We start from the raw sequence: 57,671 nt of genomic DNA, 5'->3' as shown, positions 1-57,671 counted from the left end.
CAATACTTCCTTCCAGATTGGCCAGCGTTTCTTTCAGCATCGGTTGTCCCAGAGCGCCCGTTTTCCAGATATTCCAGCCAAAGCGCTCTTCCATGCTGACGCCCGTCATTCCGGCGAAATGACGAGCAATCAATTCCTGTTCATGATTCAGGATATTGACACACAGGCGGCCATTTTCCTGAAATACCGGATTCATGGCGCTATTGCGATTGATGCATACCATCAGAGTCGGAGGCGTATCTGTCACAGAGCACACCGCCGTTGCAGTTATACCGCATCGCCCCGCAGGACCATCCGTGGTGATGATATTTACCGCAGCGGAAAGGCTTGCCATCGCATTCCGAAAACGCAGGCGATGTTCATTTTCTACAGACATAATAGACCTCCTGCTACTGATTTATTTCAGCAGCTTATCTAACAGGTTAATATCACGGTTATTGTGTAAATGGGGTTTTGTCCAGCCATCCAAGTCATAATCTGAGAGACAGCGATCCACCAATTCCGTCATTTTCTTCATATTACCGGAGCCATAGGCATGACGCAGGCACTGTAGGCGAATCTCATCCTGACTGCCGGCATAATTGATTTCATACAATTCATGGCGCCCGCCGAATTCGCTGCCAATGGCATCCCACATTAATTTCAAAATTTTAATTCGCTCTACATGGTCAATACCGTTAGAGCCGCGTACATATTTCTCAAGATACTTATTGATTTCAGGATTATTCATATCGCGCACACTGGATGGCAGATAAATCAAGCCGCTGGTGACATTGTTTTCAATGATGTTCTTGATTTTGGTATAAGCCATCGGTGCCATGACACGATAAGTCTGAATCGCCTGAGTATCCGGCAGATAAGCGCCGCCTTCCCACGGTTTGGCTTCTGCCCACATCGCATCCGTCAGTGACCAGAACAGATTGCGCCATGCCACGACTTCCCCCAGATCGGCCTGAACACCCCGGAAATCCACCACACCAGTACATTCAAGGCTCTTTTGCAGCAATCCCGTGATGAAGTCCAGTTTGACAGCCAGGCGTACACAGGCCTGCATGGGGAACAGACGGGCAAAACCGCCTTGGACAGCCCAATTGCGGGCGCGATCAAAATCGCGATAAATTAACACGTTTTCCCACGGAATTAACACCTTATCCATGACCAGAATGGCGTCATTTTCATCAAACCGACTGGAAAGGGGGTAATCGAAAGGTGAACCCATGGCACCGGCAACCAATTCGTAAGAAGCGCGCGAGATCAATTTCACGCCGTCGGCATCCATGGGTGCGACGAACATCAAGGCGAAATCGGGGTTATCGCCGATAACTTGTGCAGAACCAAAACCAATGAAGTTATAGTGAGTGAGCGCCGAATTGGTTGCGACAACTTTGGCACCACTGACGATAATCCCGGCATCGGTTTCTTTTTCTATCTGGATAAAAACATCTTTAACCTGATCGGCTGGCTTATGTCGATCAATCGGTGGGTTCACAATGGCATGGTTGAAATAGATACCGCTTTCCTGAATGCGTTTATACCATGTGCGGGCGTTATCCGCGAACTGCCCGTAAAATTCAGGATAAGCACCTAATGCGCAGCAGAATGCTGCTTTATAGTCAGGAGTGCGTCCCATCCAGCCGTAGCTTTGGCGTGACCATTCTGCAATGGCATCCCGCTGTTGGCGCATTTCATCCGGGCTGGTTGCAAAGCGGAAGAACTTGTGGGTATAGCCGCCACTGCCGGTATCGGTATCCCAGCAGAGTATATCGTGGGTTTCCGGCTCATGCAGGGCATCATACAGTTGACCTATCGAGGCTGCGGCATTACGGAAAGCGGGATGTGTCGTGACGTCTTTGACGCGTTCGCCGTAAATATAAATTTCCCGGCCATCCTGAAGCGATTTCAGGTACTCTTTGCTGGTAAACGGGCGTTTATGGTCGGCACGCAAATCTTCTAATCTCATGGCTACCTCACAAGTCAAAAATTCCCCGTTTTGATTTGTTATCTATATGGGGATGTGGTGTTAATTTTATGTTTACTTCCATTGCTTGATTGAAGCGACTAAGTGGCCGCACTTGAAGAGACTTTCGGAAGGTTAGCTGGTACTTTTCGGTGAGAGTGGATGATTTATTACAAAAGTGTGATCACCTTTGTGTTTTAAAGGCATGAATTTTCTAAGGGAAATAAATAGTTAGTTTACCCATAGCAATAATATTAACTTTGGCGTTGACATATTCGATGACTTTTTTGGATAGAAATATCGTTCGAGTCAATAGCATAATTTTATTTATTTTTATTTTTTTTGGAATGTATTTTTTATTAGAAATAATTTAAATTATAAATTATAGGATGTGTTTAAATTAAAGAATTGAATGGTGATTTTATATATTTATATATTATGGTGAAAATGTTTATTAATTTATTTTGTTATTATAACTCCTTGGAGTCATGACTGGATATTAGACGAACCTTTAAGACGCTTGCAGGAAAGATGGGGATCAGTTCTGAGATGAGAGATAGGTTACAGAACCATAAAAAACCCGGTGTCTCAACCAAACACTACGATCGCTACGACTATCTGAAAGAAAAACGGGAAATTATAGCGCAATGGGAAAGTAAATTACTATCACTATAGGGCAGAAAGCTGCCCTTTGAAATCCGGGCAGTTGTCTAACAAAGTTGAGTTATTTGGGTTGACTTAATCCTCATGTTGCTAAATATGCCAAATATTAATTTGTCTGTTTCCATTTAGGATTTAGTTCATCGCAATATTTACTTTCATTTGAATTAATAGCTTGCGTTTATATATTCAATGCAAATATATCATTTGTTATTATGATTTTTTTCATTAAATAAAAAAGACAGAAAATAAAAACCTCATTGCTAAAAATAGTCTTTTTTGTGATAAAGATCATAAAATAAGAATGATCATGATTTTGTCAAAACTATTACCTATTTTTTATTTTTACTTCATGATGTTACGAAAAAAACACCTTTTATGATTAAATATTAAACGGTTCGATTCACTAATTATATACATTATCTAAAAATATTATTTTTCAACAACAATAATTTTAATTTTTTACGCTGCTATTGTCGGATGCCGTTTTTTATTTCACTTGATTTAATTTGGTCTTTACTCCTTCGTTATTTATTATTGCCCCCATTTTATTTATCACGGATCAGCCGATATATTCGGACACAGAGTCCCATCAAATTATCGAAAGACAACGTATTGCGTCCTGAATTAACCAATTTGTCGGAGACAAGGTGAGTTAGATTTAAATCCGGTGCCCAAATGTTATGGCCTGCGTTGCTATCAGGCGGGATGCCTATTACATAACGTTCCATCATCTCAGGGAGACACATCATGTCAATAAAGAAGAACATCGATAAATTGAAGAAAGGACACTCCCTTGTTCAACAGGGGCAAGAGGCTGTTCAGAAAGCGAAACAGGTTGCAGGCAAATTGGGCGGCGGCATGTCAGGCACGGCAGGCTTAATTCCGGGTGGCGGTTTTACCGGCGGAATAGGCGGACATTCAGGGAGCGGCATGTCAGGCGCGGAGGGCTTAATTCCGGGCGGCGGTTTTGCCGGCGGAATAGGCGGCCGTTCAGGCAGCGGCATGACAAGCACCGCGGGCTTAATCCCGGGTGGCGGTTTTACCGGTGGAAAGGGGCTGGCAGAACGCGCAGCCGGGGGGCAGAATGCGGCCACCAAAGCGCTGGAAAAAGCCGCCCAGATGCTGATGGGAGGGCGTGACCCAAGTGGCCTGCAATTTACCTTGACCGCAGGCGGCTTACCGCCGCAGACGTTTGTCGTGACCGATTTCACGCTGAACGAAAGTTTTTCTCAGCCGTTCAGCCTGAGTGTGGGACTGGCGAGCGCCGACCCGGCTATCGATTTTCCGGCAGTACTGGATCGCACCGCCACGCTGACCATTCTGCAAAACGGTATCGAACAACGCAGCATCACGGGGATCGTTTCCCGCTTTGAGCAGGGTAATACCGGGTTGCACCAGACTACCTACCAAATGACTATCCGCCCTGACCTGTGGCGTACGACCCTGAGACAGAACTCGCGCATTTTCCAGCAGCAGGATATCGCCACCATCCTCACCACTCTCCTGAAAGAACACAACATCCGCGATGTGATCTTCAGCCTGCGCCATCCTCACCCGGCGCGCGAATTCTGCGTGCAGTATCAGGAAAGTGACTTTGCCTTCCTGCAACGGTTAACGGCGGAAGAGGGCATTTTCTACTTCTTCGAATGCAGTAACGGGCGCAACACGCTGGTCTTTGCCGACGACTGCGGTTCAGTCCCGCCGGGCATAGTGATCCCTTATCAGCCCGGTGAAGTCAGCACCGGGGGTGAACCTGCCATCAGCAGCTTGACATGCAGCGCACAGGTGCGGCCGGCGCAGGTCCAGCTTAAGGATTACACCTTCAAGAATCCAGCGTGGCCGGCGGAATTTCACCAACAGATGCGGGACGAAAATCTGCAACAACTGTACTACGAGCACTACGACTACCCCGGTCGCTTCAAGGACGAAGCACATGGCAAGGATTTTACCCGCTACCGGCTGGAAGCGCTGCGTAGCGATGCAATGATGGGACAGGGCAGCGGCAATGCGATAACCCTGCAGCCGGGCAAGCTGTTTATCCTTGATAACCATCCCCGGGCAGACCTGAATCAGTCATGGCAGACCGTCTCCACCAGCCACAGCGGCAGCCAGCCGGGTGCCCTTGAAACGAAAACCGGCGACAGCGGCACCACGCTGCACAGCCACTTCTATTTCATCCGTCAGAATCAGAACTGGCGCCCGGCTCCGCTGCCCAAACCGGTGGTTGATGGCCCACAAATCGCTAAGGTGGTCGGCCCAGCCGGTGAAGAAATCTTCTGTGACCAGTACGGGCGCGTGCGCCTGCAATTCCCGTGGGATCGCTACGGCAAATCCAACGACCAGAGTTCCTGCTGGATACGGGTGACTCAACCGTGGGCAGGGCAAGGCTGGGGAATGCTGGCCATCCCACGTATCGGACAGGAAGTGGTGGTGGATTTCCTACACGGCGACCCCGACCAGCCGATAGTGACCGGGCGTACTTACCATGCCAGCAACATCCCGCCGGGTGCCTTGCCGGGCAGCAAAACCCAGATGGCGTTCCGCTCCAAAACTCACAAGGGACAGGGCTACAACGAACTGCTGTTTGAGGATGCCAAGGGCAGCGAACTGCTGTCACTGCACGCGCAGAAGGACATGTACACCAAGGTGCTCAACGACCGCGATACCCATGTGATCGCCAACCACAGCGAAACCGTGGAGAAAAACCAGACCATCAGGGTCAATGAGAACAAAGAGGAAACGGTCACACTCAACAGTACAGAAACGGTGAAAGAGGTGCGAAAACTGATCACTGGCCAGAACTACATTATTGAGGTCGGTGCACACAAGACAGAGACCATCACCCATACCCTTTCCATCACGGCCGGCGATGTAATTGAGCTGCGCTGCGGCCTGAGTGTGTTGCGCATGGACAGTGCCGGACGTATCACCCTTCAGGGCAGTGAGCTCAAATTTGAAGCCAGTGGCCCGGTGCAAATCACCGGTAAAGACATCGACCTGAACTAAGAAGGACAGACTGAGATGGAATTTCGTAACCTGACTCCCTTTGCCGTGATGAACTATCAGATGCTCGATATCGAAGATACCGAGCATCACGTCGCGGTCATGAAAATCGGCTACCAGCTACTGCCTACCGGACAGGGGGAATACAGTGCGGAATTACTGCCCGCGCCTCCCCTGTGTTTACAGGATGAATACCGTGGACAGATGAATGCCTCACAGGTGTTGCAGGAGAGTGACCTTGCCCCGTTTAAACCTCGCTGTGACGTGATTGTCAACGGCACGGCTTATGCGCCGGAAGGTAAACCCTGTACCGAATTTCCTGTGCAGTTGCAGGTACAAACCAAGCAGGGCCAGATCCTGCTCGACAAAACCCTGACTGTGACCGGCGAGCGGGAGTTTATTCGCGATGCGGATGGCAACTGGCAACTAACCGACCCGAAACCTTTTGCAACGCTGCCGTTGGATTATCGCTATGCCTTTGGTGGTGAATGCAAAATTCAGGCAGGTGATAAAGCGAACGAATACCTCAAGGAAAGTGATCGTCTGACACCGGAACAGCGCCAGCAGCATTCAGACGGGAAAAATGCGCCTGCCGCTCATGCCGTTTGTGAAACCAATCCGCTGGGAACGGGGTTTATCACTCCGTGGTACGCCAACGCGAAACAGCTCACCCGTTACCCTGCGCCGCGTATTATCCGGCCGGATGCTGAGTTCACTGCCCAACTTTTTGCAGCTCAACTAGGGGGAACACTGCCTGTCGATACCCCAGCCAGCCAACCGCAGGGCATGGGCTTTATCGGCCGTCCGTGGCTGCCCCGCCGCACATTGGCCGGCACTTACGATGATAACTGGCTGGCACACCGTCACCCTTACCTGCCAAAAGATTTTGACTTCGCCTACTGGAACGGTGCACCCACTGACCAGCAGATCGACTGGCCGGAAACCAACCTCTCGCTGCACCTGCAGGGCATGACCCCCGGTGGCAACCTACATGTCACCCTGCCGGGACACCGCCCGTTTATTCTGCTGCGGATGCACAACGGCATGTTGCTGCCCGTCCCGATGCGCCCTGACACGTTAATTCTCGACAGCGACGCTAAAACACTGTACCTGACCTGCCGACTGAATTTTAAAACCGACCTGCCTGTACGGGTTGCCGAAGCGCGGTTTGAAATCAACCCGGAGGCACCGTTGCTTAAACTGGCACCCCTGGAAGAGGAGAAAAAGGATGGCTGATAACTACATCGCCCGCACTGCGGGCAGCTGGATGATTGTCGGCATGCTGCCGGACGTGTGTAAAACCCCGATGGGCCCCTCAACGCCCCCGATACCCTATCCAGTGGTAGCAAAACTGGCGGACAGCTCGTCACCGGTGCCCTCCGTGCGTGCCAATGGCAAGCCAGTGGTGGTGTTTGCCCGCAGTTTTGTCCCCACCACCATCGGTGACCAGCCCGGTGTGGCGAATGGTGTCAAAAGCGGCACGGTCGGCGGTAAATGCCATCCGCAGGAGCATACCAAGACGGTACGGGCTGGCAACAAACTGGTGCTGCGTCACGGGGATAAATTTTGGATGAACGGGGCATAAGGAAGGAAACCATGGCAGAAAAATCTTCGACGCTGGTTGTGACACCCACTGTTTATGCAGGCAAGGAATTTTGTGAGGAATTTAATATTCGGACACAGGCTGAGGCGGAAACCGCACTGAGCAAGGTCGATACGCTCTATCCACAAAGCAGCAAATATTATGGTGCTTACGGGGACGATCCGGGATTAGATGAATACTACAATGACGAAGACGCAAAATTCGAAGAGCAGTATTTTAAAAAAACAGCACAGGATGCCGTTGACAAATTCAAAAGCGGTGAGTTTCCGCTGAAGGAGTGGGAAGAAAAGGAAAAAACAAAAGGGCCTGAATACCCTCAACCCAATTCCCCCTTACCGGCCAAAGCCCGCGATGACAGTCCGACCGGGACGGGGAACACCCCCGGAATAATTACCGCTCAGGCCGGCCCAGCGCAAGTACCCGCGACCGAAGCCAATCCCCTTCCTCAAGCAGAAACACCGGCAGAAAAAAGTTGGCGGGCAAAAGCGTGGGCGGCAATGGTGGAAGCCAAAGACGGCGTCGTTGATTGGGCGCATGAGAAGGCGATTAATCATGCTGAAGGGATAAAACATCCGCTTGAGCGGGCGAAAGGCCAGCTAAAAGGTGCCTATAATACCGTGGTTGGCACAGCAGAATCCTATATCCAGGGGGCTTATTTTGAAAGCGCCAAAGATTCGGAGGATACAGCCCGGTGGCTTGAAATCTATGGCGAAACCGAAAAAGCGAAGACGGTCCGTGAAGTCGCAGATATTCAGAAAAAGCAAAGTGGGGAATTTAATCTGAATGACTGGAAAGCCACGTCCAGCAACCGGGCACAAGAAGCGGGGATACTTGATATTCAGGTTCTCGAAACCATTGGTTTGCCTGCCCGGAAAATCGACGTTATCAAAAAGGGCGCGACTGAATTAGCTTCTGCCGCCAACAAAGTCAGTACTGCGGCGACCAAAGCTGAAAGAAAAGTGCTTACTGAGGAAGCCAAAGCCGTAGAAGGTGCCAAAATCGAAGGCCAATCGCCGAAAACTGCCACGTCCTCACACGATAAACCCCAAAACGCTAAAGAAGACCATGTTGATAACAAGTCTACCGACAAAGACGGAAGCTGTAACGGGACTTGTAAAACGGAAGGTGAACCTGTCGATATGGCTACCGGTGACTTCCTGCAAGTCTGGCCAGTTATTGCTATCCCCGGATTATTGCCGATTACCCTGACCCGTACTTATCGCTCCACCGCCAACTTAAACGGCTTGTTTGGCCCTAAATGGGCGGATGACTGGTCACGTCAGTTGAAACGGGTCAATGGTAAGGTAAATTTCACCGATGCCGACGGCGTGATCTACGATTTCAGCACACCCAAAAATCAGGTGCTCTCCCGTAACCAGCATATTCCTCATTACGTGCTGACCGGTGAGTTGAATGGCGAACTGCAACTGACCGATCGCCAGTCCCAGCTTACCTACCACTTCAATCATGCCGTCGGATCTATCCGTAAATTATCCGCGATCACCGATCGCCGTCAGAACGCGATCCGGTTTATCTACAATAAACAGTCGCAACTGATTGAAGTCACGCGCACCGATGGTTTCCGGCTGATTCTGGGTTATCAGAATCAATACCTCCAAACCGTAGACTATCTTGACCAGCAAAAGCAACAACGGCTGGTGACCTGTCACTATGATCCGCAAGGTTACCTGCATGAATGTGACGCGTTTCAGCATAACCACCTGTGGCATGAATACGACGCACAGGGGTGGATGATCCGCTGGCACGATACCGACCAGACCGATTTAAGCCTGACTTATGATGAACAAGGACGGGTACTCAGCACCACTTCTCCCCGCGGTTACTGGTGTGACCATTTCCACTATGATGATCAGGCGCGTATCACCACCTATCGGGACGGCGAAGGCGGTGAAACCCAATACCATTACGATCACAACGGGTTGGTTGTCCGTGAAGTCGATCCGCTGGGGCGCATTATCCGCCGCCAGTGGCGCCATAGCCAAATTGTCTGGGAAGCCGATCGGGCAGGTGGGATAACCACATTCGATTACAACCCTGACGGGGCGCTGACCGAAGTGAAGCTGCCGACGGGCGAAACTTTCGCCTATGGTTATGACGAACACGGGCAGCTCATCGACAGTGTCCGGCCGACGGGTGAGCGTTGGCAATTTCACTATGATGAGCTGGGTAATCTGACGGCACTGACTCATCCGTTGGGGCACAAAGAAGAATACCAATACGGCACCCACGGTGAATTACGTCAGCGCCTGCTGCCGGATGGTCGCCAGTGGCATTACGCCTATGACGAACAGCAGCGGCTGGCGGCGGTGGTGACGCCAGATGGCCAGACAACCAATTTGCAACTGGACGAGCTGGGTCATCTGCGCCAACTCACCGATGCCCTCAAACAGCAGACTCACTACCGTTATAGCGACGCCCACGCCAGCCTTAACGGCAGCCTGACCGAAGTGGAACTGCCGGATGGCACCACGCAGCAACTGGCCTATGACAGTGAACGGCGCGTGGTGGCGGTTACTGACGGCGAAGGCCGTACCACCCGCTACACTTACGGCGCGTTTGACCTGCTCAATCAGGTGACCCGACCCGATGGCACTATCTTGCGCTTTGGCTATGACCGTCTGACCCGCTTGAAGTCCGTGACCGCTTCCACTGGCGAAACCTACCGTTATGAACGGGATGTGGCGGGTCAGATTATCCGGGAAACTGATTTTACCGGGCGTACTATTGATTATCAGTACGATAAGCTAGGCCGCCGCATTCAGGCACAATATCCCGAGGGTCAACAACTTCGCTGGCACTACTCTGCTGCCGGTTCACTGATTAAACAGGAAAGCTGGCAGCCGGAAGAAAACCAACGGGTGCTTAAAGACACCACCACTTACGAATACAATCAACGGTATCAATTGGTGAAAGCCACTCATGCCGATGTTACCGTCGAGTATGAGTACGACAAAACTACTGGCCTGCCGACTTGTGAGCGTATCAACGGGCGGGAAATCACGCGCAAATGGGATAACCTGACCGGGCGGCCAGTCAGTGAAAGTGTGGATGGCAATACCCTGCACTTTGGTTATAACCTGTCGGGAAGTCTGAATCACTTTCAGCTTAACCAGCATGCGCCACTGACATTCCAGCATGATGCACTGGGACGGGAAATGGTGCGGGAAAGTGCCAACGGGTTTATCCTCGCCAGCCGCTACACCGCAATCGGTTTGCTGGCACATCAGTCGGCAGGGCAAGCCACCCAATTTTTCAGGGAAACGCTGGCACAAAATGACCCGCATTTCCCGCCACAAGCGACTGCCGTCAACCGGAGCTGGCAATATGACCGTGCCCATAATGTGCGGGTGATTGACGACAGCCGCTGGGGGCAAACCCGTTACCGTTACAATGCCAACGACCAAATACTGCATACCCTGTTCGAGGGGGCACGTCCGCATGAAGAACAATTCAGCTATGATACTAACGGTAACCTGAGCCAACATCTGCCGACCGATGCGCGGGGCGCGGTGGCACAAATTACGCAGCGTCAGAAAGCCGGGCGCGTGGTGCAGCAAGGGGATATCCGCTATCGCTATGATGACAATGGGCGTCTGGTGGAAAAAACCGAACAACGTGACGGCTTCCGCCCGCAAATCTGGCGCTACCGCTGGGACACCCAAAACCAGCTCACCCACTGTGAAACACCGGATGGATCGCGCTGGCATTATCGCTACGATGCTTTTGGCAGAAGAATTCGGAAGCTGAAAGTACACGATGGTAAGCTGACTGCCGCCAATTTGCAGCGCTGGCTGAATGGTAAACCGGATTTAACGCCGAGAGCCGATGCCATCATGGGACAGGATTACCTGTGGAGTGGTGACCAGCTTATCGAAGAAACACCGATTTACGCCGATGGTACGCCAGTAGAAGATCAACGCATCCGCTGGCTCTATGAACCCGGTTCATTAACGCCGTCAGCACGTGTTGAAAAAGGCAAGCTGCACTATATTGTCAGTGATCATCAGGGCACGCCCCGCGAAATGTTGTCCGAGGAAGGGGTACTGGTCTGGGCGCAGCGGCTGACCACGTGGGGGAAAGCGGAGAAATCGCAGGTCATCGCTTCCAATAATCCGGATTATCATGTTAGCTGTAACCTGCGGTTTATGGGGCAGTATGAGGATGAGGAGAGCGGGTTATACTATAACCGCTTTCGGTATTATTCGCCGGAAACCGCGCAATATATTTCGCCCGACCCGATAGGATTGATGGGGGGCGTGAATCCGTACTCTTACGTCCATAATCCGGTTAACTTCATTGATCCGCTGGGACTGGCGGGTGATGATTGTGGTAAGCAGCTTAAGCTGTCTTCAAAAAATCCTGTTCCTAAAAGTGTTTCCAATGAATATGAAAATATAATCACAGGAAAAGGTACCCCAAGGGTACATAAGGATACTGGAATTCAAAAAACCCTAGAAGATAGAAAAGGAAAAACGAATAAATTCTGGATAGGAGCTAAAGAATGGCAAGTTGTTCACTCAGGAAAAGGGATTGATCCACACCATCGCATAGTAGAACAAACTTTACCGAATGGTCAAAAAATATATGGATACGCATTAAATCATGATTACGAAAAAGTCTATAAATTTCCGAGTCCTTGGTACCCCGATGGAGGTAAATATCCAGGACACAAGCCAGTGAAATAATAAACATTAATTTATTCAACAGAATGGCAACACTATGATTCACAGTAAATATTTTTTATATATAAATGACGTAGAATGCGCTATAGCCGATAACATTGACTTTCTTCACTTGAGTAATCATGAGGGCGATAATTTCGAATTGGTTCTATTAAGATCAAGAGAAATAAAGATGCAGAATAGTGTCAAGGTAAAAAAAGAAGACACTGTTACTATATCCTATTATATCAATGACATATGTGTTTATGAATTTAATGGTTATATAATAGAAAAAGAAAATACTCTAACAAACTGTCAAGAGTTTTCATTAGTAATAAAAACTTCTGATGAGCCACCTCTTACCATTACTGCTATTTTAAAAGAGTGGGTTAAAGGAAATGATGTTCTCTACTGGAAAAACAACAAATGCATAGAAGCAAAAAATTTATGGTTAACCGCAAGTTTATACTGGCAGCAAATTTTTCCTCCAGAACAAAATAAAATACTCAATGCTTCACTAAACTTAGAGGGAGTCAATAATTATCTTGATTTCTTTTGCATGCTCGGAGAAGCATTTTGGGGTAAAAGAGGATATATAGGTAGAGATTTCCATGGATTTGATGATTTATTGAGTGATCTTAGCTATGAAAAATCAGAAATTAATATTTATATTGAAAATACGAATAAATTAAGACTTTTTTTAGAAAGAATTAGTCCTCCTGATTGCAATTACTATGATACTTTCATGAGAATTTTAGTAGATAGAAAATGTAATATTAACAAAAAGTAATTACATAATTAGCCGGAAAGATCCCCATGATCTTCCGGCTTTGTTCTTTTAAGAGCGGCTCGTTGGCAATGATCACAACGACTGATCCAAGAATTGACGATGTGTTCCAGTGCTGGCTGTTAAATGCGAGATGTGTCACTAGGCAAAAGCAGGAGTTTGTTTCACCCCCCATTCACACTCCTCTCCCGCCAAACACTTGGTGCACACCCCATTAACCGATTAAAAAAACGCGTAAAATAAGCCGGATCTTTAAACCCAAGCTGATACGCAATTTCAAACACCGGGCTGTCACTAAACAGCAGCAGCCGTTTTGCTTCCCGTAACAGTCGGTCAAAAATCAATTTTTTGGGTGGCCGATTGGCAAACCTTCGACACATATCTTTAAGGCGAGATTCCGTAATTCCCAGTTTTTCCGCATATTCCGGTACAGCAAGATGCTGATGATAATGCTGATCAATCAATTGGTTAAAACGCTGAAACAGTTTTAGTTCGCCTCTTACCCCACCAGAGCGATGATCATCAAGGGGAATGCTGCGCAGCAGAAAAGTGAACAGTGATTGCGCCAGAAATGCCAGTGATTGTTCACGTCCTGCGAATTGGTTGGCGGATTCACGCCCGATCAACGCCCAATAGTGATTGAATGTCGCCAATTCATCGGGCTTATCTGCCACAGAAAGGCAGATGGCTGGAATATCAACCAATTCCCGATGGATGGGGTAGAGCGAATTGAGCAGCGGTGTAATCAATGCTTGACGCACCGTCAGGACATAACCGTCGGTATCTTCCTGCGTAAAGAAGGCGTGGGGAACCGAAGGAGGTGTCAGGATAAACAGCGGTGCTTGTACTGAATAACGTAGCTCATCCAGTTGCAGCTCAATCCGTCCGGTCACCAGATAGTGAAGTTGAAAAAAACCGTCATGACGATGCGCCTGCATATCACGGCCAAAGAACGCAGCCATGCGACCAAAAGTTTGATAATGCACATCGTCAGATCCCTGCGTTTCATCATAGTCTTTACTGATATCAATATTGGTAATAATGGCTTTGCTTGTGTTGGAGGCTGGCATCAATAGTTATCTCCTGAGCGCTGCGTTTGCTTCATCGGGATAAATGAGACCATCAAAGCCCCGATAATCAGCAACCCGGCGACGAAATAGAGGCCTGAGTTGAAACTGCCCGTTTGATCTTTTAGCCAGCCGATCAACAGCGGGCTGACAGCAGAACCCACATTACCTGTGGCATTGATGACGGCGATCCCAATGGCACGGGCGCGCAGGCTGATGGATTGATCCGGCGTAGTCCAAAATACCGCCATGGCCGTAAATGACCCAGTAGAAGCCATGATAATCCCCAGCAGTTGCACCATGCTGTGGTTAGTCAGTGAGGTCAAAATCCAGCCTGCTGCTGCGAACAGATAGGGCAGGGCAGTGTGCATTTTCCGTTCTTGCAGACGGTCTGAACGGCGGCTCCAGTAAATCATGCCCAAGATAGTGCAGAATTGGGGAATAGCAGTCAGCAGGCCAATCATCACGTGACTGCTCCCCTGATTGAAACTCTGCATAATTTGCGGCGTCCAGATATTAATGGCGCTCAGAGTATTGGTCAGGCAGAAATAAGCGAAGGTATACATCAGTACAATCGAGGTTAAAACTTCACGCCACAGGCTGGTTTTGGGGCTGGCAGGGCCATTGGATTGTACCTGCGAAAGTTCATCGCGATCCATCATTTCCTGAAGACACTGTTTATCTTCACGCGTCAGCCATTTGGCTTTTTCCGGTGAGTCATCCAGATAGAACCAGACGACAAAACCGAGCAGAACAGAAGGGAAGCCTTCCAGCAAAAACAGCCATTGCCAGCCACGCAGATCCCAGATGCCATCCATTTCCAGAATATAACCAGAGGCCAGCGAGCCAAACGCCATTGTGACCGGCATCGCGATCATAAACAGGGCATTAGCGCGGGCGCGGTAATAGGCGGGAAACCAATAAGTCAGGTAGACCAGAATCCCCGGCAGGAAACCCGCTTCCGCAATGCCTACCAGCATACGCAGGATATACAGGCTTGTTGGGCCAGTGGCAAACATCGTGGCAGTAGAAGCGATCCCCCACAGCACCATAATGGTGGCGATCCAGCGACGGGCGCCGACAATACTGAGCATCACGTTACTGGGAATGCCGAAAATCACGTAAGTTGCGTAAAACAGCGTAGCAGCCAGCCCAAACATCGTAGACGACAGGCCGAGATCTTTTCCCATCGTCAGACCGGCAAAGCCGATATTGATGCGATCCAGAAAGGAAAACACAAATAGAACAAATAAAAACAGGATCAAGCGTCGGAACAATTTGTTGATGACATTTTGCTGCCGGTAGGTGAGTTTTTGAGGTGGGTAAGCCGGGTTCTCTGGTTCTTGTATGGCTTCAGGTGGGCTGCTCATTGTCGTTACCTTTTTTATTATACGATGCGTGTCGCGTTTTTATGGAAACTGGCATGAAAACTATCACTGTGCTGGCAGATGCGGCGATCGACATCTGCCATGTAGGAATACCGATTGTGGTGTTATTTATCAGTAATCAGAATGAGTTAATAAGTGCTCAATGAAGGCGGGGTTACATTCTCCTGTTTTTTGCCGAAGCGTACCGCCAGCGAGTGAGCCGCTGTTGTCAGCAATGTTGTATCGACCCCGACGGCAACAAACCGTGCGCCCAGATTAAGGTAGTGTTCCGCCGTTTCGACATGGGTCATTAAAATCCCTGCTGCTTTGTCTGATGCCGCTATCTGACAGATAGCCTGCTCAATGGCCGCTTTGACTTCAGGGTGCTGAGGGTTACCGGAATAGCCCATATCCGCACTGAGATCGGCAGGGCCAATAAATACGCCATCGACACCTTCAACGGTCAGAATTTCTGGCAGATTGCGCAGGGCTTCGCGAGTTTCCACTTGTACCAAAACACAGATTTCATCGTTGGCGCGAACCAGATAATCGGGAATACGATTCCAGCGGGAAGCCCTTGCCAGTGCACTGCCTACGCCCCGAATGCCAGCGGGCGGATAGCGGGTCGCACGCACGGCTTCGCGGGCTTGCTCTGCGTTCTGAATCATCGGCACCAGCAACGTCTGTGCGCCGATATCGAGAAGTTGCTTAATAAGCACCGGATCGTTCCACGGTGAGCGAACAACCGGCTGGCTTGGATAGGGCGCAATCGCCTGCAACTGGGTCAGGATTGAGGGGATATGATTGGGCGCGTGTTCGCCATCAATCAGCAGCCAGTCGAATCCTGTTCCTGCCAGAATTTCCGCGCTGTATGAACTGCACAGGCCAAGCCATAAACCGATTTGTGGATGCCCTGCTTGCAGGGCTTGTTTAAATCTATTGGTTAACAGATCCATTGACTCACCTTCAAACTTCGACTTTAACGTCTGGCCTTAAACAAAGTGGCAGCTGATTGAACCCATTGCACCGTAATCCACATGAAAAGTATCGCCTTTGCGGGCAGGCACCGGGCGGGTAAAGGAGCCGCCAAGAATAATCTGACCGGCTTCAAGCTGAACACCATGCGGAGCCAGTTTATTAGCCAACCAAGCGACACCATTGGCGGGATGGTTAAGCACTGCAGCTGCTACGCCGGATTCTTCAATCACCCCATTGCGATAGAGCAGGGCGCTGACCCAGCGCAGATCCAGCTCATCCGGCCTGATGGGACGTCCGCCCATGATGACACCGGCATTGGCCGCATTATCAGAAATCGTATCGAACACCTTACGCGGGCGCTGGGTTTCAGGATCGATATTGTGACAGCGGGCATCGATCAACTCCAGCGCCGGAATGATGTAATCTGTCGCGTTATAGACATCAAACAGCGTACAGTTTGGGCCACGAAGAGGTTTTGCCAGCACGAAGGCCAGCTCTACCTCAATGCGCGGCACAATAAAGCGTTCGCAGGGAATATCACTGCCGTCCTGAAAAAACATATCATCCAGTAATGCGCCATAGTCCGGTTCCTCAATTTGTGAACTGACTTGCATGGCTCGGGATGTCAGGCCGATTTTATGCCCCTTGAGTACTCGGCCTTCCGCGATTTTCAGATTGACCCACTCACGTTGAATGGCGTAGGCGTCTTCAATCGTTATCTCTGGGTAATCCAGTGAAATTTGCCGGATCTGCTCTCGTTTTTTTTCTGCCTGATGTAAACGGCGTGCAACCTGTGATACGACTTCTTGCTGTAGCTGCTGTTGCATAGCGTGTTAAGCTCCTTTAGCGCCCAATCCCCCAAAACAGAGGTATTTCACTTCTAAATAATCTTCGATACCGTGGCGCGAACCTTCACGCCCCAGACCAGATTGTTTTATGCCCCCGAATGGAGCCACTTCGTTGGAAATCAAACCTTCATTAATGCCGACCATGCCGCTTTCCAGTGCTTCTGCCACCCGGTAAATTCGGCCAATGTCGCGGGAATAGAAATAAGCCGCGAGGCCAAACTCTGTATCGTTGGCGAGGCGAATGGCTTCTTCTTCATCGCGGAATTTGAACAGCGGCGCCAGTGGGCCGAAGGTTTCTTCATGGCTGACCCGCATTGAACCATCCACATCGGCCAGCACGGTGGGTTCAAAGAATAATCCGCCCAATGTGTGGGACTTGCCGCCGGCCAGAATGCGTGCGCCGTTGGAAACGGCATCGCTGATATGCGCCTGTATTTTTTCCACGGCAGCCTGATTAATCAGCGGCCCTTGTTGTGACGCAGGTTGTGATGAATCGCTATGGGCTGGCCCAACGCGAAGTTGTTTGACGGCATGAACCAGACGTTCAGCAAATGCATCATAGACGCTTTCTTGTACCAGAATCCGGTTGGCACAGACACAAGTCTGCCCGCTGTTGCGGAATTTCGTCGCCATCGCGCCTTCCACAGCAGCATCAAGATCTGCATCATCAAAAATAATAAAAGGCGCATTGCCGCCGAGTTCAAGGGAAAGCTTCTTGACGGTATCGGCACTTTGCGCCATCAGTAACTTGCCAACGCGGGTAGAGCCGGTAAAAGAGAGTTTGCGCACGATCGGGCTTGAAGTCAGTGTTTCGCCAATCACTTTGGCATCCATACCAGTGACAATATTCAGGACACCCGCTGGAATGCCAGCCTGTTCAGCCAGAACTGCCAACGCCAGCGCAGACAGTGGAGTTTCTGCGGCAGGTTTCAGTACAACCGTACAACCAGCGGCCAGTGCCGGGCTAACCTTACGGGTGATCATGGCATTGGGGAAATTCCACGGCGTAATCGCGGCGACAACGCCAATCGGCTGTTTGATGGTCGCGAGACGGCGACCCGGCATCGGTGATGGGATAGTTTCGCCATAAATGCGTTTACCTTCTTCCGCAAACCACTCGATAAAACTGGCACCATAGGCAATTTCTCCCATCGCTTCCGCATGGGGTTTTCCCTGTTCGGCACTCAGCAGTTCCGCTAACGATTTTTGGTTATCCATGATTAGCTGGAACCATTGTTTGAGCTTTTGGCTGCGCTGCTTGGCAGTCAATGCTCGCCATGCGGGAAGGGCAGTCTGGGCGGCTTCAATGGCTTGCTGTGTCTCTGCGGAACCCATATCACTGACATTGGCAATAACTTCGCCATTGGCGGGATTGGTAACGGCAAAAGTCGTTTTATTATGCGCATCAACCCATTGACCATTGATATAAGCCTGTTGGCGCAGCAGTAATGTCTCTAGATGATTTGTCATGGTTTTCTCTTCATTAAGCAAAAAGGTGAACTTTATTGTGCTGAATTATGCCATTCGTTAAGTCTAATCTTTTGATTTAAACAGCTGATGCACGTTATTCGATTTATAATTCAGTATCGGATCAAGTTCTTCCATTGTGAAAGAGAGGCCAAGATAACGCTGTGCCATCAAATCGGCAAAGTGTGCTTTGATTAACGTAAACAGCATTTCGCCGACTTGCTGACGATCTTCGAGGCTGCGTCCTGCGCCGATTTTCAGCGTCATGTGGACAAAGGCGTAATCTTGTTCGCCATCTGCCATTTGCCATGTATCTAGCCAAATAGCACGGCTGCGGATGCCGCCCAGCGGGAAAATTCCCGTATCGGCCAGCGCCTGATTCACGTTGGCAAACAGCGCCGGTAATCTGGCGGCTTCACGGATATTTTCGGTACATTCAGCGTAAAAATGTGGCATGGTCTGCTCCTGTCAGGCTCTGATTTTTTCGGCGGTTTGTTCATTAACCGCATCATCGGATAGCGGGAAAACGGCATTTACTTGCCCTGTTCCTGAACTGGCGAACAATTCGGTGAGAAATTCCACCTTACCGTCGTATTTGTCCCAACCGAGCAGGCCGAGCAGCATCACTGTATCGTGCATATTGCCTTCACCACGGCAATATTGCGCATACTCCGGCAGCATTTTGCAGAATTCCTTGAACTGACCTTCCTTCCAAAGCTGTACCACGCGGCGATCCATCTGCTCATCAAACTCGCGGGTGTAACTGTTCATCCCTTCCTCCGCGCGCTGATCATCAATGAAACTGTGTGACATCGAGCCGCTGGCCAGCACTGCTACCGTGCCATCATATTTTTCAATCGCCCGCAACACGGCTTCTCCCAGCTTGCGGCTGTCTTCAAAGGCATGAACGGTACAAAAGGCAGAAATTGAAATCACTTTGAAATGGCGGTCACTGTTCATATAACGCATGGGAACCAATGTGCCGTATTCCAATTTCAGGCTGGAGATCTCATGTGATTGAGCGCGAACCCCCATCTGGCGAGCCTCTTCCGCAATCATCCGGCCGAGTTCAGGGTTGCCGTTATACTCATAAGTCATATCGCGAATAAAATGCGGTAACTCATTGCTGGTATAAATGCCGGAGAAATGCCCGGCACAGTTGATATGATAGGCACTGTTGACCAGCCAGTGGGTATCGAACACGATGATCGTATCGACGCCCATTTCATGGCAACGGCGGCTGATCTCTTTGTGCCCGTCAATCGCCCCCTGCCGGCAACCATGATGTTTGCCCGGCATTTCGGACAAATACATCGAGGGTACATGTGTAATTTTCGCGGCTAACGCTAACTTTCCCATAAATCCTCACTTGATATCAGGACGATGAACCGTGGTTAACGCTGGGATCAATTACACTCCCCAACGAGGAATGGGATGATCTCCCATTGAGATACAGACATTTTTCACTTCGGCAAACACTTCAAGACTGTATTCCCCGCCTTCGCGCCCGGTACCGGAGGCTTTCACACCGCCGAACGGCTGGCGTAGATCGCGAACATTCTGGGAATTGACGAACACCATGCCGGCTTCAATGTTACGCGCCAGCCGCAAGACTTTGCTGACATCCTGCGTCCAGATATAAGACGCCAGGCCGTACTCCACATCATTCGCCATGCGCAGGCCGTCCTCTTCACTTTTAAAAGGCAGCAGACAAGCAACGGGCCCGAAGATCTCTTCCTGTGCCACGCGCATCCGGTTATCCACATCTGCCAGCACGGTTGGCCGCAGGAAGTTGCCATTTTTCAGATGTTCAGGCAGATCGGCGGGCTTATCAGGGCCGCCAGCCAGCAGCGTTGCCCCTTCTTCAATACCGAGACGGATATAGCCGGAGACTTTTTCCCAGTGCGATTGACTGATTAAGCTGCCGACCTGAGTATTCGGATCTTGTGGATCGCCTACACGCAGGCGATTGGCGCGTTCAGCAAAGCGCTTAACGAATTCGGGGTAGATACTTTCCTGAATGAAAATACGGGAACCTGCGGTGCAGCGTTCGCCATTGAGGGAGAAAATCGTGAACAGCGCTGAATCCAGCGCCCGTTCAATATCCGCATCTTCAAAGATCAGAACGGGGGATTTGCCACCCAGCTCCATCGAATATTTTTTCAGACCCGCATTCTGCATAATCCGGCGGCCGGTTGCGGTTCCTCCCGTAAACGAGATCGCCCGCACATCATGATGTTTTACCAGCGCATCGCCTGCGGTATTGCCATATCCCTGCACCACATTCAGCACACCAGCCGGAATACCCGCTTCCAGCGCCAGTTCGCCCAGACGGTTGGCGGTCAATGGGGAAAGTTCAGACATCTTCAGCACGGCGGTATTGCCCAGCCCCAGACACGGTGCCACTTTCCACGTTGCAGTCATAAAAGGCACATTCCACGGCGAAATCAACGCACAAACCCCGACAGGCTGGATCAGCGTATAGTTGAGCATCTTGTCATCAACCGGATAAGTCCGCCCGTTCATCTGCTGGCAAATTTCAGCGAAGAAATCGAAATTATGGGAAGCGCGCGGGATCAGCACATTTTGCGTCTGGTGGATGGGCAGGCCAGTATCCTTGGTTTCCATCGCGGCAATATCGGGTACATTCTGGTCGATCAACTCCCCTAAACGGCGCATCAGGCGGGCGCGTTCTTTCATTGGCGTATCCGCCCATTTGGGAAACGCGTCTTTTGCGGCTGCAACAGCCTGATCAATTTCTGCCTGCCCACCGGATGCCACTTGCGCCAGCACTTCGCCAGTGGCGGGATTGGTAGTTTCAAAATAGGTGTTGCTGGCAACGTTCTTGCCGTTGATCCAATGATTAATGGTGGTCATGACAAGTTCTCCTCATATTCTTGCTGGCTGACAATGTGATTCACCAGACGCCCGACACCTTCGACTGACACAATCACTTCATCACCCGGCACAACATCTGACAGCCCTTTCGGCGTTCCTGTGGCAATCATGTCTCCCGGCTGTAGTGTCATAAAACTGCTCAGGTAGGCAATCAGAAAGGGAATATCAAAGATCAGATCTGCCGTCGTGCCGCGTTGACGTAATTCCCCATTGACCCAGGTGCTCAATATCAGGTTATGGGGATCGGCTATTTCATTTTTATCCACGATCCACGGGCCTATCGGGGTGAGCGTATCGCGGCTTTTCACGCGCAGATTGGGGCGGTAATAATTTTCCAGATAATCACGGATGGCGTAGTCATTACAGACGGTATAACCCGCGACATAATCCATAGCCTGTTCTCTGGAAACATTGCGGGTGGGTTTGCCAATCACAACAACCAACTCCGCTTCATAATGCATGTATTCCACATTGTCCGGCCGGACGGAAACCTGACGATGGCCGGTTAGACTATTGGCGGCCTTGATGAAGATCAGCGGCTCTTCCGGTGGCTTAAATTCCAGCTCTGTGGCGTGATCGGCATAATTCAGCCCCAATGCGAACAGGGTGCCATTGGCAGGAGGGAGCCACAAAACATCGTGTCCGCTGACGACGCATCCATCAGACAGCAGGACATTTTCCTGTTCATCGACGATGACATTCATTTCTTGATTCTGATAACGAATTCTGGCTTGTCTCATGGTTGACCTCCTGCCTGCGCCATTCCTTCCAAAACGATATCCTCCGAAACTACGGTATTTTCCAACGCAGGAAAACCTTCAGCTTTGACCGTGACGGTGTCGTTAGGGTGGAGAGTAACACGCTGATGGGGGGTGCCGAGCAGGATGACATCGCCTTCGTTTAACGTGGCAAAATCACTTAATGCCGCCAGGAGTTCCGGAGCAGAACGCATAAGATCGCGGGTTGACCAGCGATCAACTTCCTGACCGTTGATTTCAGTGATGATTTTGAGTGAATTCACTGATTTTGTTGTGATTATCTGGCCTATTGGACAAAATCCATCCCGGCATTTTGCTTTGATAGCGGGACGATAAAACGAAGTTTCTGGCAGGCTGACCTCATTGGCCAATGCATAACCCGCGATATATTGCTCTGCATCCTGAATAGAAACTTTACGGGCGGTTTTGCCAATCAGCAGTGCCAGCGTTGCACCGCTTTGTACCGTTTCCCCGATGGGATGAGGAATAATATCACCGGAGCCAATCACCGTATTGCGGGGTTTAATAAACCAAATTGGAGTTTTTGGTGGTGTTTTATAAGGTAGCTCGTCAAATGCCTCATGCCAGAAATCGAGTTGACTGCGGTGGTTGAGGGCGACGGCAAAAACAGTGCCTTTCATTAACAACTCCTTGAAACCTGAACGACGTATCGCAAGATTGTTTGTTAATATATTAATAAATCAACTGCCGTCAATGTTCAACATGTGAATATAATTGTTAATTTTAATTGTGATCTATGTAGCATCATTCTGGTATTGATTGTTTTTGCCACAGAAAGATCAAATTGTTATCTTAATTCATAAGGTCATTTGGCATTGAGTTTAACTTATTTTTAACTTTTTTTTGGCAAAATAATTTTATTTATTTGTTAATGTTGAATTCTTTTCCCTTTGTAGATAATTATGACCATGTTAGTCTTTTTGACGTTTATGTTGTCTATAATGAGTAGCGTACGCGTTCAGTTTATAGAGAATGACTAGTGGTTAACTTAAGAGTCACCTTTACTTATGCATGAATCCCTGACAATTGCATTGCTTCAGGCACGGGAAACCGCAATGGGTTTTTTCCGTCCTATTTTGAAAAGTTATAACTTGACTGAGCAACAATGGCGTATTATTCGCGTACTTGCGAGTAGCCGTTCGATTGATTTTCATGATTTAGCTTGTCTCACCTGCATCTTGCGCCCAAGCTTGACGGGCATTCTGACGCGTATGGAACGTGATGGTCTTATCTTCCGCCTAAAGCCAATGAACGATCAGCGTAAGCTGTATGTTTCCCTGACACCGGCTGGTCAGGAGCTTTACGAACAGGCCAGAGGGCAGGTTAATGAGGGTTATAAGGCGATTGAGGATGCTTTTTCTCCAGCAAAATTGGCCCAGCTTTTAGCGTTGCTGGATGAATTTACTTCCATCGGAAACCCCTCTCAGGAAGATATAGAGACAGAGAATGAGTAGTCGGTAGCCGTACTGCATTAATATATTAATTAAGTGATTTATTAATGGTGGCGTAAAGGCCGCCGGAATGAACTGTCTGTGTGTTTTGAGCAGTTTATTGCGGCGGTTTTTTTATTCTGGATGGGAAAATTGAGCCTGAAATAGCTCAAATAAGAAAAAGATTATTAGTAGAAAAATTGAAGTATTCAGATTTGCGTTAGTATTTTTTTAATAGGTCTGTCGGGCATATTGATACGCGTTTTTATCATTCATAATAAAAAAATCTAACATATCAGATTTATCCCCATAAAGATTAATAACTAATATTTGGTATACATATCCCTGAAATGAATAAGGGTGATTTCGCTTTGTTACTACTAACTATTGTGAATGAGAATCATTTGTGTTTTAATGCCGACGCTTTAGATAAAGAAAATATATGGCATTAAGTATTATTATAATTATTGAATTATTTTTTTGTTAAATTTGTTATTAAATTTGTTATTAAATGTTGACTGGATAATAAATAACTCATCAAAACATGTTGTTATTTAGATAAAGTGAGTAAATATCATCTAACTAACAGATTGTTAGATAAGAGATTTTTAATTTTCATGGAGATGGATGATGATATTTAACCGGGATGCTGTGACGCTGGCAGCTTTAATCTCTATTCCTTTCAATTCATTTGCAGAAACGAATGAAAAAGATCAGAAGATTGAATTAGACACTATTACCGTTACCGCGCAGAAAATCAAAACAGAACAACAGAAAACACCTGTCAGTATGAGTGTATTAACTGATTTTGATCTTGAGCGGCAGAATATTGAAAATATTTCTGAAGCAATAATGCGTATCCCCAATTTTTATATGGTAAAGGCAGGCAATCCATCTGATGCCGGTTTTTTCTCTATGCGGGGAATTACTCCCGGTATGGAAGGGGAGCAATCTGTTGGCTTTTTCATTGATGGTGTGAATACCAATACTTACGATTCAGAATTACTCGATATTGATAAAATCGAAGTATTGAGAGGCCCACAGGCCACTTTATACGGCCGTAATACCGAAGCGGGAGTGGTGAATGTCATCACTAAAGACCCGGATTTTTCACCTGAATATAATTTCGGCCTTTCTTATGGTAATTATAATCGCACGCAGGCAAATGCCATTCTGGGCGGGAGTATAAACCAAAGTGAAGATTGGGCTTATCGTGCCGCTCTGAAATACCTTTATAGCGATGGCTATTTTAAACGTGATTATGATGGTAAGAAGAACGTAGATAATAATCGTGACTTCAGCGGCCGGTTAAAACTGCGCTGGCAGCCATCCGATTATAACTGGGATGTGATTACGACTTTTGATATGCAGAACCGCCGTAACGGCAACATGTCTTTTGCCGCATTGGATGATATCAAAAAAGGGCGTAAATACGTTAATTCCAATTATATTGGTAAAGTCAATGTTGATTCTTATAAAGGTCAGGTGAAGGCCGTCTATTCTTGGGATAATCTTGATTTCACTTCAATCAGTGCTTATACCGATGAAAAGAAAATTGATAATCAGGATTTAGATTTTACCAAAAACTCCATCAGTGAGTTACTGATGAAGAGAAAAACGAATTACTTATCGCAAGAGTTTCGGTTAAATTCAAAAAATGAGGGCGCCTTTAACTGGTTGATTGGTGCTTATACATTCCATCAGAAAGACAAAAATATTATTGATTATCGTAATATCCCCAATAAGTTCTCGATGTTAAGGGACTCTGATATAAAAACAGATAACTACGCGCTGTTCGGTAATGCAAGCTATTATTTGCTGGATAATGTTGAGTTAGTCGCGGGTCTTCGCTATGACTACGAAAAGAAAAATATCGACTTTAAACTGAGTGGCATGGGCGAATCCCAAGACAATAACCGCCTGTCATTTGATACTTGGTTACCTAAAGTTGGCGTTAACTATTACATGACCGACAATGTCATGTCTTATGCCAGTGTTTCGCGTGGTTACAAGAGCGGTGGCTTTAATACCCTAGGGCCAAAATCCAGCCGTTCTTATGGGGCTGAATATACCACCAACTATGAAACCGGCTTTAAATCCGAATGGTTTGATAAACGTGTACGCTGGAATACCTCATTCTTCTGGATTGATTTAAAAGATCAGCAGGTTGAAGTGGCTTCTTACCCACTGTCTTATACCGTCAACAGTGGTAAATCTGTCAGCCGTGGGATTGAATCAGAATTGGCGTGGCGTATTACGCGTAGCTTAACGGCATCTGTTAATGCAGGTTATACCCATGCTAACTTCAAAGATTTCCCAACCGAAATCAAAACCACTGAAGGTAAGTTTGCCGCGGTGAATTACAAAAATAATCGCCCGGCTAACTCACCAGATTATACTTATGGTGTGGGTGTCGACTATAACTTCCTCAATGGCTACTTTGTCCGTGCCGATTACAATGTAAAAGGAAAGACTTATTTCGATAACAGTAACAGCAAAAAACAATCTGCTTATGGCTTATTAGATCTTGGTGCCGGTTATGAAACCAATGACTATGCAGTGAAATTGTGGGTTAAAAATGCGCTTAATCAGAAATATGCTACCCGTGCATTCCAGATGGACGATGGAAAGTGGTATGCGCGTGCCGGGGAAGGAATGAACTTCGGCGTGAATGTAAATATTAAATTCCAATAATAAATTAACTATGGCTGTCGAATTATAGTGGCAGCCATTTATTTTTTTGAAGCACACGAGCTATGTCCTGAATGGACTTTATGTGAATACATAAAGCCCTTATTCAATCACAAATTAATTATACCCAATAAACGTTAAGTCTCCGGTATATTTGTAATTGCAGGTAATAGCGATGAATAGTATAAAAAATTCAACCCGATGGGTAAGAAATACTTTATTTAAGCAGGCGGAACAGGCAAAAGAAGATATTGCCTTACGTTATTGCATTAAAAACACAAATGGGACTCAAGATAAAACCGAAATTTATACTTATCAGGATTTATTATCGCTTGGCTGCAAATTAGCCAGTCAGCTAACGCCAAGATCGGAAAAGCAGTCTCCGGCATTATTATTAATGCCCGGTGACTCATCATTTGTCATAAGCTTTATCGCCTGTATTATTCGTGGCATATCGGCTATTCCTGTACATTTAGCGAGTCATTTGCGGATTAATCGCAGCAGTGAAACGATTGACCATATTATTGAAGATAGTCAGCCTGAATTTATTCTGACTTTCAGCCATTTTGCCGATGAAATTGCGGAACGAGGCTGGAATAAAGATCGCCAATTAATTTTTGTCGATAAAGTCATAGCGGCTCTTGTTGATTCTGAGCAGGTATTTCCGACAGAGGAAGAATATCACGCACTTTATCATTACTCACTTTGTCATAATAGTGATGCTCCCGTTTATCTTCAGTATTCATCAGGCTCAACCGCAAAACCGAAAGCGGTCTGTAATTATGATGACAACATGCGGGTGCAGCATGAAATATTGCTGGAATTACATCAGCATTGTCAGCCGAAAATCATCACAGCTAACTGGTTGCCTTTCTATCACGATCTGGGCATGTTCTGCGGGTTGTTATTGCCTCTGTTATCAGGGGGATGCTGCAATTTTATGCCGCCTGTTCATCTGGTTTCGGAGCCTTTCCGCTGGTTAAAAATAATTCATGATTATCAGGCCAATTCGGTAGCTGCTCCTGATTTTGCCTGGGAACTCTGTGCTTCAATGGTGACGGATGAGTGGATTACACAATTAGATCTGTCTTCTGTGAAAATGGCGATGAATGCCGCCGAGCCAATCCGAGCCGAAACCATGAGCCGATTTGCTTGCCGGTTTTCGGCAACGGGATTTCATCCGCAAAGTTTTACACCGGCCTATGGCATGGCAGAATCGACTTTGGTCATTAGCTATAAACCGATTGGCACGGACTATGTTAGCAGGCGCTTTAATGCAGAAGAGCTGGCAAAAGGCAGAGCTATCCCCTCTCCTGACGGACGGGAATTAATCAGTTCAGGTCAGGTCGCTCATCAGTGGCAATTACAGATTGTTGATCCTGAAACCCATCGGCCATTGCCGGAAGGGCAGATCGGTGAAATATGGGTCAATGGGGCTTCAACGGCAGGGGGATACTGGCAAAATCAGGCGCTGACGGAAACGGTCTTTAAAAACACGCTGGCAGGCGATCATTCAGGCAATCACTATCTGAGAACCGGCGATTTAGCTTTCCTGTATCAAGGTGAGTTATTTATTTGTGGCCGTTTAAAAGATGTCATTATCGTGGGCGGTCAAAACTATATGCCCAATGACATTGAAACGGTTATTGAACATTTCTGCCCCGGAGTAAAAATCGGGGGAATTTGCGTTTGTCAGGATTTTGATAATGGCGAATTAATTATCATGGCGGAAGTTTACCGCCATCTTAATCACGATGAATTAGATTCGATTGCGAAATCCATTGTGGCGGAAGTCGCGAAGCACTTTCAATTGATGGTCGGCAACGTGGTTCTGCTGGCAAAAGGCAAATTAAGCAAAACCTCAAGCGGCAAAATCCGTCGTCGTCATATGTTATCGCAATATCTGGCGCATCAGCTTGAGGTGGTATCGACCTATTCTGCTGAAGAAGAACCCGTCGCAATAACGTCTTCACCCCTTTTTAACGGGTTACAGCAAACACTGTGTCATTTATTGGGCATTGATTCATTTGATCCCCATCGCGGTTTTAGTGATGCGGGGCTGAATAGCCTGCTGGCGGTAAAATTCTGCCAAAAAGTCAATCAGTACCTTGATGGCAAATATTCTGACTACAAATTGAGGGTGACGGATTTATTTGCTTATCCGACTTTAGCCCAATTAGCCCATTATATTGAGCAGCATCGCAGTCAAATCAACACCAATGAGACGTTGGCAGAGCCGAAAAAGGCGGATAAGGAAATCGCAATCATTGCCATTAGTTGCCGTTTACCCGGACAGACCGATGAACACTGGCAGCACTATGGCAAATGGCTGGCGGCAGGGCAATCTGTGGTACGTCATGAACAGAGTCGTTATCGTCGTTTTGTTCAGCCAATCGGGGCAATCAATGATATTGAAAAATTTGATGCCCATTTTTTCAATATTGCCGATAGAGAAGCGCTATTACTTGATCCCCAGCAGCGCATTCTATTAGAACTGAGCTGGCACTTGTTTGAACAGGCAGGATGGTTGCCGAAGGCAGTCAAACAGCGCGATATCGGGTTTTATATCGGGCAGAGTGGCAGTGAATACGGGCAACTGTTATTGCAGCAGAATAACCCTGATTATGCCAAAAGTTATCTGGCGACGGGGATCAATACCAGTGCGACGTCTGGCCGGCTGGCAAAATTCTATGGAACAACCGGCCCGGCATTGACCATTGATACGGCGTGTTCTTCTTCCCTTGTCGCCTTGAATAGTGCGATGAATGCCCTGCAACAAAAACAGTGCTCGGCGGCTGTTGTGGGCGGCGTTAATCTCTTACTGTCACCGCAAATTGAACAGGCCCTGATTAATGCGGGCATGTTGTCACCTCATGGGCGTTGTGCCACATTCAGCCGTGAAGCTGACGGTTATGTCAGAGGTGAAGGAGCGGTTTTATGTTTGTTGAAACCTTATCAACAGGCATTAGCTGATGGTGATCCCGTACTGGCTGTCATTGAAGGCAGTGTTGTCGCACAAGACGGCGAAAGCAGCAGCTTAACCGCCCCGAATCCCAAAGCTCAGGCGGCCATGATGGCACGGTTATTAACCGATGCGGCACTGACGCCGGAGGATATTTCGTTACTGGAAACGCATGGTACAGGGACGGCGTTAGGCGATCCCATCGAAATCAGCGCCATCAATGCCGTATATGGTCAGCGAAAAACGCCACTGCGTTTAGGGGCAAGCAAAAGCCAGACCGGTCACTTGGAAGCCGCTGCCGGCCTGTGTGCTGTTGTGCGGGCAGTGGCGCAGATCCAGCAGCAGAAAGCCTTTGGCCATCCTACCTTTACCCAATGCAATCCGTTAATTGCAGACTATTTTGACCATTATCATTTTGAGCGTGAAACGGTTTCTTGCGAGATCAATCGGGTCGCGGTGAATGCGTTCAGTTTTACCGGCACGATGGCCGGAGTCGTACTGAGAAAACCGGAAGTACGCTCAGAAAATCTGACTGATGGCGTACCGTCAGTGTTTTTACCTTCTTTGTATTCTTTTAACCGACAAAGTTACTGGCCAGAAGCGCTGTTAATCGGTGATGGCGATAAAGCAGAAAACCAGCCGCCATTGCCAGAGCACAGTCGCCTGAATTTTGATTTTGTTCGTTCATGGGTTGCAGACACGTTATCCCTCGATATCAGTACATTATCTGACGATGAAGACTTGCTCAATTTAGGGCTGGATTCTTTGCAGATGCTGGATCTGGTGGACGAATGCAAGAAACTGAATGTCTCTCTGACGCTCGCGAAATTGTTCGAAAAAACCACTTTGTCAGCATGGCGGCAGTATTGGCAGAGCATAAATGTGACTCATGAGCTACAAAAAGAGCCTGCGGTTTCTTCCGGCCAGTGGAATGGTGAGCCATTTGCATTAACCTCTGTTCAGCAGGCTTACTGGCAAGGACGGCAACAAGGGCAAGTGCTTGGCGACGTGGCCTGTCAGGTCTATCTCGAACTGGACTGTGTTTCACTGCCAGATTCAGCCATCAATCAGGCGGTCAACAAGCTGTTTCAGCGGCACGATCTGCTGCGGATGCGCATTAACCCGCAGGGATTGGCGGTGATCCGCGATGATCAGCCGGTTACTGTTAGCAGTCACCAATGGCTACATTTATCTGATGAAGCCTGTTCTGCCGAGCGTATGAACTTAAGACGTCAGTTATCGCATCGAATGGCGGATCTGACTCAAGAAAGCGGCTTCCAGTTAATTGCCAGCCACAGTGCTCAGGGAACTTGCTTACATATCAATGTTGATATGGTGATAGCGGATGCCATGAGCCTTCAGATCCTGTTGGATGAACTGAGCGAATTTATTCGCCAGCCGGAATTGTCACTCACTCCCCTGAATTACAATTTCCCACAGTATTTGCTGGATCTGGATTTAAAAAACGCCAATAACACTGAACATGCAGCCTATTGGCAGCAACGTGTTGCGGCAGGATTACCTTTGGCACCTCAACTTCCGCTGGCAGTGCAGCCCGCAGAATTGAATGAACAGAAATTCAGCCATCGTGACTGGCGGCTGGAGGCGGAAAGTTGGGGTCGGTTAAAAAATATCGCCCGCCGTTATGGTGTCACCCCCTCCATGTTATTGGCAGGGTGTTTTGCTGAAACCTTAAGAGGCTGGGTGAAAGAGCCTGATTTTTCACTCAATCTGACCATTTTTAATCGGCGGGGAGAACATCCGGAGCTATCGAAGCTGGTGGCTGATTTTACGTCACTGTTATTGCTGGCCTGCAAAACACAGGCGGACGATAGCATTCTGACCCATGCGCGTCGTTTAAATCAGCAATTCATGAGGGATCTTGATCATGCTGATTACAGTGCGGTGCAGGTCTTGCGTGACTGGTCACAGCAGCGGGGAGAGCAGGTGACTATGCCTGTGGTCTTCACCAGTAACCTTGGGCGGGATCTGTTGAGTGAAAAAACACTGGGCACACTCAGTTACCTGACTTCTCAAACGCCGCAGGTGTGGATTGACTGTCAGGTAATGGAGCATCAACAGGAATTACTGATCAGTTGGGATACGGTCGATACGCTATTTCCTGTAGACATGGTCGATCAGATGTTCAGCTTTATGACCCGACTGATTATGGCGATAGTTCAGGATGAAATGGTATTACATGCACCGGTCACGGCCTATATTGCGCCTTCGCGATTAGCACTGCGCAGAAACCCACCTCAAAACGAGCCAATCCCGCCGTTGGCTCCCCGGCTTTTACATCAGCAATTCTGGCACTGGGCAGAGAAGACACCGACGAATATTGCGGTGATAAGCCAAGGGATCGCCCTGACTTATCAGGAAATCAGTGAACAGGTGCGTGAACTGGCGTGGCGTTTAAAGGATCGACAGATCCAGCATGGTGATCATATTGGCTTGCTGCTGCCGAAAGGTGTTGAGCAAATCGTGGCGGTACTGGCCTGTCACTTCGTGGGCGCGGTGTATGTTCCGCTGGATATTGCAATCAAAGCGCAGCGGTTGCAGCAGATTATCAGCCAGTCTGATATCCGTTTAGTTATTGGTCATCAAGAGCGTGAGATACAAGACGATCAAACCGATTATGGCTGGCTGAATATAGCCGCAAAAAGCCCGAACACGCTCCCGATTGAGCAGATTGTTTTCGGCCATCCTTCCGATGTTGCCTATATCATTTTCACTTCCGGCTCGACGGGCGTACCGAAAGGCGTGGTGATCTCACATCAGTCTGCTGCCAATACCGTTGATGACATCAATTTCCGTTATAGCGTTAGTCAAAATAACGAAAAGCAGCGCATGACTATTTTTGCGTTATCGGCGCTGAATTTTGACTTATCGGTCTATGACATTTTTGGCTCTCTCTCCCTCGGCGGAACTCTTGTTTTACCGAATGCGGGACAGGAAAAAGAGGCGAAGCAGTGGCTTGCTTTGTTACATGAGAATCAGGTCACGCACTGGAATAGCGTACCGGCTCTGTTTGAAATGCTGCTGGTGGCGGCAGAACAGGAACCGCGCGGGCTGCCTGCTTCGCTGAACCAGATTCTCCTTTCCGGCGATTGGGTCGGGCTGGATCTGTTACCGCGTTTGAGGGCTTTGGGCAGCGGGGCGAACTTTACCGCGCTGGGCGGCGCGACCGAAGCGGCGATATGGTCGAATGCCATCGACGTTTCAGTGATCCCGTCGCATTGGAATTCAATTCCTTACGGCTATCCTCTGGCGCATCAATATTATCGCGTTGTTGATAACCAGGGGCGGGATTGCCCGGATTGGGTAACGGGTGAGCTATGGATTGGCGGGCAAGGCGTTGGATTGGGCTATTACGCTGATCCCGACAAGACCGCCGTGCAGTTTGTGATCCAAGGGGGAGAGCGTTTTTACCGAACCGGAGACTTTGGCCGCTTCTGGTCAGATAGTTGCCTGGAATTTCTGGGGCGTCAGGACAGGCAGATAAAGCTGCATGGTTATCGGATTGAACTCGGCGAAATTGAAGCGGTTGCCGAACGTTTGACGGAGGTTAAACATGCAGTGGCCTTGTTTTTGGATAAGCCGCAAAAACATATCCAGCTATTTATCGAAGGCAAAGAACAGCACAGCTCCCGTGAATTAACCGCGCCAGCCTATGCTGTGATGAGCGAACTGCCCGATCACATCACTGCCATTGATCAGCGTCATGATGAAAAAGAAATCACAAGTCATCTGCTGCATCATATTCTGACCGATGTTTTTGCCCTTGATTTTACTGACTGTCAATCCAGCGAAGTATTACTGGAAAAAGCGGGTATTACGGCGCAATGGCAACCGCTATTTGGCGCTTGGTTGGCGTGGCTGGTTGAACAGAAAATGCTGGAGTGTCATTCAGACCGTTTCAAGGCAACTGCACGTTGGCAACAACGCCGATTGGCTATCCATGATGAGAGATTATTATCGATCCATCATGCCATCGAACAGAAAGCCACATGGCTGGTGGCGGTCTTAACGGGCAATGAAAATCCGCTGTTATTACTGGATAATCCGGTCATTTCGCCGGAGAACTTAGTTGCTTATTCACCGGATACGCTGGCAATGGCGGATGCGCTTTGCCAGCAAATTGAAAGCTTATCGGCACAGTTACAACGTCCGGTACGAGTGGCTGAATTAAATGGCCGCAGTGGCATACTGGCAAGTTATCTCCTCAGCCGTCTGAAAGCGGAGAGCGTCCATTATTGCCTGATGGAATCGGCGGGTTCTCTGAGAAAACTGGCTGAATATCGTCTGGCAGGCTATCAGCATACGGTTGACGTGATATCGGCGCCGGAGCAGGTGGTATTCTCTGCCGATATTGTGATCACCAACAATGCCTTGCATCGGTTTAGCGATATTGCTCAGGGAATCGAGGCGCTCAAATTACTCTGTGGCACGGATTCTCTCATTTATGCGTATGAAAGTCTGACACTCAGCCCACTGGCGTTGCTGACCGTATTATTGTTGCAAGATCAGAATGGCTTTAGCGATCAGCGCAAAGGTGCGTTTTCACCGCTACTCAATCAGCAGGACTGGCAGCAAACCCTGAGCGATGCCGGGCTGGTTCTCCATGCTGTCAAAGCTGTTCAGCCTCATTCTATGCTGTTTATCTGCCAGTGCCGACAGGCGAAAACACTGATCCACCGTGAAACACTGATGCAGCATCTGCGGCAGTATTTGCCGGTGTATATGCTGCCTGCGCAGATCACGTCATTAACGCCGTTCCCGCTCACGGCCAATGGCAAAATTGACCGTAATGCACTGGCGGCACAAGCGGCGGCTGTACGACCTGAGATATTTACTGATCCGGCGGAAAAAGCGGCTTTATCTGATGAGCGTGAACAGTGCGTTGCGCGGGTATGGCAGCAGATATTGGGTGTTGTGCCGCAGGCTGACAGTAACTTTTTCCTGTCAGGAGGCGATAGCTTACATGCAACCCGCATCGTCGCTCAGTTGGAAAAAGAAGGCGTGGTGGATGTCACACTGGCACAGATCTTCTCGCTGCCCGTGTTGCGTGATTTTGCCAGTTCCATCACATTCAGCGCGAAAGTATCGCCGTCAGCTCAGTTAATTCATCAGCCGGAACTGCGTTATGCGCCGTTTGAACCCACGGATGTTCAGCGGGCTTATTTGATGGGACGCCAGGCGGGGTTCCATCTCGGTGGCGTCGCCACGCATTATTACAATGAGTATGAATATCACGGGAATGAGGGAACGGCATTTGATCCGATCAGGCTTGAAAAAGCGCTTTCACAACTGGTCGCCCGTCATGATGCGTTACGCATCGTATTTGATGAACACGGCGCTCAGCGGGTTCTGGCGCAGCAGCCTTCATCAGCACTCACGATGATTTCTTGTCGTGCTGATGAGTGGGAAATCGTTACCGCAACCCAGCGGGAATATCTGTCACACCGCGTGCTGGAGCCGGCACAATGGCCGTTATTCCACGCCACACTGATTCAGTCCGATGACGGCAGAAGCCGCTTCTGCCTTGGATTGGATAATCTGATACTGGATGGCCTCAGTATGCAGATCTTCTTCACCGAGCTGGCGGTTTTTTATGCCAATGCCGCCGTTGATTTGCCGTCGGTTGATATCGGCTTCCGTGATTATCTGACTGCAACGCATCTGAAACCAGAATCAGAGAACAACTCAGAAAACTACTGGCGTGAAAGATTGGAACTATTGCCTGATGCGCCGCGTTTGCCTCTGGTATGCGATCCTAAATCGCTGGGAACGCCAAAATTCAAACGCTGGCAGTCCGTTCTGCCCGCGGCTCGCTGGCAAAAACTGGCCGCCAAAGCGCGCAGCTATCAAATCACGCCTTCTTGCCTGTTACTGACCTGTTATGCGCAAGTACTGGCGAAATGGTCTGAATCTGCGGCTCTGACGATCAACGTGACGCTGTTTGATCGCCAGCCTTGCCATCCTGATATCAACCATATTATGGGGGATTTCACCTCTCTGCTATTACTGGCCTGTCAGCAATATCAGGACGAAAGTTGGTTTGAGCGTGTCCAGCGGACTCAACAGCAGCTCTGGCAGGATCTGGAGCATTCAGATGTTTCCGCCGTCTGGGTAATCAGGGAACTGAATCGCCAGCGTGGAACCACGGATGTCACGATGCCAGTGGTATTTACCAGCGCTTTGGGCGCGCAGGTGACGGATTATCCTGACGTTGATTTCCCTGCTTCGATCTGGGGAATATCACAGACGCCGCAGGTCTGGATTGATCATCAGGTCTTTGAGCGGGAAGGCGAGCTGCATTTCAACTGGGATGGGGTGGAAGCGCTGTTTCCTGCCCAGATGATTGATCAGATGTTCAGTGCTTATTGCCAGTTACTGGAAAAACTGGAGGATGCGGAAAGTTGGCATGTTCCTTTGGCTGTACCGCTGCCTGCCTCTCAGCAAATCAGCCGCCAGCAGGTGAATGAAACCCGCGCGCCGTTTGATTTTTCTCCGCTGCACTGCCGTGTAGCTACAGCGATGCAGAAATTTGCCCCGCGAACGGCACTGGTGGAGGGCGATAGCGTAATCAGCTATCAGCAGCTAGAGCAGGCGGTCAGAAAATTGGCGCAGTATCTGACCGAGCAGGGCGTCAGAGAAAAAGATTTGGTAGGTATTGCACTGCCCCGCAGTGGTGAACAGATCATCGCGTTACTGGCTGTGCAATGGCTGGGTGCTGCCTACGTACCGCTATCAAGCCAATGGCCGCTATATCGCAGAGAGCAGGTGATTGAGCAAGCAGAAATACGCTACGTCATCAGTCACCCTGAACTGACATGGCCGGATACGGTCACGGTGCTGTCTGTACAAGGGGAGCCTGATTCCGCATCGCGTCCTGAACCGCTGGCGGTGACATCAGAGGATCTCGCCTACATTATTTTCACTTCGGGCAGCACAGGAATACCAAAAGGTGTCGCTATCAGCCACGGTGCGGCAGTGAATACCATTGAAGCGGTAAACCGTCAGCATCATCTGCATGAACAAGACCGGGGAATTACCCTCTCAGCGCTGCACTTTGATCTTTCCGTCTGGGATATCTTCGGGCTGCTCTCGGTTGGCGGTGCGCTGATTATCGTCGCAGAGCAGCAGGAAAAAGACGCCGCCGCTTGGTTGTCTCTGGTCAGCCGGCATCGGGTCACGGTCTGGAACAGTGTTCCTGCTTTGCTCGAAATGGTGCTGCTGATTAGTCAACATGAGGAGACCGACGGTGCGCTGGCGAGTTTACGCTTAGTCATGTTATCTGGTGACTGGGTGGCTCCGGCATTGCCGCAGCGCCTGAAAACATTCGCACCGGATGCTCAGTGTGTGGCGATGGGCGGCGCGACGGAAGCAGCCATATGGTCTAACTACTGCTTAGCCGATGAGTGGTTAGCCAACGAGTGGCAAGAGGATGAATCGGCTTCTGGCTGGCGATCTGTTCCCTACGGCGTTCCTTTGCCTAATCAATCATTCCGCATCGTGAATGAAATCAATGAAGATTGCCCGGACTGGGTAACAGGAGAGCTCTGGATCGGCGGGAAAGGTGTTGCTCTGGGCTACTTTGGTGACAGGGAACGGACAGAACGCCAGTTTGTCAGCCATCAGGGACAGCGTTGGTATCGTACCGGTGATACGGGGCGTTACCGTCCGGGTGCGGTGATCGAATTTCTGGGACGCAAAGATCAGCAGGTCAAAATTTCGGGTTACCGTCTGGAACTGGAAGAAATCCAGCATGTGCTGAAAACCTGCCCTGATATTGAAGACGCTTTGGTTTTTGTCACTCAACAACATGATCGTCCATTGTTGTCTGCCGTTGTGATGTCCCACGATGAACCGAATTGGGGCGATATCATGGACGCATTGCGTCAGAAACTGCCGGAATATTCGATACCGACTCGCGTTGGTCACTGTCAGCGCTGGCCTTTAACGGATAACGGCAAGCGTGATCATCAGGCACTTGAAACCCTGCTGCACCCTTATGTCCGTGCCGTGGAAACCACACGTCCGTTAACGGAAGCGGAGCAACTTCTCTGTGATCAGCTCAAACTCTTATTAGACATTCCGCACATTAATTTTCATGACAACTTCTTTGCCATTGGCGGTGACTCCTTCATTGCCACCCGTTTAACGTCGGCACTGCGTCGGCATCATGGCATTGAATTACCGCTGTGGAAAATATTTAGCTTACAGACTATTTCACACATCGCCCAGACCATTGAATCCACATTCATGGATGAAGCAGATATTCAATTTGAGGAAGGTTCACTATGAATCAGGAAATGCAGCATCAGGCTACCGAACTTCTTTTCAGTCTTGAAAATAAACAGGTTCGTTTTTGGATGGAGGGAGAAACATTAAAATTCAGGGCGCCGGAAGGCGTCATGACTCCCGATATTATTGCTCAACTAAAAGCACTAAAGCCTCAACTGATTGAGTTATTGCAAAACTGGCAGCATCAGAGTCCATTCCTGAACCATCCTGAAAGGCAGCACGAACCTTTCCCATTAAGCGATGTACAGGCGGCTTATTTTGTCGGGCGTCAAAGCTTGTTCGAATATGGCGGTGTCGGTTGTCATGGCTATTTTGAGATTTTATCCCCGGCTTGGGAGATCAATAAATTAGAGCAGGTGTGGAACCAGCTTATTGCTCGCCACGGCATGTTAAGAGCGATAATCATGCCCAATGGTGAGCAGATGATTCTGCCTTATGTGGAGCCTTTTTCTATTGAGGCGGTTTCGCAACCGCCGGAATCACTGCGTGAAACCATGTCGCATCGGGTATACCAGACCGACACATGGCCGCTGTTTGATTTAAAAGTCAGTCAAGCAAATGGTAAAGCCTGCCTGCATTTCAGTATCGACCTGCTGATTGCGGACTTTCTGAGTGTCCAGATCTTACTGGCTGAATTACTGAACGGATACAGCGGCAAACCGCTAGATCAAGCTCCGTTAGCGATCAGTTTCCGTGATGTCATTCAATATCAGCGCCAGCAGAAACACGGGCGTGATTATGCCCAGTCGCGTCAATATTGGTTAAATCGCGTTGCGGATCTGCCCGCCTGCCCGCAATTACCGGTTTTGCGTACGGAATTGCAGAACACCCCGCAATTTGTTCGCCACGACTACCAGCTTCCTCCTCAGCAATGGCAGGAATTACAGCACATCTGCCAATCACAGGGCGTTTCGCCTTCCGCGTTACTGTTGACGCTATTTAGTGAAGCGATCGCCAAATGGTCTGAAAGCCGTCATTTCAGCCTGAATCTGACGGTCATGAACCGCCCTGATGCGCATCCGGAGATAGCAAAATTAGTGGGTGATTTTACTTCCGTCAGCTTGCTGGAAGTGGATTTGCGCGACTCCCGTTTGTTGCGCCAGCGTGTCGAACAGATCCAGACCCGGCTCTGGCAGGATCTGGAACATAACGCCTTTTCCGGTATCGAAGTGATCCGGGAATGGGTACGCCAGCGCGGTAAAGAACAGGCAAAAATGCCGGTGGTGTTTACCAGTGCCTTGGTAGGCGAGGGAAAAACGCAGGCGCAGGAAGCGATTATTGCCTCACAGATGGACATTGAATTTAGCTACGGCATCAGTCAGACGCCACAAGTCTGGATTGACTGTCAGGTGATGGAACTCCAGTCAGGGCTGCGCATTAACTGGGATGTTCTGGCTGATATTTTCCCGGCCGGCATGATTGATGCCATGTTTGCGGCATTTATTGATGCCGTCATGCAGGTTATTACCGATGAAACGGTCTGGCAACATTCACTGACCTTGTCGTTGCCACAGGCACAGCAGCAAGTTCGCCAGCAGGTCAATGCCACCGCAGCGCCGATTGAACCCGCGCTGCTTCATCACAATATTCTGCGTCAGGCAGAACAAACCCCAGAAGCGATTGCGCTGATCGATGCGCAGCGCACGATGACTTACGGCGAACTGGTGGATCAGGCGCAGAAACTGGCGAAAAAACTGTCGGGTAAAGGGCGTTATGCCATCCTGCTGGAAAAAGGCCATCAGCAGGTTGTGGCGGCGCTGGCTATTTTGTTGGCGGGCGGCGCTTATGTTCCGGTGGATGCAAGCCAGCCGTGGCCGCGAATCGTCCAGATTCTGTCGGACGCTCTTGTGGAAACCGTCATTATTGCAGGGGAAGAAGAGCAGGAAACTAAACTTACGGCGGCGGGTTTTCATGCCCTCAATCTTCACCGATCAGAGGCGTATCCCGATCTGCCAAGTCTGGAGCCTGTCAGCATCACACCGCAGGATCTGGCGTATATCATCTACACCTCAGGCAGTACCGGCCAGCCGAAAGGCGTGATGATCAGCCATGATGCGGCTTACAACACGATCTGCGATCTGCGGCAGAGGATCTCCCTGAGCACCGATGATTGCGTGCTGGCACTGGCGCGTCTGAGTTTTGACTTATCTGTTTTTGATCTGTTTGGGGTATTGGGTGCAGGCGGAACGCTGGTATTTCCTGATGAGGGGGATTTACAGAATCCGGCCAAATGGGCGCATTTAGTGGCGCAGCATCAAATCACCCTGTGGAACTCCGTACCGGCACAAATGAAAATGCTGACAGCGTATTTGTCAGCCGAAAATCTCGTTCTGCCTTCGCTGCGCTACAGTTTACTTTCCGGCGACTGGCTGCCCGTCAGCCTGCCTAAAGCAATGGCGCAGACGTTACCCAATGCCGCGCAACTCAGTCTGGGAGGCGCGACCGAAGCGGCGATCTGGTCAAACTGCTGGCAGGTCGATCCGCAGGTCGATTATCAGACCAGCATTCCTTATGGCATTCCGTTGACCAACCAGCAATTCAGAGTGGTTGATCCCCAAGGTGCAGATTGCCCTGATTGGGTCGCAGGGGAATTGTGGATTGGTGGCAGGGGTGTTGCGCTGGGATACTGGCACGATGAAGAGAAAACCGAACACCATTTCTTCACTGACGCTAACGGCGTGCGCTGGTATCGCACAGGTGATCTTGGCCGCTATACCACTGACGGCGTTATCGAATTTCTGGGCAGAATGGATCATCAGGTCAAAATCCGTGGCTATCGGGTGGAAACAGGAGAAATTGAAGCGTTATTGTTGAAGTCCTCGCCTGTTGCTCAGGCGGCAGTGATTAAATCCGGCGATAAACATCAGGCTGAATTACATGCTTACGTAGAACCTGCCCAATTGCCGGCTTTATCACCTCAAAGCCAGCAGCACGCCGATTATTGCCGACAGGCAGTGCAAGAGATCCGCGCGATAGCTGAACAAACAGCAGGATCGCTGGATAAGGCACTGATCGAAAAACTGTTCTTCTTATTGGATCAGGTGGCATTGATGCAGATGGTGAAAGCCTTATCAGCAATGCAGACCTTGCCAATGCATCAAACCGTAACCCTTGATGAAATCATTCAGAAAGGCAACATTGCAGAAGAAAACCGGCAACTAACCCGACGCTGGCTGCGCGCGTTGGTACAGCACGATTATCTGGAACAGACAGGCGATCATTACCGTTTAATCAAACCGGTCTCTGAGAGCGAGATCAATGACGACTGGCAGCAATGCGAACGGCTCATGGCGCAATTGGATGACGATCGCGGCTTATTGACCTATCTGGAACGCAGCAGCCAATGTTTACCTGAATTGCTACAGGGGAAAGAAGATCCCCTTAACTTACTGTTCCCGGATGGCAACCTTGACGTCGCGACCCATGCTTATCAGAACAATTTGATCAGCAAATTCATGAACCGCTTATTGATCAGTGCCGCCGAGAAAAAAGCGATTGAAGTAAATCAGCAACAGCATCGTTGCCTGAAAGTGCTGGAGATCGGCGCGGGTGTTGGCGGGACAAGTAATGTGCTGATCCCGCATTTGGCCGGATGGAACGTCGAATATACCTTTACGGATGTTTCAACCTTCTTCCTGAATGAAGCCAAAAAACGTTATCAACAATTTGATTTTGTTCACTATCAGCTGTTTGATTTCAATCAGTCACCCACGGAACAGGGGCTGGATTGCGGCCAGTTTGATCTGATTATTTCTGCCAATGTGCTGCACAACGCCATTATTGCCCGTCAGGGACTGGATAATCTGCGCCAGCTTCTGACTCCCGGTGGCTGGATGCTGATCATTGAAGCCACCCGCGATAATTATCAGTTAATGACATCAATGGAATTTAAGCACGGCTTAACCCAGTTTGCCGATGAACGGCTTGAATTGGATTCGCCATTTATGCCGCAGCAAAACTGGCTGAATGCGCTGCACGATGTGGGAGGCGAAACCGTTTGGGCCTATCCGCCTGCTGATGACGCGTTATATCAGATGGGGCAAAGTTTTATGCTGGCGCAGTTCAACTCACGTCGCCAGCATTGTGAACCTCAGGCGTTACTGGCCAGCCTGCGGGATCAATTACCGGAATACATGGTTCCCGCTAAACTGGCGATCCTGGATGCCTTACCTGTCTCCGCAAATGGCAAGTTAGATCGCAAACGGCTTCCTGCCTTGCCTGATCAGACGCAAAACCGGGCAGAGATAGTATCACCGCAGACCGATGATCCGCTGGAGATGACCTTACTGACGCTTTGTCGCGAAGTCATTGGCAATCCGGCCATCGGGGCTGATGATGATTTCTTCACCAGCGGCGGCGATTCCTTGTTAATTACCCAATGGATCAACCGCATCCGGGAAACACTGGGCGCGGATCACGTTCCCTGGGAAGGGAGCTTAAGGCAGGTACTGCAACAGCCGACAGTCAGGGCACTGGCCGCGTATTTGCGCAGCCAGTCAGAACAGCAGGAAACTCAGCAGAGCCAGCGTACCCGCGTCACCTGCCTGAAACCAGGCGATGGCGAGCCGGTGATTATTCTCCATGAAGGCAGCGGCACCATTTTGCCTTATCTGCCATTGGTCGAAAAATTATCAGGGCCGGTGTATGGATTGAGCGTGGGAGATATTGAGACATTCCTGTCCATTCCGGCCGACAATCTGATCCCACAACTGGCAGCCCATTACTTACAGGAAATTCAGGCGATATCACCGCATTGCCATCTTGTGGGCTACTGCATGGGCGGGTTGCTGACATTCGAAATTGCCAGACAGGCGATGGAAAATCTGACACCGGTCAGATCAGTAACCGTTGTCAGCAGTTACCAGATCCCCTATCGCATAGAAGATAGCCTGATGATCGATATGTCGATTGTCTGGGCGCTGGGCATTGCCAGCCCGTGGCCATTTGAGAAACCCCAACTTGACGCGATTTATGAGGAAATTTTGGCTGAGAAGCCGGATGTCATTACCCATGATGTCGTGACGCAGCGTGCTAACGCAAAAGGGTTACATCAACTGGCGGCCGCGTATGCACAAGTTCAGCAGCAACCCGAAGACCAGCGCTTATCGCAGTTATTGGCTGCTATTCAGGGAACCGCATCGGCTCAATCGGACGTCAGCCAGACCCAGTGGAAACAGAGGGTTAAAGTGTTCCGCCACAGTATTCGAGGCGTCTGTGGCTACCAGCCGGAATATTTTGCCGGAGACATGACCTTTGCCTGCCAGCAGGGAAATACCCACCTGTTACCGGCCTTGCAGCAGGATATGAAGACGTTCTGGCAGACCAACTGCATTGGCGATGTCACCTATCTCGATCTGAATGGCGATCATTTTAATTGCATGAATGTCAGCAATATTGATCCGCTGGTGCATCATATTGAACAGGGCAAAATGAGGGAAGCAGAATGACGACAAGGAAATCCGTACTGGTCATTGGCGGGCAGGGTGCCGTAGGACGTGCCGCCGTTGACGTACTTTCCCGACTGGGCTATCGGGTCATGATTGCGGGGCGCACTGAGCGCCCTGAATATCACGATTATTATCAGCTAGATCTGTTTGACCGAACGGCATTAGCTCGCTGCTGTCAACAGGCCGATTTAGTGCTCAATACCGCCGGGCCGGCTTCACTGATTGAAGATGTGATTGCCGCAACGGCACTTAATGCGGACGTCCATTACGTTGATGTCGCGGGTGATCCGGCGGTTGAGAAGAAAATCTTACAACAGATCGCCACGCGCCAAGAGTCGTGTCGTTCTGCCTGTGTACTGGGCGCAGGTTTTATTCCGGGGCTGGCAGGAATGCTGCCCTTATATGCTGCGGAATACTTGCAGCCAGTCTCGAAAATCCGCCTGTATACAGGCGGTATCGAAGCCTTTACCGCAACATCGGCACAGGATTTTTTTGCCAGCCAGCAACCGGAGCGAGAGCAGGGCAAAACGGGATATATCCTCTCCGGCGGTCAACTTATCAGAGCGGGGATAGAAAAAAATAAGTCTATCTCAACAGCAGAAAGAATGTTTGATGCACTGCCTTATTTCAGTTTCGAACAGGAAAGAGTCGCGCAAAAACTGTCACTTTCTCATTTGGCGGCATACAACCTGCTGGCGGACAGAACCTTGTTACTGACCGCGCCTGCAAATCAGGCCGATGCGATTCAACGCTTAATAACCTTAAGCCAGCAGCTTGTGGAAAAAGAAGGTGAGCAGCAGCATCTGCTGATGGAAGCGCATGGCTTACTGGCAGGTCAGCCGACCATGCTCAGACTTCAAATCCGCTTTAACAACAGCTATCAACTGACGGGCAGTATTGCGGCACTAGCAGCTCATCAGGTACTGAAACAGCCCGTGACAGGGCTTTACTGGCTGCCGGATATCATCAACATCAGAACCTTGCTGACCCAATTAGATGAATTGTCTCTTTTCAGCCGTTTTAGCTCAGATTTTCTGCCTGACGATGAAATCGTGCTCTTTCAGGAGGGGGAAATATGAGTAAGCCATTAAAAGTCGTCGTCTGCGGCACCCTGTTCGGGCAGGTTTACCTTTCTGCCTTCAAAAGTGCATTTGCCGGATTTGAATTGGCGGGGATTCTGGCACAGGGCAGCGAACGCTCGCAACAATTGGCACAGGCTTACGGTGTGCCGCTTTATCACCACGTTGATGAGCTACCCGATGATATTGATATCGCCTGTGTCGTGATTCGTTCCGCTATCGTCGGCGGAAAAGGCAGCGAAATTGCCAGAGCGTTATTACAACGGGGCATTTCTGTTTTGCAGGAACACCCGGTTTACCTGCGTGACGTGGCTGAATGTTTAAAACTGGCTCGCCAGCATGGTTGCCGTTATCAGGTCAATACCCATTACCCCCATGTGCCAGCCGTCCGCCAATTTATTGCTTATCTGCGGGAAGCCCTACAAACCCAGCAGGCGCTGTTTATCGAAGCAACCTGCGGTGTTCAGGTTATCTGTGGATTATTGGATATTCTTGGCCGTATCTTTGGCCGCTTTACCCCCTGTGGATTCAGCCAACCGGAAAGCTATGACAATAAATTGCTCGGCTTAATGAACCACACACCGCCTTATACCCAATTGCGCGGTGTGATTGCAGGTGTTCCCTTAACGCTGAATTTACAAAATCAGCTTGATCCTGCCGATCCCGATAACCATTTTCATATCATGCATCGCATCTGTGTGGGATTACCCAGCGGCAACCTGCTGCTGGCGAATACTCATGGGCCGGTTATCTGGAATAACTGTTTTCATATTCCCAGAGTGAAAACGGCATCGGGATGTCGTGAACTGATTGCGCCGGAATTAGCGCCGGACTATTTTCTACCGCCCCTGAATCAGTCCTTCTCAAATCATGAAGACAATTATCATCAAGACAATTTGCAGGACGTATTAAACCGCCATTGGCCATCGGCGGTACGCCATGCACTGCGTGAATTTGCCGGCCAATGCCAGACGCCGGCACCTGCGGATGCACAATATTTACTATCCCTGACCAACGCGTGGAAATCTTTGATGGAACAAGTGGGTAATCCTGAAAGCGTTTCTCTTGCTGATCCGATGATGGCATCACCTGAGATCGCGCGTTTTTTATCTGAATGGAAAAGTGAGAGGAAGGAGTAAAGCAAATGAATGACCGCACTTTCAGATTGATTAAATCCGGCACCCATCAACAGATGGTCTGTTTTCACCATGCAGGGGGAACCGCAGAGTATTTTATGCCTTGGAAAAATGGTATTGCAGATGATACCGCTGTCTACGCCGTTCAGCTTCCGGGGCATGGTTCCCGTATTCAGGAACCCTTGCTGCACGATCTCCATCAAATGGCTGATCAGATTGCGGCCGCCTGTTCATTTCTGCCTGCCCGTCCGACGGTATTTTTCGGGCATAGCATGGGGGCGGCTTTGGCCTTTGAAGTTGCCCTGAGGATGCAGCGACAGGGAAAAAGCATTACTGGCCTTTATGTTTCCGGACGGCTTCCCCCGCATAAAAATACCGGTACCGATTTTTATCGCCAGAGCGAAGAAACACTGCTGAACAAAATTATCTCGCTGCAAGGTGCGGATATGGATTACCGGCAGCCTGAGCTGAAATCGCTGCTGGTGCCGATTTTTCGCGCTGATTTTGCCGCGATAGAAACCTATCAGCGGCGCTGCGAACAGCGACTGAATTGTCCGGTGATTGCCTGTATTGGTGAGGCAGACAGTGAAGTTTCTATCAGTGATTTCAAGCAATGGTGTCAAATTTCCAGCGGAACATTTGAACTGAAATTGTTTTCTGGTGGGCATTTTTATCTGAATGACCAGAGGGAATCACTCTTTGATTTTCTCAATCAATGTTTGGCAAATAAAAATCAGCCAGTGATGAACGTATAAGTAAGGGAAAGAAAATAACAATGAAATATAACGGCAATATCGCGAGTTTATTTGGTTTATATTGTGGGCAGGGTGCACCTTTAGGGTTTGCAATTTTTGCCTTACCCGGCATCTTGCGGGCGCAGGGAGCGGATATGCAGTTTATCGGGCTGGTGGGTTTAAGTATGCTGCCGTGGGCATTTAAATTCTTATGGGCATCATGGATTGAAAACCATAAGCCGTGGGGATTTCGCTCACTCCCCGCAGGGATGGGCTGGATTCAGCTATTTAAGGGGTTATCCCTGCTTTTGGCCGTCCTGCTGTGGTTCTTTGCTCCAGATACTGACATTATCGGTTTATTGGTCTTAATCACCATTATCAACTTCTGCTACGCCAGCCAGGATGTTGCGGTAGATGCTCTGGCCGTTCGGGTGTTTGCCGGTAGCCGGCATGTCAATGTGAACGTCAGCCAGATCGCAGGATTCAGTTTGGGCATGTTATTGGGCGGTGTGCTCAGTCTGTATATCTTCAGTGCGGCAGGGTGGCATATGACGGTGTTGTCATTCCTGTTAATCCAGCTTATTTGCCATCTGCCGTTTATGTGCCATCAGGGTAGCTTCACGCAAGAAAATCAACTGCCCGTTAAACCGGGCAGGGCGTCATTGTGGAAAATCTTCCGTCGCAAAGGCTGGTTGCCGATTATTGCTATGGCACTGTGTTTCAAATTTACCAGCACCATGGGCGTGGCTTTAGTGTCGCCACTGCTGGTTGATATGGGCGTGAATCTGGAACTGATTGCGTTAATATCCGGCGGCGTGCTGATTATCAGCTATATCGCCGGGGCGGTATCGTCCGGTATTTTGCATAAATGGTTTTCCAGCCCGCAATTGACCGTATTCGGGCTGACCGGAAGCGCTTGCTGCTGGCTGGGAACGGCATTATCCCTCATGGCTTCGGCAAACAGCCCGACGATGGTATTCCTGTTCTTTATTCTGGAAGGTTTCTTTTTTAACCTCTGCTGTGTTTCTCTTTTCTCTTGGTTTATGCGCTGGAGTGAAGGCGAAAAAGATCACACCATCGTCCAGCCAGGCACGGATTTCACACTATTGCAGTGCTGCGAAGTTCTCGGCAGTAGCATGGCGATGGTTTTGACCGGTTTATTGGCTCATCATTTGGGATTCACACAAGCATTTACTTTGGCTGCGGCCAGTGGTTTTGCCGTGGTTCTATTGACAATAGTCTGCTTCCGCTACAGTCGCCGCTCTTACCGCGGATTTGACGAACCCCGTTGCATTACGGAGAGAGAATAATGGTAGGTAAAGAACCGGAAAATCAACAAACTGCCTTCAGATGGTTAATGAAATTGGTCAGTAGTCAGCATAAACGGCTGGCTGCTGCCATGTTTCTGGCTATCTGTTATTCGCTGCTGGCATTAGTTCCTTATGTGATCGTTTATCAATTGATTGTCGATTTCCTCAATCAGCCAGAAATCGCCGCTCAACATGTCTGGTGGATGGTGATCATGGCGGCGTTGGCACTAATAGGAAAAATCCTGCTACAACTGGCATCGGGGCTGCTATCTCATCAGGCTGCATTCCAATTGCTGTTTGAATTACGCAAGCAGGTGATAGAGCGGGTTGGGCGCTTGCCATTAAGCACCTGCCATCAACATACCAGTGCGAAACTGAAGAAAATTATTGCCGATGATATCGGCCGGATCGAAACCTTTGTCGCTCATCATCTGCCCGATATGGCCGCCGCGGTGATGACCCCCGTGGGCGCGGCCGTTCTGCTATTTTTCTTTGACTGGCGTCTGGCATTAATGGCTTTACTGCCTTTGCCGGTAGCCATTGCGATGCAGGGCTGGATGTTTAAGGGATTCAATCAACGCATCGGCGCTTATCACCGTGTCGTTGCGGATCTGCATACCAGCGTTGTCGATTTCGTGAAAAGCATGCCGCTGGTTAAAGCCTTTAATATGACCGTCAATTCACATCAGCGCTATACACAGGCGGTCAATGAACACCATCAACTGGTCACGAACTGGCTACGGGATACCCGTACAGCGACGGCACTGTTTAAAATTTCCCTTGAATTGGGGTTACTGTGCATTATGCCTGTGGGGATCTGGTTATTTGCCGACGGGCAGGTGACATTATCTGTCCTGTTTATTTTTATGCTGTTGGGAATTGGCCTGATGGAGCCGCTGTATAACCTGTCTCAGTTTGCCAATATGTTCAGCGATTTACTCAAAGGTGTTGAGAATATCCGTGAGTTCTCTACCTCGCCTGCACAGAAAGAAGGCAAACAATGGGTAGCGATCGATAATTACGACATCTGCTTTAATCAGGTGAGTTTTCATCATCCCGGCTCTGAAACTCAGACTATTAATCAGTTCTCATTTGTGGCAAAGCAGGGAGAGATCACCGCACTTGTCGGGCCTTCCGGCGCGGGGAAAACCACTGCGGCACAGTTGATACCGCGTTTGTATGAGTATCAATCAGGAGAGATTCGGCTGGGAAATACGCCGATTGATGCTATGCCCCTTGAACAACTGATGTCCTTGACCGCCTTTGTTTTTCAGGATGCGTTCATCTTTGAGGATACGGTTTTTAACAATATCAGAATGGGCAATGAGGCATTGTCGGAAGAGCAGATCAAAGCCGCGGCTCAAGCGGCCTGCGCAGATGATTTTATTGACCGATTGCCGGAAAAATACCAGACCGTCATCAGGCCGGAAATCTTAAGCGGAGGTCAGGCACAGCGGATTGCCATTGCCAGAGCGATAGCCAAAAACGCCCCCGTCATTATCCTTGATGAGGCGACAGCTTATGCTGATGCGCGCAACGAATCGCGTATTCAGCAGGCGCTGGCTGCGCTGATCAAAGATAAAACGGTTATTGTGATTGCTCACCGCCTGAATACTCTGACTCACGTTAATAAAATCGTGGTCATGGACGAAGGCAAAAAAGTATTGGAAGGCACCCACCCGCAGTTACTCTCCCATTGTGCTCTATACCAAAAGATGTGGTCAGCGCATCAGGCAGCGAAAGAATGGCATTTCATCACCCGGCCAAAGGCGGTGATTCATGAATAAATTCTCGGTATTAACCGCGTTAATCGGTGTTCCGCTCAAGGGGCTGAAAAGTATGGTCTGTGTTGCTATTGTTGACGCTTTCCTGACTTCTGCGCCTTACGCATTTCTCTATTACATCATTCTGGATATGCTCTCGGCCCAGCCGGATATCCATTACCAATTTATGTTGGCCGCCGCCTGTGCTGTGCTGATGCTGATACGGGTTTTATTGGTGCGGATCCTCTATTTCAATGTGTCATTGATTGGGTTTAATGCCGGCGCGTCATTGAGAAAGCACTTAGGGGAACATTTACGGCGTTTGCCGATGGGTTTTTTCTACCGTTCAGAGATGAGCAGTGTCAATAACACGCTGCTGAAAGACATTGATATGGTTGAGCGGATCTTCACTCACCTGTATGCGCCGATGATCGCAACGGTATCCGTGCTCTGCTTTTTTGCTTTTGGGTTGTTGTTAAAAGATTGGCGTATGGCATTAGCGATGTTATCCACCTTGCCATTAGCCGTCTGTGCCTACTTCCTCACCCGTCGTTATGCCCGTCGCTGGCAGACGCGTGTGCAATCATGGATGTTCCGCTTAAATGATGGGTTGATGGAATATATTGACGGCTTAAAGGAATTAAAAGCCTACCAAATGGTGGGCGGTGCATTTCAGCGTCTCAACCAAGTCTTGGACACCACGTATAAAAAATCTTTAACCGCAGAAAAAGCAGGTGTATGGCCGATATACAGTTTTAATCTGCTGGTGGAATGTGGCTTTATTGTGTTGCTGGTTGCGCTGACCTGGGGCTGGCTGGGGCATTCGCTCTCTCTGGCGGAAGTCTTGGTTTTTCTGATCGCCGTCGTCCGTTTTTTCCGTCCCTTATTAAACATGTCGATGTTTTTAGCCGAACTGAATTATTTTGGTTTGGCCGTTGGCCGCATCCAAAAAGTGTTTGAGATACCTGAACTTTCTCAGGGAAACTTGCGCCCTGATATCACCGCCATGCGGATCAAACTGGAAAACATCGGCTTTGCTTATCCCGATCAACCAGCTTTATTTAACAACCTGAATTTGTTGATTGAAGAAAACAAAATTACGGCTTTGGTCGGGCCTTCGGGATCAGGCAAATCAACATTGGCTTCACTGATTGCCCGTTTCTGGGATATCGAGCAGGGTAATATCTGGGTGGGTGAGCAACATAATCCCATTAACCTTACAGAGATGGATGCAGAATATTGGCAGCGTTTTTTAAGTGTCGTTTTCCAAAAAAACTACATGTTGAATGACACGATTGCCAACAATTTAAAAATTGCCCGTCCAGATGCGACAGAAGAACAATTACTTTCCGTCTGCCGTTCAGCGCAACTATTGCCACTGCTCAACAAACTGCCAGAAGGGTTGGATACCTATATCGGCGCAGGGGGCGTTCATCTTTCCGGCGGAGAATTGCAGCGCCTCTCGATTGCCAGAGCATTATTAAAAGATGCCCCTCTGGTTATTTTAGACGAAGCCACAGCCTCTCTTGATCCGGAAAATGAACGTGAGATCCAGCTCGCAATGCAATCATTAATTCAGCGAAAAACGGTTCTGGTCATTGCGCATAAATTATCGTCCATACAATATGCGGATAAAATTGTGGTGATGGATCAGGGCGATATTGTTGAAGAAGGAACGCATAGCGCACTGATCGACAGGCTAGGCTTATATCATGAATTATGGCAATTACAACAACAGACGCAGAGCTGGGGTATGGGTACTGGGTGTGAGTAATATTTTGTAATATAAGGATGTGTTGATAAAAAAACGTCCGGGAATAATTAATTACCGGACGTGGTTTTATTGAATGAGGTTGGAAATAATAAATATAGGTGGATTTGAATAATTATTTTTATATTGTTGTCAGCGGTATTATTATTTTAAATAGTGATGGTTGTCTCCGTTTCGACGTTTAATAAATATATTTTAGATGCTGGATTCGATTAATAAGCTAACCACCATAATGACTATGATACAAATGCAACATCGTTAATCTGGAAATAAACATATTGGTATTCCCTTGAATAATTTATTCGGTGTTTTTTCACCCCGAAAAATTCGGGGTGATATTGAGTCGGTTCACCAAAAAATTTATCTCCTGTTCAGCACTTAAATCTTTCCAAAGTAACCGCTGTATTCATTTTTTATTTCTGGTGTTATTTCCACGGCTTTCTTAGCAAAATAACGGCGAGTCAGCGTCTTCAGATGAGCCTGTTTAGAACAATTTTCTGCTCAAAAAAAACCGGACACTTTTTTTAAGGCCATTGTATATTCCACGGACGTTAAATAATCATTGGCCATGTGTAATCGTGTTAAATTGTAGTAATGTAGATAATCCAACACATCTTTTTTCATCTCCTCATGTATTTTCATGATGTGTTTTGAATAACCAATCCTGTTTTAAACTGTAGTGATGTGATGGACTATCAGGGCAAAGGGTAATCCTCCCATTTTTCATGGAGGTTAAAAGTAGAATTTAAGCAACACGTAATATATGTTGCTTTGGTGTATAGCCACCTAATGCCATATTGGGTCTTTCATGATTATAAAACCACTGCCATTTTGTTGCAGAGTCTTGTAATTCACTCAAGGAAGCAAATAAATAGTGTCCCAGCCAGTCATAACGAATCGTTCGATTATAACGCTCAATATAGGCATTCTGTTGAGGTTTTCCGGGTTGGATAAAATTCAACACTATCTCATGCGCCTTCGCCGATGCCTGAAATTCATGGCTGGTGTCACAACGTATTGAAGCAGGTTTTCCCCACCACTCCATCAGGTGCTCCAATGTTCGTATTACACGATAATTGGGCAATGAAAAATCAACCTCAATAGTGAGCGCTTCGCGATTAAAATCATCAATAATATTGAGCAAACGCACCGAACGGCCATCTAACAACTGATCATGCATAAAATCCATTGACCCACTTTCATTAGGTACATCAGGCACTTTCAAAGGTTCGGGTTGTTCGCGTTTCGACTGTTTCTTGGGTTTAATGCGTTTTATTCAGAGCCAGTTCACAATAAATCCGGTAAACCCGTTTATGGTTCCAAAGAAACCTTTTCACATTGCGTAAATACAAGTAGCAAAGCCCAAATCCCCAATTACGCTATTGTCCCGTAATATTCAGTAACCACGCCGAAATCTGCTCATTTTCGGCAGACAAACGGGGCTTATAGTGATAACTGCTTTCACTGACCAATGATCGGTTGGGTCGTTTAAGCGGATCACGGCTCTGTCTGTAATAGTTATGACTCTGTCATCAATGGTACTATTTGTATATCCCCCTATCAGATTTCTGCAATTCTCGATGGACGAACATAAAATGCAATATATTTTTATTATTTGAAATTTCAAATGAAGTATTTTTCCTATACTGGTCAAGATAGTTTCAAATAGTGCGAAAGTTTTTTTATTTTCTTCTGTAACGCTATGTAAAATACATATAATTTTTTCAGTGAGGATTGCTGAATCAATAACTTGTATCTTGCAAACGAGATGCATTCATATACTGTATATAATTTAGTAATTAAGCTTCAATTGATAAATTTTTAACTATTGATGGGTAAAATACGTTTAAAATAAATAAATCCATGTCTTACATCCTGAATAATCATCTGTTTTATTTCTACTAAATAGACGTAATGTGTACCTATTGTAATTGCACTATATTATCCTCAAAATTGGCCAATGTTTCTTGTAACATAAAGACATTGCAATCGAATCTCGTTTTCTCTAGACACGACTGACTTTATAAAGCTCATGGCAGACACAAAATTTGTAGCCTGAGGCATACTGTAACATAGTAATATTTTTATTTTATAATATTATGAATTGCTGCGTCTTTTTATTTAAATAATTTGATAACAACCATCTAAAACTGCAGGATACTATAAGATTATTTATGTTGAGAGGTACAATTTAATTAGCACGTCTCTATAATATCTCTCTCTTTAATATTATTTCAATAATAATGAAAATATTAATTTTATTATATTAATTACATGATTCTAATAACACTAGATTGTTATCATTGTAATTATGGATGATTAGTGTATTATTTAAAATTTAATATATCACACTCCATTAAATATGTATATTTTCAAGTGTATTGGTGCGGTTATCTGTTTTTTCTTTATTAATTAATAACGATGCTGGCACCTCTATTCCATCCATATCAATAGTTAGTAGCTGAAGCCAAAAATCTTTTGTTGCAACAAAAATTTTTCCTTTAGAATATCTAATTTCACCAGCTTCTTCGATGTTTGACGGGATATTAGTAACATTAGCTGAAAGCACTACAATCTTTAGATTTTTTTTTGTTAAAAAATACGCACCTGGGTGACGATATGCTGCTCTTATATGTCTTTCTAATACCTGAGCCTCAAGCTGGAAATTCAGATGATAATCAGAGGATTTTGGACGACCAAAGTAACTACGGTTTTGCATATTTTGGGGTTTATAAGAAAAATTATTATTTACCATAAGAGGTATCAAATCTAATAACATTAAAACATTTTGATCTTCCTGAAAGGTTCTCAAACCAATGCAAGTTTCTTTTTCTGAAAAGTGAATAGAGCGTTGCATAATTATATCACCCGTATCAAGCCCTTCATCCATTTTAATAGCACTAATGGATGTTTTAGTTTCACCATTTTTTATCATCCAATAGAATGGTGCCAATCCTGCATAACGAGGTAAAGGACTTGGATGAAAATTAATAGGCATAGCATTAGGAATATCCAGTAGCTCTCTAGTTAATAACTGTTGAAAATTGGCAACAATAAAATAATCTGGATTAACTTCTTTTATTGATATTATAGTTTCTGGCGAATTTACCTTTTCTGGTCGTTTAATTGTCACCCCCAATGATATAGCTTCCTTTTCTATATTTACAGAATACCTATCATTAATAAAATAGTCACATTCCTTATTTGGAGGCGAAGTTATAACCATTAGCAACTCAATCATTGGGTGTGCTGACAATATTCTTAGAAACGGAGATCCTAGTTTTGAATTAATCTCAGTGAATAGTACTATTTTAGTTTTTTTAGACATAACAATACTCAGATTTAAAAATCAAAAGAAAATATTAGTTGATTTACCGCCGACCAAAACATTTCCAGCTAGCTGTAAAATAGCATCTTGTGCTACTGCATGTTGACACATCGTCTGTGCGTCACGAAGCCAGCGATCAAGAGGAGATTTCCGATAAACTGAACTACCACCAAGCAAGTTGTACATAGATTGTACGATATTACGAGCTGTCTGAAAGGCATTATAACGAGCCAAAGCAGTCACAACGCGATAATCTGAAGCAGGTTCATCACCTTCCAAAATATTTTGCCACTGTTTTTCAAGACTGGTATAGACTGATGCTCGTGCAGCGGCAAGTTCCATTTCGGCACGGGCGATGGCGGCTTGAATACGAAAATCTGTAATCCAAGGAGTGTTAGTTTCACGATCAACACGATTTTGCACTTGATCCCGCACATAATCCAAGCAAGAACGAGCCATTCCTAAAGGAATTCCTGCCATCTTTCGAAGGATGGTATCAGGTGAATTATAGAGAGGTCCTAGACGGTATGGCTGTGAAAATGAAAAGCTGTGTTTTTCAGGCACAAAAAGCTTTTCAACCGAGTAATCTAAACTACCACTACCAGCTAGTCCAGTTGTGTGCCAAGTGTCTATAATGTTAAATTGCTCTGGTTTTGCAACCATAATACGCCAGTGTTGTTCTTCTCCGGTAATCGGATCTTTCTCTAGTGCTCCATTACAGTAGACTAATACACCGCATATCAGTACATCACAGTGAGTTATCCCGCTACCAAATCTCCAATTACCACTGACAACATATCCTCCGTCAACACGTTCAGCACGCCCCTGTGGATGAATCCATCCTGAATTAGCCATATCAAGATGAGGATATAAAGAGCGTGCGATATCGGGAGGTAAAAAACCAGAATATATCCCAGAATCCATACCAATCATACTGCACCAAGCCGCAGAAACATCACCTGTGGCAAGAATCTCTATGAGTTGTGTCTGCTGAATAGATGTCAACTCAGGTCCCCCCCATTCTTTAGGCATTGCTGCGCGAAAAACACCTGTGTTTCTTAAAAGGTCAATGATATTTTGAGTAAGTCTCCTGTTATTTTCAATTTTTTCGGAATTCTCTTTTAATATCGGAACAATACTCTTAGCCTTATTAATAATATCTTCTGCATTATTTGGAATAACTTCATTGTAATTAGACATAAGCCCCATATTTTCCATTTGCATTTCCTTATTTTATTAATTAGAAATAACGCCCGGTGGAAATAATTCCATTAGGGTCTAGTATGCTTTTCAACTTTTTATTAACTTCACGCTCAGTTTGTGAATAATACTGTTCAAGAAAATGAGTGTGATTAATATCTAAACGGTAAGGATAAAATCCTTTATAAGTAAAGTGTTCATAAATCAAATCTAGAGTTTCATGTGCTTTACTTATCTGATTTTTTACTGGTGGAAATTTTATTGAAATAACTAAGTCTATAACATCAGAAGATAACGCATTTACAGTTGTACCAATTTTGACGCCTGTTTGGTTAGAAATATCATCAATAATAGATAGAGCTTCGACAATAGTTTCTCCTTTGAACGGTATAAAAGCTAAAAAGAAAAGCCAACCACCACCTTTACTATCTACCTCATTAGCATTTTGCCCAGTAGCCGCACGAAGCATATGCTCATTCCATGTAGGATCACCAGCATAAGCATGTTCTACAACTTGTAAAACAAAGTCATTTTTGTCTGAACTAATTTCATTTGAGTGAGTTATTTTTGTAAATATTCCACTGTCTTTGGCTTCTTCAAACAATATAGATATAGTGGCTTCCACTTTCTTATGATTACCAGACACGCATATCAAGGTGAGATGTTCATCCACCGAGCCACCGTAAGATTCAGTAGAAACAGTGTCATAGATTTTTAGTACACCAGAGACCATCTCCTGTGCATACCAGTCTCTGAACAAATTGACAGCGCCTAACAGTTTTTTCCTAAGAAATCGTAAATGCAAAACAGTTTGTTTTTGTGGTCTAGGTAATAAGCGAACTACGGCTCCAGTTATTATTCCAAGATTAGATTGAGTATAAAGGTGCAATAATGAAGGACCATGTCCAAATGTATTAAATGCAGTATCTCTCTCTGCGTGTGGCCACCATCCGACTTTAATTTTTTCACCGTCAGGGGTTATCACCTCTAGTCCTAACAAGTCGTCAGTTCTTTGGCGACGTAATCCAACTCCACGCTCCAGAATATTACCTACCACACTTGTGTGCCCAGAGGAAGCTGTCACGTTCAGCATTCGTGAACTATCTTTTAATAGCTTAGCTAAATTTAGCTGTGTTACACCAGGTTCGATTATAGCCCATCCATTTTCGATATTTATTTCTCGGATCTCTGTTAATCTATCTAGAATTATAATAATAGCATCTTCACTGACAGGTTCTTTAGATCCCAACCCCCAATTATATCCAGAACTGACTATATGTAATCCTAATTTTGGATTATTTTTATTCATTAGATGGACAATCTGAACTACTTCATTGATCGAACCAGGTTTAACAATAGCGTTAACATTTTTTGGCGAAAATAAACTTACATTTCTTCCCAAGGTAAGAGTTGACATTTCATTGAATTTAATTTGAATATATGTTTCACCGACTATATTTTTTAGTTCTAATATAATATTATTCAAAGAGCAAACATCACTTTGTTTTTTTTCTATTATATCCATAATATTTAGTTCCATTAATATGAAATAGAAGACAATTTTCTTTACTCAGAAAATGGCCTTGAAGGCGCTGTACCCGGAAGATAAATATGTTTATACGGTCGTTCACCATAAGGCCATTGTACATGAGCCATTACTCGAATAACTCGAGGTATCATGATGCTGGTTTTATTTTCTACAGCACATAAAGATGGAATTTTTATTCCAGAGTCGTAGAGTACCAAAGGAGGTAACTCATTGGTAAGGTCGGGTGTAATAGTAAAAAATAAACTTACAAAATCAGTAATTGATAAATTATTTTTAGACATAATTTCATCAATAATTAATAACGTATTTGAAGTAATACTTTCAGCTGTATCAGAATCGACTTGAACTGCACCACGAATAGCAACTAATTTGATTAACGGAGGTGTGGTTTTTATCTGAGTATAAGACATATTTCACCCTACCAATCTAGTGTTAATAATATGACACTACGGTTATTATTTAATTTACACATTTAAAATTGCGAGACAACTGTATACCATGGTTAAACTTCAAGTCAATAAATTATTATATTTTTCTCTCTGAGATTATAAAATAAGTGTAATCTTAATGACGTATAGTTAAATAAATTATTTCCATATTAAATTATTTTAATTTTAGCTTCTGGTTAATTCTTTGTTTTTCAATGTATTAACACTCAATGATCGCATATTAAAATTGAAGATTTCATACAAAACAATAATTTTTCAGTATAAATTCATTTTACTAAAATATAAGGTCATGACTCCAAAGCGTTATAATGATATTTTTCAATATATGTCCCAATGAGTTTTTCGTGGATTTCTATTGAGCGTGAATAACAAAGGGTTCTTCTTGCCAGCCGCTTGATATGGATGCGCAGATT

The 57,671-nt window shown here is 47.3% G+C and carries 33 protein-coding genes and 2 pseudogenes (1 of these 35 running past the window's edge); 16 read left to right on the top strand and 19 right to left on the bottom strand.

Going from position 1 to position 57,671, the window contains the following annotated elements; genetic code table 11:
* Positions 1-376, bottom strand: the 5' portion of a protein-coding gene (gene hpaC, locus NXS07_RS06305) for a 4-hydroxyphenylacetate 3-monooxygenase, reductase component (RefSeq protein WP_038195478.1). The gene continues 143 nt to the left of window position 1, outside the view; only the first 376 of its 519 coding nucleotides appear in the window; it begins with the start codon at positions 374-376; the stop codon falls past the left edge of the window.
* Positions 377-397: 21 nt separating this feature from the next.
* Positions 398-1,960 carry a 4-hydroxyphenylacetate 3-monooxygenase, oxygenase component gene (hpaB, locus tag NXS07_RS06300; protein WP_038218840.1) on the bottom strand — a complete coding sequence of 521 codons (1,563 nt, stop codon included), beginning with the start codon at positions 1,958-1,960 and terminating at the stop codon, positions 398-400.
* Positions 1,961-2,452: 492 nt separating this feature from the next.
* Between hpaB and NXS07_RS21590 the strand changes: the two are divergent.
* From NXS07_RS21590 to NXS07_RS06275, 6 genes and pseudogenes are all read left to right on the top strand, one after another.
* A pseudogene (locus NXS07_RS21590) lies at positions 2,453-2,632 on the top strand (tyrosine-type recombinase/integrase); the annotation flags it as partial.
* Positions 2,633-3,367: 735 nt separating this feature from the next.
* On the top strand, positions 3,368-5,626 hold the full coding sequence (locus NXS07_RS06295; RefSeq protein WP_438818377.1) for a type VI secretion system Vgr family protein: 2,259 nt from the start codon (positions 3,368-3,370) through the stop codon (positions 5,624-5,626).
* 15 nt (positions 5,627-5,641) lie between these two features.
* A complete protein-coding gene (locus NXS07_RS06290; RefSeq protein WP_258086385.1) occupies positions 5,642-6,859 on the top strand; it encodes a DUF2169 family type VI secretion system accessory protein in 1,218 nt (405 codons plus the stop codon).
* Complete coding sequence (locus tag NXS07_RS06285; RefSeq protein ID WP_038244136.1) at positions 6,852-7,208, top strand: DUF4150 domain-containing protein; 357 nt, start codon at positions 6,852-6,854, stop codon at positions 7,206-7,208. Before NXS07_RS06290 ends, NXS07_RS06285 begins: the two co-directional genes overlap by 8 nt.
* 11 nt (positions 7,209-7,219) lie before the next feature.
* Complete coding sequence (locus NXS07_RS06280) at positions 7,220-11,932, top strand: RHS repeat-associated core domain-containing protein (RefSeq protein WP_258086384.1); 4,713 nt, start codon at positions 7,220-7,222, stop codon at positions 11,930-11,932.
* A 169-nt stretch (positions 11,933-12,101) separates the two neighbouring features.
* A complete protein-coding gene (locus NXS07_RS06275; RefSeq protein ID WP_155271163.1) occupies positions 12,102-12,698 on the top strand; it encodes a barstar family protein in 597 nt (198 codons plus the stop codon).
* A gap of 161 nt (positions 12,699-12,859) precedes the next feature.
* Here NXS07_RS06275 and hpaA read toward each other — a convergent pair whose 3' ends face one another.
* The 10 genes from hpaA to NXS07_RS06225 form a co-directional block, all read right to left on the bottom strand.
* On the bottom strand, positions 12,860-13,765 hold the full coding sequence (hpaA, locus tag NXS07_RS06270; RefSeq protein ID WP_038223775.1) for a 4-hydroxyphenylacetate catabolism regulatory protein HpaA: 906 nt from the start codon (positions 13,763-13,765) through the stop codon (positions 12,860-12,862).
* Complete coding sequence (gene hpaX / locus NXS07_RS06265; protein WP_258086383.1) at positions 13,765-15,132, bottom strand: 4-hydroxyphenylacetate permease; 1,368 nt, start codon at positions 15,130-15,132, stop codon at positions 13,765-13,767. Before hpaX ends, hpaA begins: the two co-directional genes overlap by 1 nt.
* Before the next feature lie 146 nt (positions 15,133-15,278).
* Positions 15,279-16,085, bottom strand: coding sequence for a 4-hydroxy-2-oxoheptanedioate aldolase (hpaI, locus tag NXS07_RS06260; RefSeq protein ID WP_038223773.1), 807 nt, complete (start codon positions 16,083-16,085; stop codon positions 15,279-15,281).
* 36 nt (positions 16,086-16,121) lie between these two features.
* A complete protein-coding gene (gene hpaH, locus NXS07_RS06255) occupies positions 16,122-16,934 on the bottom strand; it encodes a 2-oxo-hept-4-ene-1,7-dioate hydratase (RefSeq protein WP_038208468.1) in 813 nt (270 codons plus the stop codon).
* Positions 16,935-16,940: 6 nt separating this feature from the next.
* Complete coding sequence (locus NXS07_RS06250; RefSeq protein ID WP_038223772.1) at positions 16,941-18,425, bottom strand: NAD-dependent succinate-semialdehyde dehydrogenase; 1,485 nt, start codon at positions 18,423-18,425, stop codon at positions 16,941-16,943.
* Positions 18,426-18,488: 63 nt separating this feature from the next.
* Positions 18,489-18,878, bottom strand: coding sequence for a 5-carboxymethyl-2-hydroxymuconate Delta-isomerase (locus NXS07_RS06245; RefSeq protein WP_238125218.1), 390 nt, complete (start codon positions 18,876-18,878; stop codon positions 18,489-18,491).
* Between the two features lie 12 nt (positions 18,879-18,890).
* The gene (gene hpaD, locus NXS07_RS06240; RefSeq protein WP_038223770.1) at positions 18,891-19,781 is read right to left on the bottom strand and encodes a 3,4-dihydroxyphenylacetate 2,3-dioxygenase; all 891 of its coding nucleotides are present in this window, start codon (positions 19,779-19,781) and stop codon (positions 18,891-18,893) included.
* 51 nt (positions 19,782-19,832) lie between these two features.
* The gene (gene hpaE, locus NXS07_RS06235) at positions 19,833-21,299 is read right to left on the bottom strand and encodes a 5-carboxymethyl-2-hydroxymuconate semialdehyde dehydrogenase (protein ID WP_258086382.1); all 1,467 of its coding nucleotides are present in this window, start codon (positions 21,297-21,299) and stop codon (positions 19,833-19,835) included.
* The gene (locus NXS07_RS06230; protein WP_038195095.1) at positions 21,296-22,060 is read right to left on the bottom strand and encodes a fumarylacetoacetate hydrolase family protein; all 765 of its coding nucleotides are present in this window, start codon (positions 22,058-22,060) and stop codon (positions 21,296-21,298) included. Before NXS07_RS06230 ends, hpaE begins: the two co-directional genes overlap by 4 nt.
* Complete coding sequence (locus NXS07_RS06225) at positions 22,057-22,719, bottom strand: fumarylacetoacetate hydrolase family protein (RefSeq protein WP_038223767.1); 663 nt, start codon at positions 22,717-22,719, stop codon at positions 22,057-22,059. The genes NXS07_RS06230 and NXS07_RS06225 overlap by 4 nt, the downstream gene beginning before the upstream one ends.
* A 387-nt stretch (positions 22,720-23,106) precedes the next feature.
* Here NXS07_RS06225 and hpaR point away from each other — a divergent pair, with 387 nt between their 5' ends.
* The 10 genes from hpaR to NXS07_RS06175 all read left to right on the top strand — a co-directional run bounded on the left by hpaR (position 23,107) and on the right by NXS07_RS06175 (position 50,735).
* Positions 23,107-23,553, top strand: a complete 447-nt coding sequence (gene hpaR / locus NXS07_RS06220; protein ID WP_038208486.1) for a homoprotocatechuate degradation operon regulator HpaR — start codon at positions 23,107-23,109, stop codon at positions 23,551-23,553.
* A gap of 603 nt (positions 23,554-24,156) precedes the next feature.
* The gene (locus NXS07_RS06215; protein WP_038208488.1) at positions 24,157-26,223 is read left to right on the top strand and encodes a TonB-dependent receptor; all 2,067 of its coding nucleotides are present in this window, start codon (positions 24,157-24,159) and stop codon (positions 26,221-26,223) included.
* 172 nt (positions 26,224-26,395) lie between these two features.
* The gene (locus NXS07_RS06210; protein ID WP_258086381.1) at positions 26,396-37,492 is read left to right on the top strand and encodes a non-ribosomal peptide synthetase; all 11,097 of its coding nucleotides are present in this window, start codon (positions 26,396-26,398) and stop codon (positions 37,490-37,492) included.
* The gene (locus NXS07_RS06205) at positions 37,489-42,939 is read left to right on the top strand and encodes a non-ribosomal peptide synthetase (RefSeq protein ID WP_258086380.1); all 5,451 of its coding nucleotides are present in this window, start codon (positions 37,489-37,491) and stop codon (positions 42,937-42,939) included. The genes NXS07_RS06210 and NXS07_RS06205 overlap by 4 nt, the downstream gene beginning before the upstream one ends.
* Positions 42,936-44,018 (top strand): saccharopine dehydrogenase NADP-binding domain-containing protein, encoded by a 1,083-nt coding sequence (locus NXS07_RS06200; RefSeq protein ID WP_258086379.1) that lies wholly within the window; start codon positions 42,936-42,938, stop codon positions 44,016-44,018. The genes NXS07_RS06205 and NXS07_RS06200 overlap by 4 nt, the downstream gene beginning before the upstream one ends.
* Positions 44,015-45,157 carry a Gfo/Idh/MocA family oxidoreductase gene (locus NXS07_RS06195; protein ID WP_258086378.1) on the top strand — a complete coding sequence of 381 codons (1,143 nt, stop codon included), beginning with the start codon at positions 44,015-44,017 and terminating at the stop codon, positions 45,155-45,157. Before NXS07_RS06200 ends, NXS07_RS06195 begins: the two co-directional genes overlap by 4 nt.
* A 5-nt stretch (positions 45,158-45,162) precedes the next feature.
* Positions 45,163-45,909 (top strand): thioesterase II family protein, encoded by a 747-nt coding sequence (locus NXS07_RS06190; protein ID WP_258086377.1) that lies wholly within the window; start codon positions 45,163-45,165, stop codon positions 45,907-45,909.
* 20 nt (positions 45,910-45,929) lie between these two features.
* On the top strand, positions 45,930-47,198 hold the full coding sequence (locus tag NXS07_RS06185) for an MFS transporter (RefSeq protein WP_258086376.1): 1,269 nt from the start codon (positions 45,930-45,932) through the stop codon (positions 47,196-47,198).
* Between the two features lie 47 nt (positions 47,199-47,245).
* Positions 47,246-48,985, top strand: a complete 1,740-nt coding sequence (locus NXS07_RS06180; RefSeq protein ID WP_308686596.1) for an ABC transporter ATP-binding protein — start codon at positions 47,246-47,248, stop codon at positions 48,983-48,985.
* On the top strand, positions 48,978-50,735 hold the full coding sequence (locus tag NXS07_RS06175; RefSeq protein ID WP_258086374.1) for an ABC transporter ATP-binding protein: 1,758 nt from the start codon (positions 48,978-48,980) through the stop codon (positions 50,733-50,735). Before NXS07_RS06180 ends, NXS07_RS06175 begins: the two co-directional genes overlap by 8 nt.
* Positions 50,736-51,233: 498 nt before the next feature.
* On the opposite strand, the gene NXS07_RS21800 is transcribed toward NXS07_RS06175, so the two are convergent.
* From NXS07_RS21800 to NXS07_RS06140, 7 genes and pseudogenes are all read right to left on the bottom strand, one after another.
* The gene (locus NXS07_RS21800; protein ID WP_368859245.1) at positions 51,234-51,374 is read right to left on the bottom strand and encodes an IS3 family transposase; all 141 of its coding nucleotides are present in this window, start codon (positions 51,372-51,374) and stop codon (positions 51,234-51,236) included.
* A 103-nt stretch (positions 51,375-51,477) separates the two neighbouring features.
* Positions 51,478-52,201: pseudogene (locus NXS07_RS06165) on the bottom strand (IS3 family transposase); the annotation flags it as partial.
* An 887-nt stretch (positions 52,202-53,088) separates the two neighbouring features.
* Positions 53,089-54,060 carry a methionyl-tRNA formyltransferase gene (locus tag NXS07_RS06160; protein ID WP_080718335.1) on the bottom strand — a complete coding sequence of 324 codons (972 nt, stop codon included), beginning with the start codon at positions 54,058-54,060 and terminating at the stop codon, positions 53,089-53,091.
* A 21-nt stretch (positions 54,061-54,081) separates the two neighbouring features.
* Positions 54,082-55,278: an acyl-CoA dehydrogenase family protein gene (locus NXS07_RS06155; RefSeq protein ID WP_230579720.1), complete on the bottom strand. Its 1,197-nt coding sequence runs from the start codon at positions 55,276-55,278 to the stop codon at positions 54,082-54,084.
* Positions 55,279-55,300: 22 nt separating this feature from the next.
* Entirely contained in the window at positions 55,301-56,785 is a 1,485-nt protein-coding gene (locus NXS07_RS06150) for an FAD-binding oxidoreductase (protein WP_258086373.1), read from the bottom strand.
* A 41-nt stretch (positions 56,786-56,826) separates the two neighbouring features.
* On the bottom strand, positions 56,827-57,219 hold the full coding sequence (locus NXS07_RS06145; RefSeq protein WP_051869172.1) for a chorismate mutase: 393 nt from the start codon (positions 57,217-57,219) through the stop codon (positions 56,827-56,829).
* A 326-nt stretch (positions 57,220-57,545) separates the two neighbouring features.
* Positions 57,546-57,671 (bottom strand): IS1 family transposase (locus NXS07_RS06140; RefSeq protein WP_230580987.1); only part of this gene is annotated, 126 nt, incomplete at its 5' end.

The sequence above is a fragment of the Xenorhabdus bovienii genome (genome assembly GCF_024721015.1).
In the GTDB taxonomy this organism is placed as follows: Bacteria; Pseudomonadota; Gammaproteobacteria; order Enterobacterales; family Enterobacteriaceae; genus Xenorhabdus; species Xenorhabdus bovienii.
The sequence above is the reverse complement of the archived record's forward strand: the minus strand, read 5'-3'. Positions and strand labels throughout refer to the sequence as shown.

Coding starts and splice junctions, on each gene's coding strand:
- NXS07_RS06190 (WP_258086377.1), top strand. CDS start 45,163: ATGAATGACCGCACTTTCAGATTGATTAAATCCGGCACCCATCAACAG.
- NXS07_RS06195 (WP_258086378.1), top strand. CDS start 44,015: ATGAGTAAGCCATTAAAAGTCGTCGTCTGCGGCACCCTGTTCGGGCAG.
- NXS07_RS06160 (WP_080718335.1), bottom strand. CDS start 54,060: ATGTCTAAAAAAACTAAAATAGTACTATTCACTGAGATTAATTCAAAA.
- NXS07_RS06200 (WP_258086379.1), top strand. CDS start 42,936: ATGACGACAAGGAAATCCGTACTGGTCATTGGCGGGCAGGGTGCCGTA.
- NXS07_RS06295 (WP_438818377.1), top strand. CDS start 3,368: ATGTCAATAAAGAAGAACATCGATAAATTGAAGAAAGGACACTCCCTT.
- NXS07_RS06225 (WP_038223767.1), bottom strand. CDS start 22,719: ATGAAAGGCACTGTTTTTGCCGTCGCCCTCAACCACCGCAGTCAACTC.
- NXS07_RS06180 (WP_308686596.1), top strand. CDS start 47,246: ATGAAATTGGTCAGTAGTCAGCATAAACGGCTGGCTGCTGCCATGTTT.
- NXS07_RS06230 (WP_038195095.1), bottom strand. CDS start 22,060: ATGAGACAAGCCAGAATTCGTTATCAGAATCAAGAAATGAATGTCATC.
- hpaD (WP_038223770.1), bottom strand. CDS start 19,781: ATGGGAAAGTTAGCGTTAGCCGCGAAAATTACACATGTACCCTCGATG.
- hpaA (WP_038223775.1), bottom strand. CDS start 13,765: ATGCCAGCCTCCAACACAAGCAAAGCCATTATTACCAATATTGATATC.
- hpaI (WP_038223773.1), bottom strand. CDS start 16,085: ATGGATCTGTTAACCAATAGATTTAAACAAGCCCTGCAAGCAGGGCAT.
- NXS07_RS06205 (WP_258086380.1), top strand. CDS start 37,489: ATGAATCAGGAAATGCAGCATCAGGCTACCGAACTTCTTTTCAGTCTT.
- NXS07_RS21800 (WP_368859245.1), bottom strand. CDS start 51,374: ATGAAAATACATGAGGAGATGAAAAAAGATGTGTTGGATTATCTACAT.
- hpaE (WP_258086382.1), bottom strand. CDS start 21,299: ATGACCACCATTAATCATTGGATCAACGGCAAGAACGTTGCCAGCAAC.
- NXS07_RS06275 (WP_155271163.1), top strand. CDS start 12,102: ATGCAGAATAGTGTCAAGGTAAAAAAAGAAGACACTGTTACTATATCC.
- NXS07_RS06280 (WP_258086384.1), top strand. CDS start 7,220: ATGGCAGAAAAATCTTCGACGCTGGTTGTGACACCCACTGTTTATGCA.
- NXS07_RS06245 (WP_238125218.1), bottom strand. CDS start 18,878: ATGCCACATTTTTACGCTGAATGTACCGAAAATATCCGTGAAGCCGCC.
- NXS07_RS06155 (WP_230579720.1), bottom strand. CDS start 55,278: ATGGAAAATATGGGGCTTATGTCTAATTACAATGAAGTTATTCCAAAT.
- NXS07_RS06145 (WP_051869172.1), bottom strand. CDS start 57,219: ATGTCTTATACTCAGATAAAAACCACACCTCCGTTAATCAAATTAGTT.
- NXS07_RS06150 (WP_258086373.1), bottom strand. CDS start 56,785: ATGGATATAATAGAAAAAAAACAAAGTGATGTTTGCTCTTTGAATAAT.
- NXS07_RS06250 (WP_038223772.1), bottom strand. CDS start 18,425: ATGACAAATCATCTAGAGACATTACTGCTGCGCCAACAGGCTTATATC.
- NXS07_RS06175 (WP_258086374.1), top strand. CDS start 48,978: ATGAATAAATTCTCGGTATTAACCGCGTTAATCGGTGTTCCGCTCAAG.
- NXS07_RS06290 (WP_258086385.1), top strand. CDS start 5,642: ATGGAATTTCGTAACCTGACTCCCTTTGCCGTGATGAACTATCAGATG.
- NXS07_RS06285 (WP_038244136.1), top strand. CDS start 6,852: ATGGCTGATAACTACATCGCCCGCACTGCGGGCAGCTGGATGATTGTC.
- hpaB (WP_038218840.1), bottom strand. CDS start 1,960: ATGAGATTAGAAGATTTGCGTGCCGACCATAAACGCCCGTTTACCAGC.
- hpaR (WP_038208486.1), top strand. CDS start 23,107: ATGCATGAATCCCTGACAATTGCATTGCTTCAGGCACGGGAAACCGCA.
- NXS07_RS06185 (WP_258086376.1), top strand. CDS start 45,930: ATGAAATATAACGGCAATATCGCGAGTTTATTTGGTTTATATTGTGGG.
- hpaX (WP_258086383.1), bottom strand. CDS start 15,132: ATGAGCAGCCCACCTGAAGCCATACAAGAACCAGAGAACCCGGCTTAC.
- hpaH (WP_038208468.1), bottom strand. CDS start 16,934: ATGCAACAGCAGCTACAGCAAGAAGTCGTATCACAGGTTGCACGCCGT.
- NXS07_RS06215 (WP_038208488.1), top strand. CDS start 24,157: ATGATGATATTTAACCGGGATGCTGTGACGCTGGCAGCTTTAATCTCT.
- NXS07_RS06210 (WP_258086381.1), top strand. CDS start 26,396: ATGAATAGTATAAAAAATTCAACCCGATGGGTAAGAAATACTTTATTT.